Source organism: Leisingera sp. MMG026 (genome assembly GCF_021654205.1).
GTDB lineage: Bacteria > Pseudomonadota > Alphaproteobacteria > Rhodobacterales > Rhodobacteraceae > Leisingera.
Window position 1 is genome coordinate 1 of record NZ_JAKFZM010000021.1, and the last position, 55,192, is coordinate 55,192.

At 63.1% G+C, this 55,192-nt stretch carries 58 protein-coding genes and 2 tRNA genes (1 of these 60 cut by a window edge); 22 read left to right on the plus strand and 38 right to left on the minus strand.

Annotated elements, in window-relative coordinates; translation table 11 throughout:
• Positions 1-70: 70 nt before the first annotated feature.
• From ribD to L1069_RS13060, 17 genes are all read right to left on the minus strand, one after another.
• Positions 71-1,168, minus strand: coding sequence for a bifunctional diaminohydroxyphosphoribosylaminopyrimidine deaminase/5-amino-6-(5-phosphoribosylamino)uracil reductase RibD (ribD, locus tag L1069_RS12980; protein WP_275423075.1), 1,098 nt, complete (start codon positions 1,166-1,168; stop codon positions 71-73).
• Positions 1,168-1,635: a transcriptional regulator NrdR gene (gene nrdR, locus L1069_RS12985; protein WP_134829377.1), complete on the minus strand. Its 468-nt coding sequence runs from the start codon at positions 1,633-1,635 to the stop codon at positions 1,168-1,170. Before nrdR ends, ribD begins: the two co-directional genes overlap by 1 nt.
• Before the next feature lie 122 nt (positions 1,636-1,757).
• Complete coding sequence (locus L1069_RS12990; protein WP_237455942.1) at positions 1,758-2,174, minus strand: secondary thiamine-phosphate synthase enzyme YjbQ; 417 nt, start codon at positions 2,172-2,174, stop codon at positions 1,758-1,760.
• Between the two features lie 60 nt (positions 2,175-2,234).
• Positions 2,235-2,660 (minus strand): hypothetical protein, encoded by a 426-nt coding sequence (locus L1069_RS12995; protein ID WP_237455943.1) that lies wholly within the window; start codon positions 2,658-2,660, stop codon positions 2,235-2,237.
• Positions 2,661-3,546: 886 nt separating this feature from the next.
• Complete coding sequence (locus L1069_RS13000; RefSeq protein WP_129371573.1) at positions 3,547-3,948, minus strand: hypothetical protein; 402 nt, start codon at positions 3,946-3,948, stop codon at positions 3,547-3,549.
• A gap of 106 nt (positions 3,949-4,054) precedes the next feature.
• Positions 4,055-4,351 (minus strand): hypothetical protein, encoded by a 297-nt coding sequence (locus L1069_RS13005; RefSeq protein ID WP_129371574.1) that lies wholly within the window; start codon positions 4,349-4,351, stop codon positions 4,055-4,057.
• A gap of 85 nt (positions 4,352-4,436) precedes the next feature.
• Positions 4,437-4,982, minus strand: a complete 546-nt coding sequence (locus tag L1069_RS13010; RefSeq protein ID WP_237455944.1) for a DUF4166 domain-containing protein — start codon at positions 4,980-4,982, stop codon at positions 4,437-4,439.
• On the minus strand, positions 4,979-5,407 hold the full coding sequence (locus tag L1069_RS13015) for a DCC1-like thiol-disulfide oxidoreductase family protein (RefSeq protein ID WP_237455945.1): 429 nt from the start codon (positions 5,405-5,407) through the stop codon (positions 4,979-4,981). The genes L1069_RS13010 and L1069_RS13015 overlap by 4 nt, the downstream gene beginning before the upstream one ends.
• Positions 5,408-5,429: 22 nt before the next feature.
• The gene (locus tag L1069_RS13020; RefSeq protein ID WP_237455946.1) at positions 5,430-6,041 is read right to left on the minus strand and encodes a hypothetical protein; all 612 of its coding nucleotides are present in this window, start codon (positions 6,039-6,041) and stop codon (positions 5,430-5,432) included.
• Positions 6,042-6,124: 83 nt separating this feature from the next.
• Positions 6,125-8,110, minus strand: coding sequence for an RNA polymerase sigma factor RpoD (gene rpoD / locus L1069_RS13025; RefSeq protein WP_237455947.1), 1,986 nt, complete (start codon positions 8,108-8,110; stop codon positions 6,125-6,127).
• A 134-nt stretch (positions 8,111-8,244) separates the two neighbouring features.
• Positions 8,245-10,251: a DNA primase gene (dnaG, locus tag L1069_RS13030; protein ID WP_237455948.1), complete on the minus strand. Its 2,007-nt coding sequence runs from the start codon at positions 10,249-10,251 to the stop codon at positions 8,245-8,247.
• Between the two features lies 1 nt (position 10,252).
• The gene (locus L1069_RS13035) at positions 10,253-10,591 is read right to left on the minus strand and encodes a hypothetical protein (protein ID WP_237455949.1); all 339 of its coding nucleotides are present in this window, start codon (positions 10,589-10,591) and stop codon (positions 10,253-10,255) included.
• Between the two features lie 37 nt (positions 10,592-10,628).
• A complete protein-coding gene (locus L1069_RS13040; protein ID WP_237455950.1) occupies positions 10,629-11,174 on the minus strand; it encodes a sarcosine oxidase subunit gamma in 546 nt (181 codons plus the stop codon).
• Positions 11,167-14,112: a sarcosine oxidase subunit alpha family protein gene (locus tag L1069_RS13045; protein ID WP_237455951.1), complete on the minus strand. Its 2,946-nt coding sequence runs from the start codon at positions 14,110-14,112 to the stop codon at positions 11,167-11,169. The genes L1069_RS13040 and L1069_RS13045 overlap by 8 nt, the downstream gene beginning before the upstream one ends.
• A complete protein-coding gene (locus L1069_RS13050; RefSeq protein ID WP_129371583.1) occupies positions 14,109-14,378 on the minus strand; it encodes a sarcosine oxidase subunit delta in 270 nt (89 codons plus the stop codon). The genes L1069_RS13045 and L1069_RS13050 overlap by 4 nt, the downstream gene beginning before the upstream one ends.
• Positions 14,379-14,444: 66 nt before the next feature.
• Complete coding sequence (locus tag L1069_RS13055; RefSeq protein WP_237455952.1) at positions 14,445-15,698, minus strand: sarcosine oxidase subunit beta family protein; 1,254 nt, start codon at positions 15,696-15,698, stop codon at positions 14,445-14,447.
• Positions 15,699-15,969: 271 nt separating this feature from the next.
• Complete coding sequence (locus tag L1069_RS13060; protein WP_237455953.1) at positions 15,970-17,400, minus strand: Glu/Leu/Phe/Val dehydrogenase; 1,431 nt, start codon at positions 17,398-17,400, stop codon at positions 15,970-15,972.
• A gap of 384 nt (positions 17,401-17,784) precedes the next feature.
• Between L1069_RS13060 and L1069_RS13065 the strand changes: the two genes are divergently transcribed.
• From L1069_RS13065 to L1069_RS13075, 3 genes are read left to right on the plus strand one after another with little or no spacing between them, the layout of a single operon-like run.
• Positions 17,785-19,416: a pilus assembly protein TadG-related protein gene (locus L1069_RS13065; protein WP_237455954.1), complete on the plus strand. Its 1,632-nt coding sequence runs from the start codon at positions 17,785-17,787 to the stop codon at positions 19,414-19,416.
• Entirely contained in the window at positions 19,413-19,949 is a 537-nt protein-coding gene (locus tag L1069_RS13070; RefSeq protein ID WP_129371587.1) for a TadE/TadG family type IV pilus assembly protein, read from the plus strand. The genes L1069_RS13065 and L1069_RS13070 overlap by 4 nt, the downstream gene beginning before the upstream one ends.
• Positions 19,950-19,952: 3 nt before the next feature.
• The gene (locus tag L1069_RS13075) at positions 19,953-20,579 is read left to right on the plus strand and encodes a pilus assembly protein (protein ID WP_237455955.1); all 627 of its coding nucleotides are present in this window, start codon (positions 19,953-19,955) and stop codon (positions 20,577-20,579) included.
• A gap of 15 nt (positions 20,580-20,594) precedes the next feature.
• Here the strand turns inward: L1069_RS13075 and L1069_RS13080 are convergent, their stop codons facing one another.
• Positions 20,595-21,068 carry a hypothetical protein gene (locus L1069_RS13080; RefSeq protein ID WP_237455956.1) on the minus strand — a complete coding sequence of 158 codons (474 nt, stop codon included), beginning with the start codon at positions 21,066-21,068 and terminating at the stop codon, positions 20,595-20,597.
• A gap of 102 nt (positions 21,069-21,170) precedes the next feature.
• Positions 21,171-22,127, minus strand: coding sequence for an NAD(P)-dependent oxidoreductase (locus L1069_RS13085; RefSeq protein ID WP_129372932.1), 957 nt, complete (start codon positions 22,125-22,127; stop codon positions 21,171-21,173).
• A 121-nt stretch (positions 22,128-22,248) separates the two neighbouring features.
• Here L1069_RS13085 and L1069_RS13090 point away from each other — a divergent pair, with 121 nt between their 5' ends.
• The 3 genes from L1069_RS13090 (at position 22,249) to L1069_RS13100 (ending at position 24,698) form a co-directional block, all read left to right on the plus strand.
• Positions 22,249-23,124, plus strand: coding sequence for a LysR family transcriptional regulator (locus L1069_RS13090; RefSeq protein WP_237455957.1), 876 nt, complete (start codon positions 22,249-22,251; stop codon positions 23,122-23,124).
• 181 nt (positions 23,125-23,305) lie between these two features.
• Entirely contained in the window at positions 23,306-24,217 is a 912-nt protein-coding gene (locus L1069_RS13095) for a pirin family protein (protein WP_237455958.1), read from the plus strand.
• A gap of 178 nt (positions 24,218-24,395) precedes the next feature.
• Complete coding sequence (locus L1069_RS13100; protein WP_237455959.1) at positions 24,396-24,698, plus strand: antibiotic biosynthesis monooxygenase; 303 nt, start codon at positions 24,396-24,398, stop codon at positions 24,696-24,698.
• A gap of 14 nt (positions 24,699-24,712) precedes the next feature.
• On the opposite strand, the gene L1069_RS13105 is transcribed toward L1069_RS13100, so the two are convergent.
• A complete protein-coding gene (locus tag L1069_RS13105) occupies positions 24,713-25,192 on the minus strand; it encodes a GNAT family N-acetyltransferase (RefSeq protein ID WP_237455960.1) in 480 nt (159 codons plus the stop codon).
• On the minus strand, positions 25,189-25,776 hold the full coding sequence (locus L1069_RS13110) for a TetR/AcrR family transcriptional regulator (protein WP_237455961.1): 588 nt from the start codon (positions 25,774-25,776) through the stop codon (positions 25,189-25,191). Before L1069_RS13110 ends, L1069_RS13105 begins: the two co-directional genes overlap by 4 nt.
• Before the next feature lie 177 nt (positions 25,777-25,953).
• Between L1069_RS13110 and L1069_RS13115 the strand changes: the two genes are divergently transcribed.
• The 6 genes from L1069_RS13115 (at position 25,954) to L1069_RS13140 (ending at position 31,027) form a co-directional block, all read left to right on the plus strand.
• A complete protein-coding gene (locus L1069_RS13115) occupies positions 25,954-26,208 on the plus strand; it encodes a hypothetical protein (RefSeq protein WP_237455962.1) in 255 nt (84 codons plus the stop codon).
• A 116-nt stretch (positions 26,209-26,324) separates the two neighbouring features.
• Complete coding sequence (locus L1069_RS13120; RefSeq protein ID WP_129371596.1) at positions 26,325-27,611, plus strand: homoserine dehydrogenase; 1,287 nt, start codon at positions 26,325-26,327, stop codon at positions 27,609-27,611.
• 156 nt (positions 27,612-27,767) lie between these two features.
• Positions 27,768-28,754: a class II fructose-bisphosphatase gene (gene glpX, locus L1069_RS13125; protein WP_129371597.1), complete on the plus strand. Its 987-nt coding sequence runs from the start codon at positions 27,768-27,770 to the stop codon at positions 28,752-28,754.
• A 109-nt stretch (positions 28,755-28,863) separates the two neighbouring features.
• The gene (gene recJ, locus L1069_RS13130) at positions 28,864-30,603 is read left to right on the plus strand and encodes a single-stranded-DNA-specific exonuclease RecJ (protein ID WP_237455963.1); all 1,740 of its coding nucleotides are present in this window, start codon (positions 28,864-28,866) and stop codon (positions 30,601-30,603) included.
• A gap of 104 nt (positions 30,604-30,707) precedes the next feature.
• Positions 30,708-30,782: transfer RNA gene (locus L1069_RS13135), tRNA-Glu, on the plus strand.
• A gap of 170 nt (positions 30,783-30,952) precedes the next feature.
• Positions 30,953-31,027: transfer RNA gene (locus L1069_RS13140), tRNA-Glu, on the plus strand.
• A 456-nt stretch (positions 31,028-31,483) separates the two neighbouring features.
• Here L1069_RS13140 and L1069_RS13145 read toward each other — a convergent pair.
• The 5 genes from L1069_RS13145 to L1069_RS13165 all read right to left on the minus strand — a co-directional run bounded on the left by L1069_RS13145 (position 31,484) and on the right by L1069_RS13165 (position 36,386).
• Positions 31,484-32,533, minus strand: coding sequence for a GGDEF domain-containing protein (locus L1069_RS13145; protein WP_129371599.1), 1,050 nt, complete (start codon positions 32,531-32,533; stop codon positions 31,484-31,486).
• Positions 32,530-33,117 carry a heme NO-binding domain-containing protein gene (locus L1069_RS13150; protein ID WP_129371600.1) on the minus strand — a complete coding sequence of 196 codons (588 nt, stop codon included), beginning with the start codon at positions 33,115-33,117 and terminating at the stop codon, positions 32,530-32,532. Before L1069_RS13150 ends, L1069_RS13145 begins: the two co-directional genes overlap by 4 nt.
• Positions 33,118-33,560: 443 nt before the next feature.
• Positions 33,561-35,120, minus strand: coding sequence for a trimethylamine methyltransferase family protein (locus tag L1069_RS13155; RefSeq protein WP_237455964.1), 1,560 nt, complete (start codon positions 35,118-35,120; stop codon positions 33,561-33,563).
• A 234-nt stretch (positions 35,121-35,354) separates the two neighbouring features.
• Positions 35,355-36,044 (minus strand): HAD family hydrolase, encoded by a 690-nt coding sequence (locus L1069_RS13160; protein WP_237455965.1) that lies wholly within the window; start codon positions 36,042-36,044, stop codon positions 35,355-35,357.
• Between the two features lie 57 nt (positions 36,045-36,101).
• On the minus strand, positions 36,102-36,386 hold the full coding sequence (locus L1069_RS13165) for a DUF3572 domain-containing protein (protein ID WP_129371603.1): 285 nt from the start codon (positions 36,384-36,386) through the stop codon (positions 36,102-36,104).
• 116 nt (positions 36,387-36,502) lie between these two features.
• Here L1069_RS13165 and L1069_RS13170 point away from each other — a divergent pair, with 116 nt between their 5' ends.
• Positions 36,503-37,897 (plus strand): diguanylate cyclase, encoded by a 1,395-nt coding sequence (locus tag L1069_RS13170; protein ID WP_237455966.1) that lies wholly within the window; start codon positions 36,503-36,505, stop codon positions 37,895-37,897.
• 116 nt (positions 37,898-38,013) lie between these two features.
• Here L1069_RS13170 and L1069_RS13175 read toward each other — a convergent pair whose 3' ends face one another.
• From L1069_RS13175 to L1069_RS13190, 4 genes are all read right to left on the minus strand, one after another.
• Positions 38,014-38,517, minus strand: a complete 504-nt coding sequence (locus L1069_RS13175; RefSeq protein WP_237455967.1) for a periplasmic heavy metal sensor — start codon at positions 38,515-38,517, stop codon at positions 38,014-38,016.
• Positions 38,514-38,888, minus strand: coding sequence for a hypothetical protein (locus L1069_RS13180; protein ID WP_237455968.1), 375 nt, complete (start codon positions 38,886-38,888; stop codon positions 38,514-38,516). The genes L1069_RS13175 and L1069_RS13180 overlap by 4 nt, the downstream gene beginning before the upstream one ends.
• Positions 38,881-39,462, minus strand: coding sequence for an RNA polymerase sigma factor (locus L1069_RS13185; protein WP_237455969.1), 582 nt, complete (start codon positions 39,460-39,462; stop codon positions 38,881-38,883). Before L1069_RS13185 ends, L1069_RS13180 begins: the two co-directional genes overlap by 8 nt.
• 67 nt (positions 39,463-39,529) lie before the next feature.
• Positions 39,530-40,006 carry an EF-hand domain-containing protein gene (locus L1069_RS13190; protein ID WP_237455970.1) on the minus strand — a complete coding sequence of 159 codons (477 nt, stop codon included), beginning with the start codon at positions 40,004-40,006 and terminating at the stop codon, positions 39,530-39,532.
• Positions 40,007-40,206: 200 nt separating this feature from the next.
• Here L1069_RS13190 and L1069_RS13195 point away from each other — a divergent pair, with 200 nt between their 5' ends.
• On the plus strand, positions 40,207-40,641 hold the full coding sequence (locus L1069_RS13195) for a DUF983 domain-containing protein (protein WP_237455971.1): 435 nt from the start codon (positions 40,207-40,209) through the stop codon (positions 40,639-40,641).
• Positions 40,642-40,645: 4 nt separating this feature from the next.
• A complete protein-coding gene (locus tag L1069_RS13200; RefSeq protein ID WP_237455972.1) occupies positions 40,646-41,377 on the plus strand; it encodes an NUDIX hydrolase in 732 nt (243 codons plus the stop codon).
• A 34-nt stretch (positions 41,378-41,411) separates the two neighbouring features.
• Here L1069_RS13200 and L1069_RS13205 read toward each other — a convergent pair whose 3' ends face one another.
• Genes L1069_RS13205 through L1069_RS13215 form a run of 3 tightly spaced genes read right to left on the minus strand, consistent with a single transcriptional unit; the run spans position 41,412 to position 43,446 of the window.
• Positions 41,412-42,314, minus strand: coding sequence for a DMT family transporter (locus L1069_RS13205; RefSeq protein ID WP_237455973.1), 903 nt, complete (start codon positions 42,312-42,314; stop codon positions 41,412-41,414).
• Between the two features lie 18 nt (positions 42,315-42,332).
• Positions 42,333-43,247, minus strand: coding sequence for a fatty acid desaturase (locus L1069_RS13210; RefSeq protein WP_237455974.1), 915 nt, complete (start codon positions 43,245-43,247; stop codon positions 42,333-42,335).
• On the minus strand, positions 43,240-43,446 hold the full coding sequence (locus L1069_RS13215) for a DUF2061 domain-containing protein (protein WP_129371613.1): 207 nt from the start codon (positions 43,444-43,446) through the stop codon (positions 43,240-43,242). Before L1069_RS13215 ends, L1069_RS13210 begins: the two co-directional genes overlap by 8 nt.
• Positions 43,447-43,560: 114 nt before the next feature.
• Here L1069_RS13215 and L1069_RS13220 point away from each other — a divergent pair, with 114 nt between their 5' ends.
• On the plus strand, positions 43,561-44,424 hold the full coding sequence (locus L1069_RS13220; protein ID WP_129371614.1) for a helix-turn-helix domain-containing protein: 864 nt from the start codon (positions 43,561-43,563) through the stop codon (positions 44,422-44,424).
• A gap of 117 nt (positions 44,425-44,541) precedes the next feature.
• On the opposite strand, the gene L1069_RS13225 is transcribed toward L1069_RS13220, so the two are convergent.
• The 3 genes from L1069_RS13225 to L1069_RS13235 all read right to left on the minus strand — a co-directional run bounded on the left by L1069_RS13225 (position 44,542) and on the right by L1069_RS13235 (position 47,809).
• Complete coding sequence (locus tag L1069_RS13225) at positions 44,542-45,315, minus strand: SDR family oxidoreductase (protein ID WP_237455975.1); 774 nt, start codon at positions 45,313-45,315, stop codon at positions 44,542-44,544.
• Complete coding sequence (locus L1069_RS13230; protein WP_237455976.1) at positions 45,312-46,784, minus strand: carnitine 3-dehydrogenase; 1,473 nt, start codon at positions 46,782-46,784, stop codon at positions 45,312-45,314. Before L1069_RS13230 ends, L1069_RS13225 begins: the two co-directional genes overlap by 4 nt.
• A gap of 107 nt (positions 46,785-46,891) precedes the next feature.
• On the minus strand, positions 46,892-47,809 hold the full coding sequence (locus tag L1069_RS13235) for a 3-keto-5-aminohexanoate cleavage protein (RefSeq protein WP_134829337.1): 918 nt from the start codon (positions 47,807-47,809) through the stop codon (positions 46,892-46,894).
• A 133-nt stretch (positions 47,810-47,942) separates the two neighbouring features.
• On the opposite strand from L1069_RS13235, the gene L1069_RS13240 reads away from it, so the two are divergent.
• A complete protein-coding gene (locus tag L1069_RS13240) occupies positions 47,943-48,926 on the plus strand; it encodes a GlxA family transcriptional regulator (RefSeq protein ID WP_129371618.1) in 984 nt (327 codons plus the stop codon).
• A gap of 238 nt (positions 48,927-49,164) precedes the next feature.
• On the opposite strand, the gene L1069_RS13245 is transcribed toward L1069_RS13240, so the two are convergent.
• Positions 49,165-50,208, minus strand: coding sequence for an aldo/keto reductase (locus tag L1069_RS13245; RefSeq protein WP_129371619.1), 1,044 nt, complete (start codon positions 50,206-50,208; stop codon positions 49,165-49,167).
• A 122-nt stretch (positions 50,209-50,330) separates the two neighbouring features.
• Between L1069_RS13245 and L1069_RS13250 the strand changes: the two genes are divergently transcribed.
• The 5 genes from L1069_RS13250 to L1069_RS13270 all read left to right on the plus strand — a co-directional run bounded on the left by L1069_RS13250 (position 50,331) and on the right by L1069_RS13270 (position 54,602).
• The gene (locus tag L1069_RS13250) at positions 50,331-50,732 is read left to right on the plus strand and encodes a rhodanese-like domain-containing protein (protein WP_237455977.1); all 402 of its coding nucleotides are present in this window, start codon (positions 50,331-50,333) and stop codon (positions 50,730-50,732) included.
• 21 nt (positions 50,733-50,753) lie between these two features.
• Entirely contained in the window at positions 50,754-51,554 is an 801-nt protein-coding gene (locus L1069_RS13255; RefSeq protein ID WP_237455978.1) for an alpha/beta fold hydrolase, read from the plus strand.
• A 76-nt stretch (positions 51,555-51,630) separates the two neighbouring features.
• A complete protein-coding gene (locus L1069_RS13260; protein ID WP_237455979.1) occupies positions 51,631-52,452 on the plus strand; it encodes a hypothetical protein in 822 nt (273 codons plus the stop codon).
• 212 nt (positions 52,453-52,664) lie between these two features.
• Entirely contained in the window at positions 52,665-53,270 is a 606-nt protein-coding gene (locus tag L1069_RS13265) for a YceI family protein (protein ID WP_237455980.1), read from the plus strand.
• Between the two features lie 108 nt (positions 53,271-53,378).
• The gene (locus L1069_RS13270; RefSeq protein ID WP_237455981.1) at positions 53,379-54,602 is read left to right on the plus strand and encodes an MFS transporter; all 1,224 of its coding nucleotides are present in this window, start codon (positions 53,379-53,381) and stop codon (positions 54,600-54,602) included.
• A 139-nt stretch (positions 54,603-54,741) separates the two neighbouring features.
• Here L1069_RS13270 and L1069_RS13275 read toward each other — a convergent pair whose 3' ends face one another.
• Positions 54,742-55,192: the final stretch of a flotillin domain-containing protein gene (locus tag L1069_RS13275; protein WP_237455982.1), read on the minus strand. It continues 1,262 nt past the right edge of the window; only the last 451 of its 1,713 coding nucleotides appear in the window; its start codon lies beyond the right edge, outside the window; its stop codon occupies positions 54,742-54,744.

A 55,192-nucleotide genomic window follows, 5' to 3' on the forward strand; every position in this document is an offset into this window, starting at 1 on the left:
CAACGGGAGCGGAGCATGAAATATGCTCCAGTGACGGGCGGGAGAGCCGGTTCTGCACGCAATAGGATGGTCAGCGCAGCGCGCGGGTCCAGCGGTGCAGGATGTCTTTGCCGAGGGGACGGGTTTCAACCAGCTCAAACCGCGGCGCTTCCTTCAGCCGGCCGATGCCGAGCGCACCGATCGACGGCAGACCCTCGGCACCAATCCCCAGACCAGCAGTGAAGCCGATCAGCTCATCCACCAGATCAAACGCCAGCAGCGAGGCTGCCAGCGCGCTGCCGCCTTCGCAGAACACCCGCGTCAGCCCCGCCTGCCCCAGCTGCTGCAGCACATCCGCCGCGTCCAGCTGTACCCCGTGCGACGCACAGGGGATCAGATTGGCACCCAGCCCTTCCCAGGCCTGAATGCGCTCATGATCAGCGCCGTGGCCATGGCAGAGCCAGACCGGCACGTCTTTGGCTGTGCGGGCCAGCTGACCCATCAGCGGCAAGTCCAGATGGCGCGAGATCACCACTCGCACAGGCTGGTGCTCCACCCCCAGATCGCGCACGGTCAGCGAGGGATCATCAGCCCGCGCAGTCCCGCCGCCCACCATCACCGCATCATGGCGCGCGCGCATCGCGTGCACGGCGCGGCGGGCCTCCGGTCCTGTGATCCATTTGCTTTGGCCCGATCCGGTGGCAATGCGCCCGTCGAAACTGGCGGCCAGCTTCAGGGTCACCAGCGGGCGGCCCTGCTCAGTCTTCAGAAAGAAACCAGCATGATCCCGCGCTGCCTGTGCCCCCCATATTCCGGTGGCCACCTCAATGCCCGCATTGCGCAGCATCTGAAATCCATGCCCTGACACCCGCGGATCGCTGTCCTCGATCGCGGCAACAACCCGCGCCACACCGGCGTCAATCAGCGCCTGCGCGCAAGGCGGCGTTTCGCCGTGATGGGCGCAAGGTTCCAGCGTCACATAAGCCGTGGCGCCGCGCGCCGCCCCGCCGGCCTGCGCCAGCGCTTCGGTTTCTGCATGAGGGCGGCCGCCCGGCCTGGTCCAGCCGCGGCCCAAAACGCGGCCGCCCTGCACGATAACACAGCCCACTGCCGGGTTGGGCCAGCAATTGCCCTGCCCGCGCCGTCCCAGGGACAGCGCCAGCGCCATGAAACGGTGATCAGCGTCCATTATTCTTCCGGTGCAATTGGCGGGCGCAGCTCGTGAACAAAATCCTCGAAATCATCCGCCGCCTGGAAATTTTTGTAAACGCTGGCAAAGCGCACGTAAGCCACGGTGTCGATCCGGGCCAGCGCCTCCATCACGATTTCGCCGATTTTCTTCGACCCGATATCAGTCTCGCCCATGCTTTCCAGCCGCCGCACGATACCGGAGATCATCTGATCAATGCGTTCGGGTTCTATCGGGCGTTTCTGCATCGAAATGCGGATCGAGCGTTCCAGCTTGTCGCGGTCGAAATCCTCGCGCTTGCCGCTGGTTTTGATCACCACAAGATCGCGCAGCTGCACCCGTTCGTAGGTGGTGAAACGGCCGCCGCAGGCCGGGCAGAACCGGCGCCGCCGGATCGAAACATGATCTTCGGCGGGGCGTGAATCCTTGACCTGAGTGTCGATATTTCCGCAAAATGGGCAGCGCATCCGCCTGCTCCCTCAATCCTGTCAGCCTATTGTTTGTGCCGGTGTTTGCCCGGTTATCCACAACTATAGGCTACCCTCCAGAATTTGGGTAGTGGTGATTTATGGCCGCTAGATAAAGAGGTTCAGGCCAGATGCGCGGCCACATGCCGCTGGTGCGGACGATCGCGGTGTTCAAACAGGTAGATCCCCTGCCAGGTGCCCAGCACCAGTACTCCGCGGCTGACAGGGACCGACAGGCTGATTGGCATCATCGCCGCTTTGATATGGGCGGGCATGTCGTCCGGCCCCTCATAGGTGTGGCGCAGATAGGCCATTGCGGGATCGGAGGAAGGCGGCACCAGGCGCGAAAAGAAGGCCCGAAGGTCGGTCTGCACCTCGGGGTCGGCATTTTCCTGGATCAGCAGCGAGCAGGACGTGTGCCGGACAAACAGGGTCAGCAGCCCATCCTGCAGGCCGGACCCGGAAACCCAGGCCTGCACGTCACGGGTGAACTCATAAAGGCCCTGCCCGCGCGTCGGAATGGTGAACTCATGCATCATGCAGATCTTTTCGCTGAACACAGCCCGGCCGGCAACAGTGTCAGCCGGTGAAGCTGGAAATCAAGGCAACCAGCGGTCCCGCCCGGGCAGCCGGTCATAACAATAGGTTTGCGCAGCCGACACATGCAGATTGTCACCTGCCTCGCGCACATTCAGCGACAGGCTGGAGGACCGGTCAGGAACACCAGGCGGCAGGCCAAAGGCAAATTGCACCGCTTTGCGCCCCGGCCGGTTGACCGAAGGCCCGACCCCGCGCCAGACATAGATCCGCTGGTTCACCGGCGCCCGCAGCTGGCGGATCGCAAAATCACCGATACCGCACCAATAATCCTGCGCGCCGGTCCCGACCCGGGCCACCACTTCCCAGACGCCTTCGGACACTGGCAGCACCTCGTGGCGGTTAATCGCCCGCCAGGCAGCGCTTGCTTCAGGCAATAGGAGAAGCGCCCCGGTCAGACCGGCAATGGCTGCAATGCGTATGGTCATCTAGTTCTCCTTGTTTCAACTGCCGCCAGGTATCAGGCAGGCCCTAGCTCAGGGTCGCCCCGGCAGCCTGTCGCAATAACCAAAAGCCCGCCGCAAACTCATGCTTTGGCCTGCCTTCAGGCTATTGATATTGCCACGGCTTGCCGCCGGCGCCAAACCCGCATTCAGGGTGAACTGAACCGCTGATACGCGGTTTGTTGTCTCGCTTGCCCCCAACCCGCGGGTGATAAACAGATCCGCCTTCCACGGCGCTCCTAGGTTCCGCTGAGCATGATCAGCTGCAGCACACCAGAAGAATGCACCGGCTGAGATTTTCGGCACTACCTCAAAGACATCCTGCGATACTGCATTGATATGCGCCGCCCTGCGGTCATTCCAGGCCGCGGCCGGCTCTGGCTGTAAAAACGGCAGAGCAGTGGCGAGAGACAGGACAGATATCCAGATTTTCATGTCGGACCCCTTTCAGTTTTGGTGCGCCGCCCGGCAACCAGGCAGATACCGAGAAGTGTAAGGAGAATTGAAACACAAACGACTCACACTGCTGTGCGGTCGCTATTGCAAGTCACGCCCTGGCTCCTTCACACCGTTCTCAAGGCCATCTGCATTTGAGAAAACTCCGCTTTGTCAGCTCCCTAGCCGCAGCACGGCAGGGACAAGCAAGAGCTACGATTGTAGCTGGAACGTTACTCCGACGTAAACGTAGCCGGGGCTCTCTCCGGGCAGCAGCTCACGCTAGATGACACTGTGTTGCGAAGCATGTTGCAGAAGAACTGGCCTCCCATTGCTACAAGCGGATTGCGCAGCTACTGGAGCGACCGGCACCAGAACACCGCCAATTGCCACCATACAACATCACATCCGCGCGAGTTCAGATGCTTCGGATCCACTACAACGCCGGTTCATTCACGCAATAGCCATATCCCTGCTGCACTGACATGCTTTCTCCGGGGCGAAAACCCAGCGACAGCCAGCCTGTCTTGGGTTCGACACCGCTGCGCTTCGGGTAGAGCGTGAACTGCACCGAGGACCGGCGCCCGGTGGTGACGCTGACATCCCGGCCCCGCACCACGTAAAACCGGTCCATCCAGCCAGCGCCCAGCTCGCGGCGGGCGTATTCGGCAGCTGCGCACCAGTAATCCCAGGTGCCGCCCGATCCGCGCGGCACCACCTCATAGACCGTGTCATTGACCGGCAGCACCCGCACACCGCGGTTGGTTAAGAAGGCATCCGCAGCTGCGGGGATGGAAGAAAGACAAGCCAGGCCTGCTGCGCAAAGGAGGTTTTTCATTCGGAAATATCCCTGTGTTCGCTTCAACATAGGGATGTGCCGCAGCGGCTCCAATAGACCGGCAGCACCTTTGTAACGACCTCTCGCAGATGTGTGAACGCCCGGCTTAGGCGCGGGGCGGGAATGGAATGATCTCTGCGCTGTCCCGCTGATGACTCAGCACGCCTTCAAGAATGGCAAGCGCTGCAGCATTCGGCACGGTGCCAGTGTCAGGGTGGAACTTTTCGCGCGCCTGCCGGCGCAGCATATCCTTGGTCCCGGCTCCATCCATTTGCTTAAGCGCATCCCCCTGATCCGCCAAAACCTCGACCATGAACTGGTTGGCAGTCACCAGATCATTCAACGATTGAAGCTTTGCAGTCAGCGCCAGCAGTGCCGTGTTCATATTGGTATGTGCAGACATTTTCTTCCCCCCGGAAGGCCAATGGGCAACAGCACCGATTTTAAGGGGGGATGCCGCGCCGGGCAATGACAGGGTTAGCAAATGGTTAACGCCTGAGGTCCAGCTCGGGCAGCACCAGAAACCCGCTGTAACGTACCAGCAGACCGATGCGCGGCAGGCTGGCAGAGATGTCAAATCCCAAGTGCCCCTCCGGCGTCTCAAATTCGGCAGCGGCGCTTTGCGGGCAAAGGGCCTGGGGCAGCGGCAGGCCGAACAGCCGGGCCCTCTCCACCGAGACCACCATTGCGCCTTGCTGGACCGAGACGGCCAGGTCCAGCTCGACCATGCCGAAACGTTCCACCGCCCTGCCTGTTTGCGGATCGTAGCGCAGGTGCGAGCGGGTCAGGAATTTGCCGAAACTGCGCCGCCAGACATGGCCCTTGCCCTGCGGCGCGACGTCCAGCCGGAACCGGGTTTCTGCCATCGGCGGCGGAAACCCTGCAAGCGCCGCCAGCAGTCGCGCCCAGCGGTTGCCGCCCTCAACCTTGACCATGCCGTGGCTGCGTTGCGGCGGTTGCGCATGGAACCGCAGCAGGACCGGCGGCACCTCCAGGTCTTGCGCCGCGATAATGTCGCCAAAGGCATCCCTCATAGCTCAAAGCCTCCGTCGGCAAACCGGGCGCGAACCTCTGGGCCAGGGATCAGGCACGTATCAAAGCGGCCGAACAGCCGGTACCGGTTGCGGGCGACACTGAAGTAGAGCGCGTCCTTCAGCCGTCCCGGCAGGAACCGGCAGACAGACAAGGCCGGCCAAGGCAAGGGCAGCGCCCGCATTGCGGCGGCAAAGGCATCCAGCCGCTGATAGGTGCGGCCATCCACAATCACCAGATTGGTCTCGAAGGCATCCGTCGGCAGGCCATGCTGGCGGTAGAGCTGTTGCCCCAGCGGCGACTGCGCGGTGGCAAAGCGGAACCGTTCGGCCCGGTCATGGCGCAGCATGAAGCGGAAGAAGCCCGAGCACAGCACGCATTCGCCGTCGAAGACGATGAGGTCTGTGCTCTCTTCCTTCTTTCTCATTCAAGTCATGCCCCAATATTGGTCAGCGTTCGGGGAAAATGTTGGCGTCAGGCCCAAACACCACATCATCGCCGGAAGCATACAAAAAACATCGTCTGCGATTACCATCATTTTCTTCGCATTTACTAAGCGCAACCTGTTCAGCCTCGCGCATGGTCAAGCGCCCCGACGCATAAGCCCAAGCTCCGTTCCGGCTGAGCGCCAGCGCCTTACTCCGTCTGGCCGCAGAATAGCGGGACACCACGTCCCTGCCCCGCAAATCAGCAACAAACGGAATAGTCTCAGGACTTACGGTCCCGGCATAGACCAAGGAAGGACTTGCCTGCCAATCCGGTATGTTCTGCCCCTTTGCGATGGCCATGCCGCAAGCCTGACCCGCCGCGTGCTCGCACTTTTGCAATACAGCACGGGTTATTGTCGACGACAGCTTGTTGCCGCTGCAGCGGGACGCCCAATGCCCGTTCGGCGACACGGCCACCATATAGGTCTGCTTGCAGCGGACCCGTTCATAATCCCTTTGAATACTGGCGCTGGCGACATCCGATAGGAAGGGGATCTGAAAGAAATCGGGAACGTCTGCCCGCGCGGAATGAGCACTGGCCACCAGCGCAACTAACACGAATCTAAGCAACATCTTCTGAATTCCCCAAACTAATCTGTTGGGTAGGTTACAGGTCAATCAGGCAAGAAAAAGGCGCCCCGCGGGGCGCCCTTTGATTACTGATCCAGGAAGCTGCGCAGTTTGCGGCTGCGGCTGGGGTGCTTCAATTTCCTGAGCGCTTTCGCTTCGATCTGGCGGATCCGTTCGCGGGTCACGCTGAACTGCTGGCCGACCTCCTCCAGCGTGTGGTCGGTGTTCATGCCGATGCCGAAGCGCATCCGCAGAACCCGTTCCTCGCGCGGGGTGAGCGACGCCAGCACCCGGGTGGTGGTTTCCTTGAGGTTTTCCTGAATGGCGCTGTCCAAGGGCAGCACAGCATTCTTGTCCTCGATGAAATCACCCAGCTGGCTGTCTTCCTCGTCCCCGATCGGGGTTTCAAGGCTGATCGGCTCCTTGGCGATCTTCATCACCTTGCGGACCTTCTCCAGCGGCATCTGCAGCTTTTCCGCCAGCTCTTCCGGGGTCGGCTCGCGGCCGATCTCATGCAGCATCTGGCGGCCGGTGCGGACCAGCTTGTTGATGGTCTCGATCATGTGGACCGGGATCCGGATGGTGCGGGCCTGATCCGCGATCGAGCGGGTGATGGCCTGACGGATCCACCAGGTCGCATAGGTCGAGAATTTGTAGCCGCGGCGGTATTCGAATTTGTCCACCGCCTTCATCAAACCGATGTTGCCTTCCTGGATCAGGTCCAGGAACTGCAGGCCGCGGTTGGTGTATTTCTTGGCGATCGAGATCACCAGGCGCAGGTTCGCCTCGACCATTTCCTTCTTGGCCTGGCGGGCTTCTTTCTCACCCTTTTGCACCTGCTGCACGATGCGGCGGAATTCTGAGATATCCAGACCGACATACTGGCCGACCTGGGCCATGTCGGCGCGCAGTTCTTCGACCTTGTCGGTAGAGCGTTCGATGAACATCTGCCAGCCGCGGCCGGGCTTGCCGCCCATGTCGGTCAGCCAGTTCGGGTCCAGCTCGCGGCCGCGGTAGGCATCAATGAACTCGCGGCGGTTGATGCGGGCCTGGTCGGCCAGCTTGACCATCGCGCTGTCAATCTGCATCACCCGGCGGTTGATGCCGTAAAGCTGGTCAATCAGCGCCTCGATCCGGTTGTTGTGCAGATGCAGCCCGTTCACCAGTTCGACGATTTCCGAGCGCAGCGCCTGATAGGTCGCCTCGTCCTGCGTGCTGAAGGAGCCGTCCTCGTTCAGGGTTGCCGAGATCCGGCTGTCCTGCATTTCGGACAGCTGCGCAAAGTCGGTCGAGATCCGCTCCAGCGTGACCAGAACACGGTCCTTGAGCGCGGCCTCCATCGCGGCCAGCGACATGTTGGCCTGTTCATCCTCGTCATCGTCGTCATCGCTGGCAATCGGGTTGCCGTCGGCGTCCAGCTCGGGACCTTCGTCTTTAACCGGCTTGGCCGCAGCCACAGCGGATGTATCGACGACCGGCGCTTCCTCCTCGCCGTCTTCGTCCAATTGGTTGCCAAAGGTGGCCTCCAGGTCGATGACGTCGCGCAGCAGGATGTCCTCGGACAGCAGTTCGTCGTGCCAGATGGTGATCGCCTGGAAGGTCAGCGGGCTTTCGCACAGCCCCAGGATCATTGTATTGCGGCCGGCTTCGATCCGCTTGGCGATGGCAATCTCGCCTTCACGGCTCAGCAGCTCAACCGAGCCCATCTCGCGCAGGTACATGCGCACCGGATCATCGGTGCGGTCCAGCTTTTCAGCCTGGGCGCCGGCCAGCGCAACCTCGCGCGGGCCTTCGGTGGTCACAAGGTCGGTGGTGCCCTTGTTCTCTTCTTCTTCGGCCTCTTCGTCCTCGATGATGTTGATGCCCATTTCGCTGAGCATCGACATCACGTCTTCGATCTGTTCCGAACTGACCTGATCCGGCGGCAGAACCTGATTGAGCTGATCGTAGGTGATGTAGCCTTTCTCGCGGGCCTCCGCGATCATCTTCTTGACCTGAGTCTGGCTCATGTCGAGTGAGATTTCGGCGTCCTGATCATCAGGTTTGCGGTCGTCGGTGTCTTTGGCGGCCATTCATTGCTCCTACTCAGGGGCTGCGGGGCGATTCGGGTCGCGCGAATCATTAGCGCGATTCTCTGATTCGTCACCCCGTTTACCCAATTTTCCTGTGCTCTTCCTTAGCAAAACGCAGAATCAGGCAATCTGTGTCATTTACCGGAAAAGCCGATCCGATCCAAAAGGGCGCCGAACGCGTCGCGCTCATCCCGGCTGAGCCGCGCGCCGTTCTCGCCCACATCATACTGCGCCTGGTCCTCATTCTCGCTGCGCACTGCCTTGTTCTTGGCCTCGGCTGCCTGCCGCAACCGCCAGGTCAGCGCCTCATCTGCAAGGCCGTCCAGATCCTCTTCGGCCTCTGCCAGTTCCGCGTCCAGCCCGCGCCGCGCCTCCAGCTTTGCCAGCTCCTCGGCCAGGGTCATGCTGGCCAGTTCGGTGTCGCCGGGTTTGCGCAGGCAGGGGGTGATTGCGACATGGCGAAGGCCAAAGAGGTTTTCAAGGGCATGAGGTCCCAAAGACCAGTCGATTTCCTCGCGCAGACGCTCCGGCGCGCTGATGCCAAAGCGCAGCACCATATCCCGCAGCACCGCCAGATCCGGATCGGCGCATTGCAGGCGCTCAAGGCTGGTCTCGAATTCGGGGATCACAGCCGGGGTGGTGATTGCCGTGGCCAGGATCACCGCTTCGCGCATGGCGGCAAAAAACTCGTCTTCGGCACCTGCCACCAGCGAGGCACGGGTGGTTGCGCGCGGCTGCGGAATCGGGCCAAAGCCCTTGCCGGGTTTCCACGGCGGACGGCTGCCATCGCGAAAGCCGCCGCTGCGGGATCCGCGCTGCTGGAAACCGCCGTCGTCGCCGTCGCGATTACTGCGGTTGCCGCGAAACAGCTGCCAGCGCATCTCCTTGACGTCTTCGCCGTAATGCTTGCGGATCGAAGGGTCGCGGATCAGCTTGATCTTCTCGCGCAAGGATTTGTCCAGCGACGCCTTGCGTTCGGGGCTGTCGAAGACTTTGCCCTCGGTCTCGCGCTGCCACAGCAGTTTGACCATCGGCATCGCCTGATCCAGCACCGCCTGCACCGCCTCGGGGCCCTTACTGCGGATCAGGTCGTCGGGGTCCTTGCCTTCGGGCATGATGGCAAAGCGCAGGGATTTCCCGGCCTCCAGCAAGGGCAGCGCCAGATCAATCAGCCGCATGGCGGCGCGGATGCCCGCCTTGTCGCCGTCCAGCGCGATGATCGGTTCATCCGACATCCGCCACAGCATCTGCAGCTGATTTTCGGTGATCGCAGTGCCCAGCGGCGCCACCGAGGACTGAAACCCGCCTTCGGCCAGCGCAATCACATCCATATAGCCCTCAGCCACGACCAGCGAGGACCCCCTCCCCGAAGCCGCCCGCGCAGGCCCGTGGTTATACAGGCTGCGGCCCTTGTCGAACAGCTCGGTCTCGGGCGAGTTCAGGTATTTGGCGTTGTCATTGGGGTCCATCGCCCGGCCGCCAAAGGCAATTGCGCGGCCGCGCGCATCGCGGATCGGGAACATGATCCGGTTGCGGAAAGTGTCATAAGGCTTGCCGCCCTTGTTCGAGGGTTTGGCCAGCCCGGCGCCGATGATCAGATCCTCGGGCACGTTCTTGCCACGCAACCCGTCCCACAAGGCCTGCCAGCCATCAGGGGCAAAGCCGATTTCCCAGCGGTCCAGCGCCTGCGCCGTCAGCCCGCGGCGCTGCAGATAAGAGCGGGCGTCATGGGCAGCGTTGGTTTTCAGCTGCAAGCGGAAGAACTGTACCGCCTGCTCCATCACTTCGGCCAGCAGTGCCCTGCGGTCCTGCTTTTCCTGCGCGCGCGGGTCGCGCTTGGGCATTTCCATGCCAGCCTCTTGCGCCAGGATCTCCACCGCCTCCATGAAACCGACGTTCTCGGTCTCCTGGATGAATTTCAGCGCGTCGCCTTTGGCGTGGCAGCCGAAGCAGTAATAGAACCCCTTGCGGTCCTCTACATGGAAGGATGCGGTTTTCTCATGGTGAAAGGGGCACGGGCTCCAATAGTCACCCTTGCCCGGCTGCGACTTGCGCTGATCCCACATGACCTTGCGCCCGACAACATCAGAGATACTGACTCGGGTGCGCAATTCATCCAGAAAGCCGGGCGGCAGGGACATATCAGTTCGACTTCAGCTGTTTCTGCATCGCCTGGATCTGATCCCAGTTCTGCAGGCACTGTTCCTCGAAGGCCGCACCAAGATCAACGTCGCGCAGGTCGCGCCGTTTCATCGCATAGACATGGTTCGTCAGCTGCGGGATCGCCTTGGAATAGGTCTCAGGCCAGTCCGGTTCGCTGTTCAGCACCGCCTGCTCCACCTCTTCCTGTTTCACCCGGTCCAGCCGCGCCTGCTGCACCGCGGCCATGACTTGGCCCTGGTACTTGCAGCTTTGTTCTTTGGTTTCAGAAGCATAGGCCGGAGCCGCCAGTAGGGCGGCTGCTAGGGCGATGCGGATCATAGATGCGCTCCGGGAATCAGTTGGTGATCCCCAAAGGTTACCCCCGCGCCGCGACAGCTTCCATCGCTGTTTTCAAATCATGCACAAGCGTTTTCGCCATCGAGCGGAACACCATGATCTGAAACGCCTGCGGCCCAGTGCGGGTCACCGAGGCCATCATGTGCTTCAGCTCGGTCCGTGCAGTATGGCCGCGCTTGAACACCTGGCTCCGCAGATCAACCGGCACCAGCCGCGCCAGCACGTCCTCAGCGCCAGCGCCTTCCAGCCGCACCACGGCCCAGGCGTCGCTCTGATCCGTCAGCGCGGCGTGCTTGGCCAGCTTGGCATCCGGCGCAAGCCCCATCAGCAATGCCATGCCCCGCCCGAACCAGACCGCGCGGCTGCCGGCCTTGCCGGTTGCACGGTTTACCGCCGGGAAGGCCATGCCATGGGCCGTTTCCAGCGCTTTGCTCAGCGCCTCCTGCTGGCCCTTGAACGGGGCCACGGTCCACATCGCACCGGGATGTTCCTCGGTCAGACTCATGCCGCCGATGGTTGCCGGAACCAGTCCTTCACAGGGGCTTTTTGCAATCAGTTCAGCCACGGGCACGCCCTCCTTCGGGGTCAAAGAACACAGGCGGCACAACCTCGCACAGGGTATCAACGCCGCGCATGTGGTCAACCAGACGCACGGTTTCGCCGATCCGCTCCGGTCCTTCTTTCAGAAAGGCCAGGCCAATCGGGCACCCCAGCGCCGGCGAATAACCGGCCGAGGTCACGTAACCCTGATCATAGATCCGCTCGACCGGGTCGCCCGGCGTGAACAGATGGGCCCCGGCAGTGATCTCCTTAGCCGCGCCAACCGGCTTCAGGCCCACAAGGCGCATCCGGTCCTCGGCCATCAGCCCCTCGCGGGTGGACATCGGCTTGCCCAGAAAATCCTTCTTCCTGGACATCATCCCCTGCAGCCCCAGGTCAAAGGCGGTCACTGTGCCATTGATCTCGGCATGGGTGATCAGACCCTTTTCGATCCGCAGCACGTTCAGCGCTTCCATCCCATAGGCACCGCCGCCCATCGCCTCGGCCCGCTTCAGCAGCTCGCGGAACAGGCTTTCACCATAACGCGCAGGAACGGCCACCTCATAGGCATGCTCGCCCGAGAAAGAGATCCGGAACAGCCGCCCCTTGACGCCCAGCATGGTCGCCTCGCCGCAGCTCATGAAAGGCCAGGTTTCGCCGTTGACCTCCTCGTCCAGCAGCCCGTTCAGCAGCTCCTGCGACTTGGGGCCTGCTACGGCAAACTGCGCCCATTGCTCGGTCACCGAGGTGAACCGCACGTCCCAATCCGGGCAGAGCGCCTGGGAAACAAACTCCATATGCGCCATCACCTGCCCCGCCGCGGCGGTTGTGGTGGTCATCACATAGTGGTTCTCGCCCAGCCGCGCGGTGGTGCCGTCATCCATGACAAAGCCGTCTTCGCGCAGCATCAGCCCATAGCGGACCTTGCCAACCTTCAGCGTGCTGAAGGTGTTGGTATAAAGATGATCAAGGAACTTGCCTGCATCGGCGCCCTGAATGTCGACCTTGCCCAGGGTGGAGACATCGCAAATGCCCACCGCATTGCGCACGCACGTCACTTCCCGGTCGCAGGACTGGCGCCAATTGGTCTCCCCCGGCTTCGGATAATAGGCGGCGCGGTACCACAGCCCGACCTCCAGCTGATGCGCGCCGCGGGTGTCGCTCTCGCCGTGCGACGTCAGGAAGCGCTGCGGCTTAAAGCCCTCATCCGTGGCCCCTGCCCCGATGGCACCAATGGCCACCGGCACAAACGGCGGCCGGAAGGTGGTGGTGCCGGTCTCGGGGATCGTCCGCCCCGTCGCATCCGCCAGCACCGCCAGCGCTGCAACGTTTGAGTTCTTGCCCTGATCGGTTGCCATCCCTTGGGTGGTGTAGCGCTTCATATGCTCGACCGAGCGGAAATTCTCGACCGCTGCCTGCTTTACATCCTTGACGGTGACGTCGTTCTGGAAATCAAGCCAGGCGCGGCCCTTGCCCGGCACCGCCCAGAGCGCCGCAATACGGTAAGGATCATCCTCCGCATCCGGCAGATCACCGGCAGCGGGTTTCAGGCCCAGCGCTTCCAGTACCTTAGCCGCAGCATCCGCGCCTTCGCGCAGCGCGCCTGCGGTGGAGAACGTACCGTTACAGGCGCCCGCCGTAACCATCCCCGGCACGGCGCCCTCTGCGGGAACAAAGGCCAGCGCATCGCGTTTCCAAACGGGGCGGCTGTTCAAGTGGCAGGTCAGATGCACCGACGGGTTCCAGCCGCCGGACATCGCCAGGCAGTCGGTCTGGATCTTCTCCTCGCCCTTGACCGAGCGCACAGTGATGCTGTCCACCCGATGCCGTCCGGCGGAACCGCAAACCTGCGCGCCCTTGATCACCTGATACGGGCCGCTGTCCGGCGCCTCATGGCGGCTGTCGATCACCGCCGCGATGTGGACGCCTGCATCATGCAGGTCGCGTGCGGTGCGGTGCGCCTGATCGTTGTTGGCAAAGACGGTGACCCGCTCCCCCGGCGCCACGCCCCAGCGGTTCAGATAGGCGCGCACGGCGCCCGCCATCATGATGCCAGGCCGGTCATTGTTGCGGAACGCCACGGGACGCTCGATCGCGCCTGCCGCCAGCACCGCATGTTTGGCCGCGATCCGCCAGAAGCATTCGCGCGGCAGGTGGCTGCCTTTCAGCGAATGGCGCCGCGGCAAATGGTGCGAAACCCGCTCCAGCGCGCCATAAGTGCCCTGATCATAGGCGCCGGTGACAGCAGTGCGGGTCATCAGCCGCACATTGTCCATCGCCTCAAGCTCAGCCAGCACGTCCGCGGCCCACTCATGGCCCGGCTTGCCGCTGACGTCTTCGCGTTCCGCCAAAAGACGCCCGCCCATGCGGCTGTCTTCCTCTGCCAGAATCACATCGGCCCCGGCCCGGCCCGCAGTCAGCGCCGCCATCAGCCCGGCAGGACCCGAACCGATCACCAGCACATCGCAAAAGGCAAAGGCTTTCTCATACCGGTCCTGATCCGCCTCGCCCGACAGCGCACCAAGCCCTGCCGCATTGCGGATCATCGGCTCATAGAGCTTTTCCCAGAACGCAGCCGGCCACATGAAAGTCTTGTAATAGAACCCTGCAGTAAAAAACGGCGCCGCCAGGTCATTGACCGCCATCACGTCACGTTCGACCGAGGGCCAGCAGTTCTGACTGCGCGCCTCCAGCCCCTCGAATATTTCTTGCTGGGTCGCGCGGACGTTCGGATCCTGCTGGCCGCCGGTGCCGGTGGTCACCAGTGCGTTCGGCTCTTCGCTGCCCGCGGTCAGCACCCCGCGCGGACGGTGGTATTTGAACGACCGCGCCATCAGATGCACATCATTGGCCAGCAAGGCAGCGGCCAGGGTGTCCCCTTCCAGCCCCATCAGGTGGCGGCCATTAAATGAGAACGTAACCGGCTTCGCACCCTGGTTCAGCCCCTTGCCTGGAAGTCTCATGCCTTACCTCCCAGCCCGGCCTCGGACGCCAGCTGCACCGCCAGAATCTCATGGGTCGACGTATTGCGAGTTACCTTCAGCCAGGAATTGCAGCCCATCTCGTGATACCACAGCTCATCCAGCGGCCCCGCCGGGTTTTGCCGCAGGTTCACATACTCGTGCCAGGCATCCAGACCAGCGCCTTCAGCCGGGCGCACTACTGCTGCACCTTTGTAATAGAATTCGCGGCGGTCCCTTTCGCCGCAGAGCGGACAGGCAATCCTCATGACCAGCGCCCTTTCATCTTTCTGAAAAAACTCCCGCCGGAGGCAAACCCGGCGCATTCAAAACGCTTAGTGCAAGTTATGCTGCGCACCGGTCCCCTCCTCATCCATCAGGCCATGACCGCTGCGGAAACGGTCGAGCTTCAGTTTGGTTGCTGCCCCATGCGGGCGGTCCGTGGCGATCAGATGGGCATAGACATGGCCTGACGCCGGCGTCGCCTTAAAGCCGCCGTAACACCAGCCGCAATTCAGATAGAGGCCGTCAACCGGCGAATGATCGATAATGGGCGAGCCATCCGGCGTCATATCCATAATGCCGCCCCAGCTGCGCAAGAGCCGCGCCTTGCTGACCGCCGGCACCATCGCCACAAAGCTCTCCATCGTGTGCTCCACCATCGGCAGGTTCCCCCGCGCGGCGTAAGAGCTGTAGAAATCCAGGTAGCTGCCAAACACCAGCCCGCCCTTATCCGACTGGCTGATGTAGAGATGCCCTTCGGCAAAGGTGATCACATGATCCACGATGGGTTTCAGCCCTTCGGAAACAAAGGCCTGCAGCACGTGGCTTTCAATCGGCAGGGTCAGACCCGCCATCGCCGCCACCTGGCCGGAGCGCCCCGCAGCGGCCAGCGCCACCTTCTTGGCCCGGATCGGTCCGCGTGCAGTCTGCACGCCAACAACCTTGCCGTTCTCCACGTCGATGCCGGTGACTTCGCAGTTCTGGATCAGATCCACCCCGCGCATATCGGCACCGCGGGCATACCCCCAGGCCACCGCGTCATGGCGCGCAGTGCCCGCCCGGCGCTGCATCAGCCCGCCCATGATCGGGAAGCGGTTGCTGTCAAAATTCAGGAACGGCGCCAGCGCGCGCACCTGTTCGCGGCTCAGGATCTCAGCATCGTCACCCTGGTTGATGATCGCGTTGCCCCGCCGCACTGCGGCGTCGCGCTGACCGTCATTGTGGTAGAGATTGAGGATGCCGCGCTGCGACATCATCGCGTTGTAATTCAGGTCCTGCTCCATCCCTTCCCACAGTTTCAGCGAGTGGGAATAAAACTCGGAATTGCCCGGCAGGTAGTAGTTGGCGCGCACGATTGTGGTGTTGCGCCCCACATTGCCGCCGCCGAGATAACCCTTTTCCAGCACTGCAACATTGGTAATGCCGTGTTCTTTGGCCAGGTAATAGGCGGTCGCCAGACCGTGGCCGCCGCCGCCGATGATCACCACGTCATATTCAGACTTGGGCGCGGGGTCGCGCCAGTGCGGCGTCCAGCCCTTGTTTCCGGTGAGCCCCTCTTTGAGCACACGCCATCCCGAAAACCGCATGTCGTCCCTCCCCGTCAAATCACTTCCGGTGCCCGGAAAAAAGGTGACCCGGACCCTGGCGGCATTGCTACCCGCTTTCGCCTGCTGCTCCTAGCCCCAAGGATTAATTTGCGGCAGTCCAGCCCGGCTTTGCTGCAAAACACACGAACTAACCACATGTGTCTAGTGGTAATTGCGACAGGTCGTGACGTATTCCGGTTCACTAGCGAATAAAAACGGGGCGGAGAGTTTTCCCTCCGCCCCGGCTGTAATCAAAGTGCCCGCTGGCTGGTCAGAGACCCTTGGCGTGATAACTTTTGGCGACCTTGTCGATCGACACCAGATAGGCGGCAGTACGAAGGTCGGTGACATCGTCCCGGCTGTGCCAGACCTCACGCATCGACTGGTAGGCCACCCGCATAGTGTCATCGAGGCCCGAGCGCACAAGTTCCAGCTCACCCGCGCCCTTAAGGTACTTGTCCTTGAAATTCGGCGACATCGACCAGGTATTGCCCATCACGTCGTCCAGACGCTGCAGCTCGTCGATCACCAGCTGGTGGCGCGCCTCTTCCTGGCGGCGCTGCATGCGTCCGAAACGGATGTGGGACAGGTTCTTCACCCATTCGAAGTATGACACCGTCACACCGCCCGCGTTGGCATACATGTCGGGAATGATCACGGTGCCCTTCTTGCGCAGAATGTCATCCGCACCGGCAGTCACCGGACCGTTTGCAGCCTCGATGATCAGCGGCGCCTTCACGCGTTCGGCGTTGGACAGGTTGATCACCCCCTCCAGCGCCGCCGGGATCAGGATGTCGCAGTCTTCTTCCAGCAGCAGCGCGCCGTCTTCCACATACTGGGCATCCGGGTAGCCAGCCACGCCGCCATGCTTGATGATCCAATTGCGCACCGCCTCGACGTCCAGGCCACCGGGGTTCGACAATCCGCCGTCCCGTTCGATGATGCCGGTGATCCGCGAACCATCTTCCTCGGACAGGAATTTGGCCGCGTGATAGCCCACGTTGCCAAGCCCCTGAACAATGACCCGCTTGCCATCCAGCTTGCCGCTCAGGCCAGCTGCTGCCTTGTCTTCCTCGTAACGGAAGAATTCCTGCAGCGCATATTGCACGCCGCGGCCCGTGGCCTCGACCCGGCCCGAGATGCCGCCGGCATTCAGCGGCTTGCCGGTGACACAAGCCTTGGCGTTGATGTCGGTGGTGTTCATGCGCGCATACTGGTCCGCAATCCAGGCCATCTCACGCTCGCCGGTGCCCATGTCGGGCGCTGGAACGTTCTGAGAGGGATGGATCAGGTCGCGCTTGGCCAGTTCATAGGCAAAGCGGCGGGTGATCAATTCCAGTTCGTGCTCTTCATATTCGCGCGGATCAATGCAAAGCCCGCCCTTGGAGCCGCCGAACGGCGCCTCCACCAGGGCGCATTTATAGGTCATCAGCGCCGCCAGCGCTTCGACCTCGTCCTGATTAACACCGGTGGCATAACGGATGCCGCCCTTGACGGGCTCCATATGTTCGGAATGGACCGAGCGGTAGCCGGTGAATGTATGCATGGCGCCACGCAGGCGCACCCCGAACCGCACCGTATAGGTCGCGTTGCAGACCCGGATCTTTTCCTCCAGCCCCGGCGGCAAATCCATCAGGGACACGGCCCGGTTAAACATCAGGTCCACGCTCTCGCGGAAGCTCGGCTCTGTGCGGCTGCTCATCTAAAATCTTCTCCGTGCTCAAACATCGACTCGATGCCGATGATGCCTTCACTCTATGCAGAGAAGATTAAGGAGTGCGACCTTTTTGACCATTCCCTGCCAAAAAGATTCGCATTTTAGCGAAAGACTCACGATTCGCCGCTTGCCCGGAACCATTGTGCCGCAGACTGCAACAACTCCGCAGGATACCCGGCAATTGAAACCCCAAATCACTACAATCACATGTTTTTCGGCGCAAACCCGCCCCAATTCCGCCACGTTCGGCAGCCATTAATTATGTGTAAATTCCGCGTCTAGAGCCGGGCTGATCTGTTCAAGAACCGGCGGGGGGGTGTTTAAATGCATAGACGTCACAAGGGGTCCAAAGCGCTGAGCAGCCCGCTCATGCAGCGGTGTCTGGCCGGTGCTCAAGCCTACCTGCGGGAAGAAGATGGTGTTCTGGCCAAACCGATGATCGGTACTTTCCTGGCTATGGTTGCGGTGGGCGGAATTGGCGTGGACCTGATGCGGATGGAACGCGACCGCACCATGCTGCAGTACACGCTTGACCGGGCGGCACTGGCAGCGGCGGACCTGGATCAAGAGAAGTTACCTGATGCAGTCGTGCTGGACTATCTCTCGAAATCCGGTCTTCAGGAGTACTATCAGGCACCCTGGTGGGAAGCCGGCTTGGGTTTCAAGAAAGTGCAGGCCACGATCGACACAACCTTTCCCACCCACATGCTGGGTTTCGCCGGTGTCGATGAAATGCCGCTATATGCCACCTCCCGAGCTGAAGAGAGCATCGACGGTCTGGAAATTTCACTGGTACTGGACGTATCCGGTTCGATGACCCGTAACAGCCGCCTGACCAATCTGCAGGCTGCGGCCAAGGATTTCATCGACACCATGGTGGCAAACACCACCGATGGCAAAATGTCGATCTCAATCGTGCCTTACGCCACCCAAGTTTCGGTCCCGGAAAACCTGATCGGCCAATACGCTTTGGACGAGTTGCACGACTATTCGTATTGCGTGAACTTTGATGGCTCGGATTTCAGCACAACCAGCCTGTCCACCACCGCACCGCTGGAGCAAACAATGCATTTCTCGCCCTGGTCCAGCAATGACCGGCGCGATAACGGCGATTTCGTTCAATCCCCTGTCTGCGTTGCCGCTTCGGATAGCTCACGGGCGATCCTTCCCTTTCAGAAGGATGCCGCAGCTCTCAAAACCTTCATCGATGGTCTTTGGGGTGGCGGCAACACCTCCATCGACATTGGGATGAAATGGGGTACGACCCTGCTGGATCCTTCAGCCCGGCCCGCGATAAACGCCCTGACCGCCGGTCCGGATGCGTCTATTCCAAGTGATTTTTCAACCCGTCCCTCGGAATACACAGACTCGGATACCGTCAAAGTGATCGTGCTGATGACAGATGGCCAGAACACCTCGCAGTACTATGTCGAAAGCGACCATCGCGAGGGCGACTCCTACGTCTGGTATACGGAAACGAGTCCCGGCAGTGGCGTTTACTCAACACTCAGGCCATCGACCGGCAGCTATTACTGGCACAATGGCGGCGGCTGGCAGGACCATCCGTTCGGTGCCGGGAACGACACAGTCTGCACCAACTCTTATAATGGCTACTGTTATGGTTACACAACCGAAAGCGGCACGCCGGTCCGGCTCTCCTATTCCGATTTGTTCGCGCAGACGCCGCTCAAATATCTGTACAAATATATCTACGCCGACTGGATGGGCACATCTTCCGCCCGCAGCGAGTGGTATTACGGCGTTTACGACTCCTACGGCAACTCGGAAAAGAACACCCGCACCCGCAGCATCTGCGAAGCCGCCAAAGATCAGGGCATCATCGTCTACACAATCGGCTTTGAGGCGCCCAGCAACGGGGTGGCGGTGCTGCAGGACTGCGCCAGCTCCGACTCCCATTATTTTGACGTGCAAGGCCTGGAGATCGCCGATGCCTTTTCCTCGATCGCTACCTCGATCCGCCAATTGAGGCTGACCCAATGATCCGCTGCATCACACAAAAACTGCGCCGGTTCAGGGCACACGACGATGGCAACGCCTCTGTTGAGTTCGCCATCGTCATCCCCGCCTTCCTGCTGGCACTGATGTCGACCGTGGAGCTGGGGCTGATCAATCTGCGCCACTCGCAGCTGGAACGCGCCCTGGACCTGACTGTGCGTGACATTCGCCTGAACACCGGCGCCAATAAAGACCACGCGCAAATCCGCGACGAAATCTGCGAACTTTCCGGGTTCATAGACGACTGCGCGTCATCTCTGAAGCTTGAAATGGTGCGAGCCGACCCGTTCAATTGGACAGGGATTGATCCAGATCCGGATTGCATCAACCGGATCGAAGAAGTGAACCCAGACGTAACCTTCGAACATGGGCAATCCAATGAGCTGATGCTGATCCGTGCCTGCATGAAGTTTAAGCCCATCCTGCCAACCTGGGGATTGGGACAAAGCCTATCCAAGGATGATGACGGCCGGATCAGCCTGACCGCCGCATCCGCATTTGTTCAGGAACCGAGGTGAGCCATGCTGACTGCCCTGATACCGAAATTTTCCGGCCAAGCCCTGCCCCGCAATCTGCGCATCTTCCGCTGCAGAACCGAGGGGAGCGTATCGGTCGAATTCGCACTCTATACCCCCCTGTTATTGGCCCTGTTTGCCTCCATCTACACGTTCTTTGACGCCTTCCGCCGCGACAGTGTCAATCTCAAAGCTGCTTACACCATCTCAGACCTGATCTCGCGTGAAACAACGGCGATCAACGACGACTATATCGACAGCATGTACGAAATGGCGCAACTCCTGATCCGGCAGGATTCACAGCTTGGCCTTCGGGTATCGGTGGTTCGCTGGGACGACGATGACGCCAAATACTATGTAGATTGGTCCGAAGTCCGCGGCACGTCCGATATCACATGGACTGACACCACCATCAACACTGTCGCCGGTAAACTTCCGGACATGCCGGATCAGGAACGGGTCATTCTGGTGGAGACCTTCAACGAGATGGAGCCTGCCTTCAATGTCGGCCTGCCGACGCTGAACCTGGACAATTTCATCTTCACCCGCCCGCGTTTTGCCCCGCTTGTCGTTTTCGAAGGCAGCGCTACCGGTTCCGGCAGCCACAATGATGGCGGTGAAAGTACCGACTGAGCCAGAAGCGCGGCCTTATTGGCCGCGCTGCGCCATCATCGCCGCCAGGATTTCCGACATCGCCTTGCCTTGCGATCCCGGCGTTACCCCGCCAATGCCGATCCGGCGGCCCGACCGCCACCACAGCCCGGGCATCCAGATCCTGGAGCCTTGCGCACCGGTCCGGATCAAAAACCCGTTGGACGGCTTAAAGGCAAAAAAGCCGCGGTCGATGGCTTTGATATCTTCAACCTTGGCAATCAGCTGGCCATTTGAACAGCGCAGCTCCTCTGCTGTCAGCTCGATCCGGTGCACGGTTGCCTGCCACATCCGCACCGCCAGCCACAGTGCCGCTGCGCCAACCGCCAGCAGAAACACCAGCCATGCCGGAGACGGCGGCGCCGCGAAGGCGACATAAAGCAGCAGGCAGCCGGTCAATCCCAGCATCGCCGTGCCCATGATCCGCCGCCCGCCGGAGGCTTCTATTGTGGCCAGGACCTCGTTGTTCATCCGCTGCTCCCCTTGCTGCTGCGCCGGGCATAAACCGGATTTACCAAAGAAAACAGCCCCCGCCGAAGCAGGGGCTGGATGCGGCCGTGCAAGCGGGGAAACTTATTCCGCAGCAGCGCGGCGCACGACCACCTCATAGCCCGGCTCTTCCGGTTCGTCGTCAATCAATTCCTGCGGGAAACCCGGCGCGGTGACGGAGAGGCCGGTGGCCTCTTCCAGACGCTCGATCATCCGGTCGGACTGCGCCCGCTCGCCATAACGGCGCTGGCCGTCCTTCATCATCTCGATCATCAGCGGCGACAGCTCCAGCGGCACATTGCTGCGGTCCGCCAGGGTCTGGAACAGGCCGATGTCCTTCATCACCAGATCCATGGTGAAATTCACATTGCGTGATCCGGACAGGATCAGCTGGCTTTCGGTCTCATGCGCAAAAGAGGTGCCCGACGACATCGAAATCGCCTCAAACGTCATGCCCAGATCCATGCCGCTGGCCTTCATCACCGTCAGCGCCTCGCAGACCGCCAGCATGTTGATATTGGCCAGATAGTTGGTCATCACTTTCAGAACCGACGAATTGCCGACCTCGCCCACGTGCAGAATGCGGCGCCCCATGGTTGTCAGGATCGGCAGAATACGGTCGAACGTCGCGCGCTCGCAGCCCGCATAGATCGATATATTACCGGTGTCTGCCCGATGGCAGCCGCCGGACACAGGGCAGTCGACCGGCTGACCGCCGCGTTCGGCAATCAAGGCGCCCAAGCGCTTTACCTCAGCCACATCGGTGGTGGACATTTCCATCCAGACCTTGCCTGGCTGCACATGCGGCAGCATCTCGGTGACCACCGCATCGGATGCCGCAGGGCTTGGCAGGCAGGTGATGACCGCATCGCAATCCTGCATCATTTGCGCCGGGCTGCCGCCTGCTTTGGCACCGCGCGCCACAAAGGACTGCACCAGATCCGCATCCAGATCGTGCACGGTCACGTCCAGACCGTTGCGCACCAGGCTGCCGGCCAGTTTGCCGCCAACGTTGCCAAGGCCGATAAAGCCGACTTTCATGTCCGTCGCCATGTCGAATGTCTCCTCCCGGGGTATGTCTTTGCGATATGGCTAGCTTGACCTCCGCCAAAATTAAAACGAATAATAAAACGGTCTGACCCCAGGAAAATTTGCAACACTAATGTCCGACCTGCCCAATCTCGTCTGGCTGCGCGCGTTTGAGGCCGCCGCTCGTCTGAAGAGCTTCACCGCTGCGGCAGAGGAACTGGGGCTGACCCAGGCCGCCGTCAGCCATCAGGTGCGCAGCCTGGAGAAAAGCTTTGGCATCACTTTTTTTATCCGCCGGTCGCGCCATCTGGAACTGACAGAGCTGGGCCATGCCTATTACCCTTCGGTGGCGCAGGCGCTGACCGACATCGCGTATTCCACCCGCGGGCTGCTGGGGCATGCGCAGACCCGCACGGTGACGATACGGGCACCGGTCTCGACTGCTGTCCTATGGGTGGCGCCGCGGCTGGGGGTGTTCCACGCCGCCAATCCGCATATCCGCATCCGGCTTATCTCTGCCGTCTGGGCCGACAGCACCCAGGACGAGGACGTAGATATCGACCTGCGGCTCGGGCCATCCGGCTGGTTCGGCCGCCGTGCGCATCTGCTTTCAGCTGAGACCGTGATCCCCGTGGCGCAGCCGCAGCTGGCCGGACGGATGCGGTCCGTGGACCAGCTGTTCGACCAGACGCTGATCCATATCCATGGCTATCAGGACCATTGGCTGCGGCTGTCCGAACAAGAAGGCGTGCCGCTGAAGGACCGCACCGCGCCGCTCTATGTGGACACCTCTTTGGCAGCGATAGAAATGACGGCCTCTGGTGCTGGTGTGGCCATGCTGATGCGCCGCTATGCCGAACTGCCGCTGTCGCAGGGCCGGCTGGCACGGGTTCTTGGTGCAGAAATCCCCATGGGTCAGGGCCACTACCTGATGCCCGCCGCCGGAGAGGCCCCGAACAGCGCCGAAGTATCCCTGGCACGCGATTGGATTGTATCGCTGTTCGGCTGAACAGCGATGGCCCCTTGCCCGGCCTTGGCGCCTGCGGCGCCGCACCCCGTTGGGCCGGGCAGCCCTGCGGGCTGGAGCGCTCCGTTCGCACACGCACAGAAGCCGTGTTTCAACGCCCGTTTTCCAGCGGCACCGCACAGCCTATCTTGCCGTCAGTCAATAAAACCCAGGAGACAGGCAGATGTCCCTTAGACCGATACTCGAAACCCGTCCGGCACAGCCCCATACCGAGGGCGCCGGCGTGAAACTGCACCGCGCCTTCGGATTTCAGGATCCGTCGGAGCTGGACCCGTTCCTGCTGTTCGACGATTTCCGCAATGAAAACCCCGAAGACTATCTGCGCGGCTTCCCCTGGCATCCGCACCGGGGCATCGAGACCATAACTTATGTGCTGTCCGGCACGGTCGAACATGGCGACTCGCTGGGAAATGCGGGCACCCTGGGTGCAGGCGACGTGCAGTGGATGACCGCCGGCTCTGGCATCCTGCATCAGGAGATGCCATCGGGCAACGCGCAAGGCCAGATGCATGGTTTCCAGCTTTGGGGCAACCTGCCTGCCAGCGAGAAAATGACCGCGCCGCGTTATCAGGATGTGAGCGGCACCGAGATCCCTGAAATCATCGAAGACGACGGCACACGGGTGAAAGTGATTGTCGGAGATTTCTGGGGCAAGCGCGGCCCGGTGGACGGTATTGCCGCCGATCCGCAGTATCTGGATGTGTTTATTCCGGCGGGTGTGAAAAAGACTCTGCCGATCGACACTTACCGCCGCGCCTTTGCCTATGTGTTCGAAGGCCAGGCGGCTTTTGCTGACGCTTCAGCGCCGCAAGGGGTGCTGCTGGAAAAAGAAGTGGCAGGCGAAGAGGTCAACATCCGCGACCTGTCCGGCGACCGTACCCTGATCCGCTTTGGCACCGGCGATGAGATCACCGTCCAGGCGGGCCCCGAGGGCGTGCGTTTCCTGCTGATCTCCGGCGCGCCGATCCACGAGCCGGTAGCCTGGCACGGGCCCATCGTGATGAATACCCAGGCAGAGCTGCAACAGGCCTTCCGCGACCTGCGCAACGGGACATTTATAAAGCCCGCGCACTGATCGGGAAAACCGGTGCCCACTTTTCCCTGTGCGCGGCGCAGGCCCGCGCACTGACCCGGAAAACCGCTGCCCGCTATTCCCTGTGCGCGGCGCAGGCCCGCGCACAGGGAAAACCGCGTCCGCCAAAACGGACGCGGTATGCTATACTCCCTGCGCCAATAAGCGTTGGGGGGGAGTGATGATTATCCGGGTGTTCCGTGCCACCGTCCGCGAGGGCAGGATCGAGGACTTCAAGGCCTTTCTGACCGGCAGCGCCATTCCGCATGTGCGCCGCCAGCCGGGGCTGGTCTCGGTCACCGCCGGGCTGCCGCGGCCGGACTCGCCTGCCACCTTCTGCGTCGTCATGGTCTGGGAGAGCATCGAGGCGCTGCAGGCCTTTGCAGGCGAGAACTGGGAGCAGCCGCATGTGCTGCCGGAGGAAGACCCGATGGTGCTAAGCCGCCAGATCGACCATTACGATATGATCGGGCTGTTGAGCTGACAGACCTGCCGCAGTCAGCCGCCGGCACGCCAGCTGTAAACAGTTTCGGTGCCCGACGGCCCGGGTGTGAAACCGGCTTTTTCCAGCACCCTGGCCGAGGCCGCGTTCTGCTGCATGACCCCGCCGCTGATCGTCACGCCACTGCCGCGGAAATGAGCCTGCAAGCCCCCAAGCAGCTCGCTGGCCAGCCCTTGGCCCCAGGCAGCTTCGGCAAACAGATAGCCAAGGTTCCGGATGGCTGCGCCTTTGTCAGGAAAGGAAAAAATAACCAGCCCGATACCCTGCCCCGCAGTTTCGCGCAGGGCAATCACCTCGGCTTGCTGCGAGACCGCCTCCAGAAACGCCCGGCGGGCGCCATCGTCTTCTGGGGTCTGAAACCCGGAGGGCAGCCATTGCACCACTTTCGGCGCAAAGAGCTCCGCCATTTCGGCATCAGTCAGATTCCGCCATGGCACCGCCCGCAGACGGCTGGTTTGCAGATCCAGCAAGCTCATGCGCTGACCGCTTTTTGCACCATGCCCCAATAGACCTTCTCTACCTCATCCAGCGTCAGGCGACCCTCGGAACGGTACCATGTGTTGACCCCGTTCAGCATCGCAATCACCGCCAGTGTGGCGATTTTGGTATCGGGAATACGGAACACACGCTGCTCCACCCCCTCTTTCAGGATCGCCTCCACGCCGTTCTCATAATCCCGGCGCAGCGATTCGAGGGCGGAGAAATTTTCCTCCGTCAGGTTGCGCAGCTCCATATAGGCGATGAACACCGCATCCGGGCGCTCCAGGTGAAAGCGGATGTGAAAGCCGGTAAAGGCCCGCAGCCGCTCTGCCGCGCCCGCGGCCCGCGGCACCGCGTCCCAGGCCGCCTGCAGTTCCACCATATGTCCTTGCATCAGGTTGAACAGCAGGCTTTGCTTGTCCGGTGTGTAGTTATACAGCGCCCCGGCCTGCACCCCCACCTCCTTGGCGATCTGACGCATTGAGACGGCGGCATAGCCATGCTGCGCAAACAGCCGCAATGCGGCCTCGCGGATTTTGGGTCCGGTGATATCGGAATGGGAGCCTTGGGTACGTGCCATACCCGGACCGTAACTGAACACGCGTTCAGAAAAAAGAGAGAGAATGCCCGAAAGAGGTCCTGTTCCTGAACCCGGCGGCCCGGCCAGGCCAATCCCGGCACATGCAGGCGGGAAAGCAATTGTACGGCGGCCCCGGACACCTTAGAACCTCCAGGATAAAACACAGGATTTCGTACAATGCAGGTTTGGGTCCGGATTACATGTCTTCTGGCTTTGACGGCGGCAGCCGCCTGCACCCGCGTGCCCGAGCTGGAGGACCGGCTGACCCCGGATCTGCGCGGCGCAGGCTATCCGGAACTGCTGCCGCTGGATGACGCGCTGGAACCGCTCGACCCGCCGCAGCAGGCCGGCGCAGACCTGCAGGATGAGCTTGACGCCCGCAGCGCCCGGCTGAAACGCCGCGCCGAGGCGGTGAAAAACGCCGGATCCTAGGCCGTTCCCGGCTTTCCCTTCCGCATGTGCCGCAGGCAGGCGGCAGCAGCGTTGCACGCCCGCGCCGAACCCGCTAAGGCGGGGCCTGAGCATTTCGGAACAAAGGACCTCCAGCTATGACAGAACCGCTTCGTCTTGGGATTGCAGGTTTGGGCACGGTTGGCATCGGCGTGGTGAAGATCATCCGCCGCCATGCTGCGCTGCTGGAGGCACGGACCGGACGCCCCGTTGTGATCACCGCGGTGTCTGCCCGCGACGCCAATAAGGACCGTGGTGTATCGCTTAAGGATTACGCTTGGGAAACCGACCCGGTGGCGCTGGCCGTGCGCGACGACGTGGATGTGTTTGTCGAGCTGATGGGCGGCCATGAAGGCGCCGCCAAAGCCGCAACCGAGGCCGCACTTGCCGCGGGCAAGGATGTGGTCACCGCCAACAAGGCGCTGCTGGCGATCCATGGCCAGGCGCTGGCCGAACAGGCCGAGACCGCAGGCCGGGTGATCCGGTTCGAGGCTGCAGTGGCCGGCGGCATCCCGGTGATCAAATCGCTGACCGAAGGTCTGGCCGGCAATGAGATTACCCGCGTCATGGGCGTGATGAACGGCACCTGCAACTTTATCCTTACCCAGATGCAGGCCACCGGCCAGGGCTACAATGCCCTGTTTGAGGAATGCGGCCGTCTCGGCTATCTGGAGGCCGATCCGAACCTGGACGTGGGCGGCATCGACGCAGGCCACAAGCTGGCGCTGCTGTCCTCGATCGCATTCGGCACCAAGCCCGCCTTTGACGACGTGCAGCTGGAAGGCATCCAGCGCATCCAGCTGGAAGACATCCACGCCGCCGCCGACATGGGCTACCGCATCAAACTGCTGGGTGTGGCGCAACGCACCGCCCGCGGCCTGGAACAGCGCATGTCGCCCTGCCTGGTGCCTGCGAATTCCCCGCTCGGCCAGCTGGAAGGCGGCACCAATATGGTGGTGATCGAGGGTGATTCCATCGAACAAGTGGTGCTGCGCGGCCCCGGTGCCGGCGAAGGTCCGACGGCCAGCGCAGTGATGGGCGATGTCCTGGACCTGGCCCGCGGCCTGCGGATTGCAACCTTTGGCCAGCCCGCCGAAACACTGCAGGAAGTGCCCGCCGCCCAGACCGGCCTGCCCGCACCGTTCTATCTGCGCATGGGGCTGCTGGACAAACCCGGCGCGCTGGCCAAAGTTGCCGCAGTGCTGGGCGATGCCGGGGTTTCCATCGACCGGATGCGCCAGTACGGCCATTCCGAACCAACCGCACCGGTGCTGATTGTCACCCACAAATGCACCCGCGCCGCGCTGGATGCGGCACTGGACGGCCTCACCGCCACCGATGTGGTCGACGGCACCCCGGTTGCGCTGCGCATTGAAGAGGTTTGAGCGTCGCGATAGACCGGAAATCGGCGGTTTTGGTCCCTGCGGCTGGATTTTCCTGCCGCAGTGAACGCTATCGCCCCTTGCGAGCCTGCCCTGCCCCGCGCTATTCGGCTTTAAACGCCCAATTCACATCTGACCCGTTGAGACAGGATTTCCGGTATGACATCGAACACTTCTGACGCGCCTTTTCATGACCGCATGCTGTCGCTGGGCCTCGCCCGCGTTGCCGAGCAGGCCGCGCTGGCCTCTGCCTCGCTGATCGGCCGCGGCGACGAGAAGGCTGCCGACCAGGCGGCTGTGAACGCCATGCGCGAGCAGCTGAACCTGCTGGACATCGCCGGCGTCGTGGTGATCGGCGAAGGTGAACGCGACGAGGCGCCGATGCTGTACATCGGCGAAGAAGTCGGCTCCGGCAACGGCCCCGGCGTCGACATCGCGCTGGACCCGCTGGAAGGCACCACGCTGACCGCCAAAGACATGCCGAACGCGCTGACGGTGATTGCCATGGGCCCGCGCGGCTCGATGCTGCACGCACCGGACACCTATATGGACAAACTGGCAATCGGCCCGGGCTATGAAGACGGCGTTGTGTCTCTGGATATGTCCCCGCGCGAACGGGTTGAGGCGCTGGCCGCGGCCAAGGGCTGCGCACCCTCCGACATCACCGTCTGCATTCTGGAACGCCCGCGCCATGAAGCGATGATCGCCGAGGTGCGCGAAACCGGCGCTTCGATCCGCCTGATCACCGACGGCGATGTGGCCGGCGTCATGCATTGCGCCGAATCTGAGATTACCGGCATCGACATGTATATGGGCCAGGGCGGCGCGCCTGAGGGCGTGCTGGCAGCCGCGGCATTGAAATGCATGGGCGGCCAGATTTTCGGCCGCCTCCTGTTCCGCAATGACGACGAAAAGGGCCGCGCGGCCAAGGCGGGCATCACCGACCTGGACCGCGTCTATACCCGCGACGAGATGGTCACCCAGGACGTGATCTTTGCCGCCACCGGCGTCACCGGCGGCTCGCTGCTGCCCAGCATCAAGCGCACACCGGGCTGGGTTGAGACCACCACCCTCTTGATGCGCTCAAAGACCGGTTCGGTGCGGCGCATGTCCTACCGCACGCCGCTGGCGCCGCATCAGGGCTGAGCGTTGCGCTTGGTAGCGGCTTGCGCCGCTGCCTCCGGCGGGAGTATTTGAAGAAAGATGAAAGGGCCGGGTCCGTTTGGGTCCGGCCTTTGCATATGGGGGGAAACGCATGAGCTTTTTGGGTGTTGAGCAGTCCTTGACCGGGCGGCGCTGGATCGGCCCCGGTGTGGAGATGGACCGCGCCTCCGGGATGATGACGCAGCAGACCGGCCTGCCCCGGTCTGTCTGCCAGGTGCTGGCCCGGCGCGGGGTTCCCGCGATGGAGGCCAAGGGGTTTTTGGAACCCCGGCTGAAGGAGCTGCTGCCCGATCCGCGTGAAATGAAGGACATGGAAGCGGCAGCTTCCCGGTTTCTGAACGCGGTGCGGCGCAAAGAGCGGATTGCGGTTTTTGCCGATTATGACGTCGATGGCGGCAGCTCGGCCGCGCTGCTGCTGGTCTGGCTGCGGCAGATGGGGCTGCAGGCCACGCTCTATATCCCCGACCGCATTGACGAGGGCTATGGCCCCAATGTGCCCGCCATGCAGGCGCTGGCCGCCGCCCACGACCTGATCCTCTGCGTGGATTGCGGCACCCTTAGCCATGAGCCGATTGCTGCCGCCAAAGGCGCGGATGTGATCGTGCTGGACCACCACCTGGGCGGTGAGACGCTGCCGGACTGCGTGGCAGTGGTGAATCCCAACCGCCAGGACGAAAGCGGCGACCTTGGATATTTCTGCGCCGCAGGTGTGGTGTTTCTGATGCTGGTTGAGGCCGGGCGGCAGCTGCGCCAAGCAGGCGCCAAGGGGCCGGATCTGATGGCCATGCTGGATCTGGTGGCATTGGCCACCGTGGCAGATGTGGCGCCGCTGATCGGCGCCAACCGGGCGCTGGTGCGCCAGGGGCTGAAGGTCATGGGCGCGCGCAAACGCCCCGGCCTGGTGGCCCTGTCCGATGTCAGCCGCATGGATTCGGCACCCTCGACCTATCACCTCGGTTTTCTGCTGGGACCGCGGGTCAATGCCGGCGGGCGGATCGGAAAGGCCGATCTTGGCGCACGGTTATTGTCAACGGACAACCCGCATGAGGCTGCTGCCCTGGCCGAACGGCTGGATGAGCTGAACACCGAACGCCGTGACATTGAAAACGCCGTGCGTGCCGCCGCCCTGGAACAAGCGGAAGACCGCGGGCTGGAGGCTCCGCTGGTCTGGGCCGCTGGCGAAGGCTGGCATCCCGGCGTGGTCGGCATCGTCGCCTCGCGCCTGAAAGAAGCCGCCAACCGCCCCGCCGTTGTGATCGGTTTTGATGGCGAGGAAGGCAAGGGATCCGGCCGGTCCGTGTCCGGCGTCGACCTGGGCGCCTCGATCCAGCGGCTTGCAGCCGAGGGGCTGCTGGTCAAAGGCGGCGGCCACAAGATGGCGGCAGGCCTGACTGTCATGCGGGACAAGCTGGAGCCGGCGATGGCACGGCTGTCGGAGCTGTTGGAAAGACAAGGCGCCGGACAGGGCGGCCCGGCCGGTCTGAAGCTGGACGGCGCCCTGATGCCCGGTGCCGCGACGGTAGACCTGATCGAACAGATCGAACAGGCAGGCCCCTTTGGCGCCGGCGCCCCTGCCCCGCGCTATGCGCTGCCGGATCTGCAGGTGCGCTTTGCCAAGAAGGTGGGGGAAAGCCATCTGAAGATTTCCCTCAGCGACGGTATGGGCGGCGGATTGGACGGGATCTGCTTTGGCGCCTTTGACACCGCGCTTGGTCCCCGCCTGCTGGAACACGGCGGCGCCCGCTTCCACTTTGCCGGACGGCTGGAGGTGAACAGTTGGGGCGGGCGCCAAAGCCCTCAGCTGCGCCTGGAAGATGCCGCCGAATCCTGATTTTTCAAAGACTTACCCTCTGCGGGCAAGAAACTTCACTAAGGCCCGCTTTTTCCCTTGCGGGATCCGGCTGTTGCGACTAAATACCCGCTCACACATAGAGTGGCCCGTTCGTCTATCGGTTAGGACGCCAGGTTTTCAACCTGGAAAGAGGGGTTCGATTCCCCTACGGGCTGCCACTTTTTCCATATATGATGACGCCTTCCCCAAGCCGCTGAAGCATGGCTTTTTCCTGTTCTTTCATCCGCTTAGCAACTGAACACGGGCGATGGAAAAACTTTGTGCCTTCGGCAAAAAACCTCTTGCGCCCGGTCATGGCAATCAGTAAACACCGCCTCACAGACAGCGTGGCCCGTTCGTCTATCGGTTAGGACGCCAGGTTTTCAACCTGGAAAGAGGGGTTCGATTCCCCTACGGGCTGCCACTTCTCCTGACATGTATACCTAAGCTGAACACGTACAGCAGCCAGCCGGTTGGTGCAGAAGTGCTTGACTGCTTTATAGTTCAAGAAACTGTCCTAGCCCAATAAGACACTGTGTGCATGACACTGCGGCGGATCACGCCATGCGGTCTTGCCTCCCTGGCCTCCCTGGCCTCCCTGGCTCATTCGGGGCACTTTCGGTGCCTGCGTCTGACCTAGTACCGGGTGTTCTCAATACTGGAAACCAGCACAGCCCGAAACCTTCCATAAGGAGAATGGCATGCCGCATTCAGCGCAAGGCTTGCCATCGCACACCCCGATGGCGCGCAAAACGCGGCCGCCAATTGCACCCCGGCGGCTGATATTCAGGAAAATTGCTCTCCTCCCAGGCCCTGAAATCAAGGACCGGGGCAGACAGCCGCTGCACTGCCTGCTCGCAATCTCATAAACCGGTAACCTTCAGGCTGCCGGGCCCCGTGCCGCTGCTTGCGGCTGAGCAGCCTCGCTGATGCCGCATGCGTCTTCTTTTTCCATGCCTTCGCGGTAAAAAAAGTGCTGCGCCCGTCCGGCGCGTTTGGCAGCATACAGCGCCATATCCGCTTGATTCAGCAGTTGATGAGCATCCGGAACTTTTTGCCAAGTGGACAGCGTTGTGCCGGCACTGGCCGAGATCCGGCACGTCAAGGCGCCAAACGGAACCGGCTCTTCCAGCCGCTGGATCAGCCGTTTGGCAATAGCAGCCAGCCTGGCCGTATCCAGAACACCTTCGAGAATCATAACAAATTCATCGCCGCCGACACGGGCAACGGTATCGGACTGGCGGGTGCATTCCACCATGATCCGCGCCGCCTGCTGCAGCACCGCATCCCCAGCCGCGTGGCCCATCGTATCATTGACCTGCTTGAAATAGTCCAGGTCCAAATGCATCAGCGCAAATTCGCGGCCGCCGTTGATCAGCCGGCCCAGCACATGATCCATCGCCCGGCGGTTCTTCAACCCGGTCAGCGTGTCGGTAAAGGCTTGTTCCTCGGCTGCGATCTTGGCCCCTTGCAACCGCGTGTTCAACTGGCGCGACGCCTCCATCGCGGCCGATTTTGCCTCCACCAGATATAACATCTCGATGGTCAGATCCGTTGGCGAAAAATCAGCGCTGGTCAGATCGTAATCGCGTACCGCCTCCAGCACGGAGATCCCGAAGGACAGATTGATGAAAGCGCCCTGACCGCCGGGCAGCGGCGTGCAAACGCCTTTCAGGCCGGTTTGCGGCCCGTCCCGGAACTGCAGATGCAGCTTGCTCCCCGAGGTTCTCACCAGATCCTCTATGGACCGCACCGAACGCGGCCGCGACAGGTCGAACACCCGGAAGAACCGCCGCCCTTCCCAGGTCAGCTGCGGGCGCAGTTTTTTCAGCGTCGGCCCGGCAGAGGTGATCCGCCCCTTGGCATCGGCAATCACGTACATCGGGCAGACCACGCCTGCCATCTGTGTCAGCTGCTCGAGAGTCATCATAAGGAATGCGCCCCCAGATCAAATTCACGCCCGGCGGCGAACTCGGTTTCGATAAGGGTGATCGCAATCACCTCTGCCCCGTCCTGACTGCCGCTGTGATCCAGAAAAACAAGATCACCGTAATCATCGGCCATCGCCCGCAGAACCCCCATCAGAACATAGGCATAGCCAGGCAGTCCAGGCTGGCAGACCAGCTCGAACTGTTCCGGTGCCTGTTCCAGAAGCTCCAGCCCCGGCAGGTGCAAATCCGACACTGCCAGCCGCGCCCGGTCCGGCAAGTCGTCCAGCGAATGCAAAAACTCGACGTAATTCACGCCGCCGAAACGCAGCAGCCGCCGCAATGCCTCCACTTGCGGATTGGACACCAGAAACGTGCCCATATCCTCCAGCATTTCCGGCAGCGGGCGCGCCAGAACCTTTTCCATCGCCGTCAGCATCTGGCTCGATTGCTCTTCAGAATAGAACAGCATCGCCTCGAACTCGGTAAACCCAAGCCCTGCCTCTTCCATAACCTCTTCCCAGCGGTCGGCCCCGTAGGTACTGGTCACAAAAGCCTGAATCGCCCTATTGATCAGACCGTGCATACAATGGCCCCTCTTTGCCTTTGCCACAGTCTTGACGCCTGCAGGTTAAGAAAGAACCAACAAAGCGAGCTTGTGTGATAAGCCGCGCGCGTTTCTTCTGACATTATCAACTCTTGCACGAACCCTGCACCCCCGGCAGCAGAGACCGGCCCAATACGCAGCGCGGCCATAGTCCGGCAGCCGGCCCTGCGGCCAGCCGCATCTGATACCAACTTCAAATTTGCACGCACCTGCACTGCCGCATTGGACCGTTCAGGCGCCTTTCCCTACTGGACCGGCTGGCGCCAGGAGGCAAGCCTGCTGCTGTGCATCCGCGCCGAACCGGCGGCTTCCAACCTGCCGCCGGCACGCTGTGTTCGAAACCTGCAGCCCGTGCATAAACGCGCATAAAAAAAAGCGGAGGGGCTGCCTCCGCTTTTCCTGCTGGTGATAGGCCAGGTGGCTCAGAAATCTGTCGGTGCGCCGCCCTCGGCCTTGCGGCGGGCGACGAAATCCGCAAGTTCGTCACGGACCGCTGCATCCATCGGTGGCTCCTCGAAATCGGCGATGATCTCCTTGAACAGCCTGTGGGCGCGCTCAGCAGTCCAGGTCGCACCTGCCGCCTCCCAGGCCTCGTAGTTGCGCCAGTCGCTCAGGAACGGCTGATAGAAGGCCTCGGAATAGCGGTCCTGGGTGTGCTGAATGCCGAAGAAATGGCCGTCATTGCCGACCTCCCTGATTGCATCCAGGGCAATCTCTTCCGGGCCGGTGGCCGAAATCTGCGGCTGCATATAGCGTTCGATCTGCTGCAGGATCTCGCAATCCATGATGAATTTCTCGGGGCTGGCAATCAGCCCGCCCTCCAGCCAGCCAGCCGCGTGATAGACCATATTGGTGCCCGACTGTACCGCCGCCCACAGCGAATTCGAGGTCTCCCAGATCGCCTGCCCGTCCGGCACATTGGCGGCGCAAACGCCTGAAGACCGCATCGGCAAGCCATAAAACCGTGCCATCTGCCCGGTCATCTGGGTCGAGCGCATATATTCCGGAGTGCCAAAGGCCGGGGCGCCGGATTTCATGTCCACATTCGACGTAAACGTACCGATCACGCAAGGAGTGCCGGGGCGCACATATTGGAACAGCGCAATGGCACAAAGGCTCTCGGCAATCGACTGCGCCACCGCACCGGCCATGGTCACCGGCGCCATCGCGCCTGCCAGCGTGAACGGCGACACCACAATTGCCTGGCCGCGCCGCGCCAGCCGCAGACAGCCGTCGATCATCGGAAAGTCGTGCTTCAGCGGCGAGGTGGAGTTGATGTTGGTGTACATATGCGGCTTGGCGTCGAACTCCTCATGGCTGAGCCCGCCGGCAATCCGCACCATCTCCATCACGTCTTCGACCCGCTCCTTGCCCAAAGAATAGGCGTGCATCGCTTTGTCGGTCAGGGTCAGTTTGTCGTAAAGCACATCCAGATGCCGGGTTGAGGCATGCAGGTCCACCGGCTCCACCGGATAGCCGCCGGCAAAGTGGATGCAGTTGAAATACTGGGTAAGTTTCAGCAGGTTACGGCAATGCTCGCGGTTGCCTGCCACCTTTTTGTTCAACTCCATGTCCCAGTAGTTCGGCGGCGAAGACACATTGCCGAACAGGATGTGGTTGCCGCCCAGCGGGATTGTCCGGTCCGGGTTGCGCGGCGTGATCGAGAATTCGCGCGGGGCCTTGCCCACCATCTCCATCACAAAGTCCCGGTCCATTTTGACCAGTTCGCCCTCGACCTTGACGCCGGCCTGCTTGAAGATCTCCAGCGCTTCCGGGTTCAGGAAAACCACGCCGATCTCTTCCAGGATACGCATGGCGCCCTCGTGGATCGCCATCACGCTTTCCTCGCTCAATGGCTCGGTCGGCCGGTCGATATTGACCGGGATCTGCCAGGGCATTTGCTCCAGCGCAGCACTGCCGCGCCGGGCCGCTGCGCCTGCCCTGCCTCCGCCCCGCCTCTTGCGCGTGCCTGTGTCTGCCATGCCGGTCTCCCTGGATCCGAATTTCAAAAATGCCGATAGCCACCCACTGTGCCAATCCCGCCCGCCGAAAACAGTCCAAACCCGACTATCGCTGTCGTTTTTGCCGTGCGATCCGGCGGTTCAGGATATTTCTGTACACTTGTGCCCAGTATGCCGCAGCAAAAACCGGCGTACAAGACTGCACGCCGGCAAAAACGGGCGCCCCCGTTTCAAAACGCGGGAATCAATGGAGGATCAGCGCTCCATCCAAGCCGGGATATGGCCGATATCGGGCAGCACGATATCGGCGTGCGGCGCCAGCTCATCGCGCAGGGCCATGCCGGTCAGCACGCCGATCCGCTGCATTCCCGCCGCCGCGCCTGCTTCCAGATCATGGCGGCTGTCGCCGACCATGGCCGTCCGGCCGGGAGAGACGCCCGCAGCCTTGCAAAAGGCCAAAAGCGGATCCGGCGCCGGCTTGGCCCCATGGCCGCTGTCGCATCCTGCGACAAAGGCAAAACGGTCCAGCACCCCTGCCCGCTGCAGCTGGCTCTTGGCAGAGCTCTCGGCGTCATTTGTCATCACCCCCAGCACCTTGCCGCGCGCCAGCAGGCTGTCGAGAAACGCCGCCAGCGGCACTGCCGGCGTCAGCTCTGCCCCGGCAGCACTTTCCGCCAGGAAATCCGTCAGCTCCGCCAGATCCATATGCGCAACATAAGGCGCAAGGGCTTCTGCCACTTCATCGTTGGAACAGGCAATCACCAGGCTGTCCGGATTGAATGCCGCACGCTCCAGGTCGTAACTGATCGCCTTGGCCATTGCCTGTTTGGCGCCCCGATCGCCCTTGGACAGGGTTTCCAGCAGGTCTGCAGCCCAGCCGTCCCAAGTCGCTGCAAAGTCAAACAAGGTCCCGTCTTTATCAAACAGAAGAGCATCAACAGGCATGGCGGGTCCTTTTTCCGCTGGATTCGGACCGGACCCTAGGCACAGGGCCGGTCAATCTCAAGTCCAGTTCACCTGCTCACCGCCCGGAAGCGACATCCGCGCCTGCATCGGCGCCTCATAGGCCAGGCCCTCGGAATCGCAGAACTGCATCACCCAATTGTCGTCCATCGTTAAGAAATCGAGCACCGACCCCAGAAACGCCGGCTCGGACGCCTGTGCGCGCAGATCCGCCTCGCTGGCGCCGGTTGCCCCCAGAAACACCGGTAAAAGCTCATCATTCCCGGCCAGCCAGGCCAAAGCTTTCAGTGCCAGCGTCTCTGCTCCATCGGCGGAATTCCGCATGTTCTCCACACTCCTGCCGCATTGCGGCCAATTTAGTAAAAATCCGAAAGGGTTTCTTAACCAGTCTCAGCAAAAACTGTAAGGCATAGGATTTGCAAGAGGCGAAAGGACACCGCGTGCAAGGCACCATCCTGGTCATCGACGGCGTCTCCACCAACCGCATCATGCTGAAGGTGCAGCTGGCGGCTGCCTATTACGATGTGGTCCAGGCCGGCAGCGTCGCTGAAGTGCTGCAGGCCGCCCGCCGCCACCGCCCCGATCTGGTGCTTTGCGCGATGTCGCTGCCCGATGGAAGCGCTGCGGATGTGAAACGCGAGTTAGCCGGGGATGAAACACTGGGCGATCTGCCGGTGATCGCAGTCTCTGACTGGGAGGGATCCAAAGCCCGGCTGCAGGCATTGGCCGCCGGCATCGACGATGTGCTGCAGCAGCCGGTCGATGACGTGATCCTGCAGGCCCGTATCCGCAGCCTGCTGCGCGCCCGCAGCAGCACCGAGGAGCTGAACCTGCAGCGCGACGCATCGAACGGCTTCATCCTGCCGCTCAGCGACCGCACCTGCGCCGAGGATCTGCGCAATGCCTCCGTTGCTCTGGTGGCGCAGGATCCCCGCAACGCAATGGCCTGGCGCGACCGGCTCGCCGCCCGCCTGCCCTATGACCTGCGCACCCATTCCATCAGCGACATCCAAGGGTTGATGCAGGCGCCGGTGGCCGATGCCATCATCATCGAACTGACCGAGGCTTCGGCCGGCCCCGGCCTGCGCCTGCTGGCTGACCTGCGCGCCCGCGCCGCCACCCGCAAATCGGTGGTGATTGCCGTGCCCAACCCGGCTGACCCGCATATCGCCGCCGAGGCCCTGGACCGCGGCGCCCATGACGTGTTGCAGTCCGGCTTTGATGCCGAGGAGCTGCAGCTGCGCCTTACTGCCCAGTTGCAGCAAAAGGCCCGCAAGGACCGGCTGCGCGACAGTGTCCGAAACGGATTGCGGGCAGCCGTGCTGGACCCGATGACAGGCCTTTACAACCGCCGCTATGCCAAACCTTTCCTGGACCGGGTTGCCCATTCCGCCGCTGCGAATGGCGAAAAGTTTGCCGTCATGCTGGCCGATCTCGATCATTTCAAGCGGATCAACGATCTTTATGGCCACCCGGCCGGGGACGCCGTGCTGATCGAGGCCGCCCGCCGGATGCAGGCAGTGCTGCGCCCGGCAGACCTGCTGGCCCGCGTCGGCGGCGAGGAATTCATGGCGGTGCTGCCCGGCGCCACCGAGGCCGAGGCAGGCCTGGCCGCCATTGCCCTGTGCAATGCCATCAACAGCACCCCGTTCCAGGTGCCCGGCGCCGGCGATCCGGTCAGGATCACCATCAGCATCGGCGCCGTCATGGGCGGCGGCGGCAATGAAGACAGCACCGCCGCACTGGTCGAAAAAGCCGATCAGGCGCTCTACAACGCCAAGGATGCGGGCCGCAATCAGGTGACCTTGTCGCCAGAGTGCATCCAGGCCGCTTAAGGCCCTTGGACGATATAGCTTTGCCGGCCTGAAAAAGGCAGCCGCCACGGGCTGCCTTCAGTGTATAAGACACACAGGGGGGGAAGGGGAAACGGCTGCGCTGCACGCCTGCGGGCTTAATCGCGTCCCTTCCGCCGCTCATGCCAGCGCCCGCCGCGCCGCTGCATCCGCTCTTCCATGCGATCGGCAAAGGCAGCCCGCTCCTGCGCGGTCATCGCTTCAAGCTTGCGCACCCAGGCCTCCTGCACTTTGGTATGGAACACATGGCGCGCGTCTGACTGGGTCCGCAGCACCGCCAGCAGTGCAGCAGCATCAAAATCCGCGCTGCGCAGCGCGCCGATCACCGCCGCGCCTTCAGCATGGCGGCGCTTGAAATAGCTGCCATGCCCGCCGCCCGCCTCCGCCCGCAAGGCCTTGCGGGTGTCGCGGTCCAGTTCGCGAAAGATCATCGCCCCGACCGTTGGCGGCCGTTGCCAGTGCCGGTCCTTGCCGCTGTACCGCCAGGCCGCCCCCGCCGCGATGCCGATCACTGCCAGGTTCAGCGCCAGCGACGCCGCCAGCAGCAGTTTCAGCCATAGCTTCATTCCGGGTTGGCCCCCGGTGTTCGATGCAGTGCTCATTGCAGATCCCCGCTCAACATCACCGCCATGTCATAGCTGTCATCGGGCAGCGCGGTGCTGCTGTCCGCATACCCCGCCAGCGCCACGGGGTCGGGCACAAAGGAGGGCGGCGCAATGCCGATCCACAACCCCGCCGCGCTGGCCGCCGCCAGCCCGCCCAGCGCGGGCCAGCCGCCCAGCGCCTCGATCAGCTGCCGCCACAGCGGCTGCCGGGGCGCCTGCGCCGGCGCCGCAGCCTGAAAGCCCGCTTGCACCCGCTCCGCAGCAGCCAGGATGGCCGCATTCAGACGGTCCGCCGGCACCGGCGGCTGACTGCGTGCGGCGGCAAACAGATTGTCCAGCTCTTGCAGTGTTTTATCCGTGTCAGCCATCATTATACCCCAATTCTTCGCGCCGCCCGGCCAAAGCCGCGGCCAGCGCCCGCTTGCCCCGGGCGGTCAGACTTTCGACCGCCTCGACGCTGATGTCCATTATCCCGGCGATCTCCGGGTTGGACAGTTCCTCCAGATGCCGCAGCACCACTGCCTGACGCTGCCGCTCGGGCAGTTGCATCAGCGCCGTCTGCAACGCATCCTGCCGCGCCCCCTCCTGCAGCGCCTCGGCAGCGGAACGCGCCGGGTCCGGCGGCTCGGGCACCGCATCCAGATCCACATAGCCGCCACGGGTGCGCCGTTTGCGGTCAATGCACAGGTTCATCGCCACCCGGTACAGCCAGGTGGAGACCTGCGCCTCTCCCGGCCGCCACTCCGGCGCCATCTTCCATAAGCGAAGCATCGCCTCCTGGGCCACGTCCTCGGCCTCGGCGCGGATCCCCATCACCCGCATCGCCACGCCAAAGACCCGCGGCCCCAGCCGTGCCGTCAGCTCTGCCGCTGCCCGCCCGTCGCCATTGGCAAACAGCACCAAAAGCGCATCGTCAGAGACCTCCTCTGCCGTGGCGCTCATGGCTGCCGGGCCCGCATCTGGGGCCCGGCGCCGGGAAATTTCCGTTTTGTGCAGCACGTCTCAGCGATCAGTTCTGCTCCGTTTCGTCCCCGTTCCCCTGGCCATGACGGTGCTTGCCGCCGTGGCGCATCCGGGCCTCGTCGAATTCCTGCTTCGAGATCCCGCCGCTGCCGTCCGCATCCATCCGGTCAAACATCCTGCCCGCCCGGCGCGGCCCTGGCAGTTCGTCTTTACTCAACGCGCCATCGCCGTCCGTGTCAAAGCGTTCCAGCATCCAGGCGGCGCGTTCACTGGCCCGTTCCTGCGCCCGCGCCTGCATTTCCTCAAGCGTCAGCTTGCCGTCGCCGTCAGCATCCGCCTTGCTGAAACGGGCTTCTTTCATGGCCTGGATCTCTGCCTTGGTGACCTCGCCATTGCCGTCTGTGTCGATTTCCTCAAAGGACATCTTCGGCCCGTGGTGGCCATAGCCCTTGGCCAGGGCCGCGCCGCCCGCGGCCACACCTGCGGCGGCAACAATCACGGCGATGAAGTTGACGTGTTTCATGTCGTCTTTCCTTTGTTCTGCGGCAGCCTCTTGCTGCCCGATGCATAGGAAAAACGCAGCTGCCCGGCAGATCCGTCGCGGAAATCCCAAATAATTCTTCCGTCCCGCACGTTGCGGCAAACCGGCGCAATGCCAAGCCTTTCCCCTTTCACCGCGGCGGTGAAGCGCGCAATGATATGTTCAGCACACAGGATATCTTCATGACCGAGTCGCAGGCCAAACCCCAGGCCGCAATAACCTCAGACGCAGAGAGTGAACGCCCGGCTATGCCCGCCCTGGCCAAGGGCTGGCGCTGCAAATGCCCCCAATGCGGCGAGGGCAAGCTGCTGCATTCCTATCTCAAGGTGAACAGCAGCTGCAGCAGCTGCGGGTTGGACTTGACCCATGCACGCGCCGATGACGGCCCCGCATATCTGACGATCCTGATCGTCGGCCACATCATGGCGCCTTTGATGCATGTGGTCTATTTCTCCTGGCGGCCCGAACCGCTGGTGATGTTCACGGTTTTCACGATTGGCTGCGTCGCCTCCTCTTTGTACTTGCTGCCGCGGATGAAGGGGATTGTCATTGCCTATCAATGGGCGCGGCGCATGCACGGGTTCGACAAGCGCAACCCGGCAGTAAAAGGGCAGTAAGACGATGAGCAAGACATTTCCCAGCGGTGAGACCACCACCGACAAGACCGCAATCCGCAATGCGGCAACCGTCATTGCCATGCGCGGCCGGATGTCCGATGACCCGCAGGTGCTGATGGGCCAGCGCGGCGCCAAGGCTGCCTTTATGCCGAATAAATTTGTCTTTCCCGGCGGTGCCGTTGATCTGGCAGATGCCGGGATCCCTCTGGCCTCGCCGCTCTCCCCCCTCTGCCAGGAACGCCTCGCAGATAAGGCGCCCGCTGGCGTGCATCACCCCCTCAGCGTCGCCGCGGTGCGCGAGCTGTGGGAGGAAACCGGCCTGATCCTGGGCGAACCAGGCGAGTGGCAGGGAGACATTCCCGAAGACTGGCAGGAGTTTGCCGCCACCGGCCATCTGCCATCAGCCAAGGCGATGCAGTTCGTGTTCCGCGCCCTCACCCCGCCGGGCCGCCCGCGCCGGTTTGATGCGCGGTTCTTTCTGATTGATGCCGATCAGATCACCGGCGATCTGGATGACTTCTCCCGCGCCGCGGATGAGCTGTCGCATCTGCAATGGATCCCGCTCAGCCAGGTGCGCAGCTTTGATCTGCCCTTCATCACCGAGGTGGTGCTGGCCGAAGTCACCGCCCGCGTCCGCGACGCCGAGCCGCCGCAAAGCGTGCCCTATTTCCACAACAACGACGAAGCCAGCCTGTTCCTGCGTCTCAAAGGCTACCCGATGCCAGCCGACGGGTAACCTTTTCCGGCGCCCCTGCCGCTGGCGCCTCCGCTCACAGGGCCAGAACAAGCACCAGGATCGACACGATCAGCAGCGCCATGCCCGCCAGCTCGCGCGCGGTGACCTTCTCCTTGAAGAACAGCACCGAAGCCAAAAGCGACAGCAGCAGCTCCACCTGCCCCACCGCCTTCACATAGGCGGCGTTCTGCAGCGTGAATGCCCAGAACCAGCAGAACGAGCCGCCCATGCTGGTCAGCCCCACCCAGACCGCCACCCGGCGGGCGGCCCAGACCCGGGCAAGCTCGCCCCGGTCCCGCAACCCGAGCCAGACAGTCATGAACAGCGTCTGCAAGCTGACCACCGCCGCCAAGGTCACTCCGGCGCGAAACACCGGTTCCAGATCACCCAGCTGCAAGGACGCCCCGCGGTAGCTGACGGCGGAAAAGGCAAACAGCACCCCAGATCCCAGTCCCAGCTGTGCGGCGCGGTTGGTCAGATGGCGCCACCAGGCGCCCGTTGCGTCCGGCGCCCGGGACAGAACCAGCACCGCCGCCAGCCCGATCAGGATCGCAGCCCAGCCGCCAAGGCTGACCGGATCGCCCAGCACAGCCAGCCCAACAATGGCGGTCTGGATGACTTCGGTTTTCTTGAAGGTGATGCCCACCGCAAAGTTGCGCTGCTTGAACAGGGCAACCACACAGACGGTCGCCAGGATCTGCGCGGTGCCGCCAATGGCGGCAAACATCCAGAACGCGGGCGGCAGAACTGGCAAGGACCGGCCCGAGACGGCCAGATACACCGCCAGCCCCGCCAGGATGAATGGCGCGGAATAGACAAACCGGGCGAAGGTGGCTCCGCCCGGCGACAGTGTCACGCTGCTCAGGACCTTCTGCAGCATGAACCGCACGGTCTGAAAGGAGGCAGCGGCGATGGAAACGGGGATCCAGGCTAACATGCTCCCGCTTATGCGCGCTTATTCCCCCTGCTGCCAGAGCGGATGCGGTACCGGGTCCTTGGCCCGCAGCAGATAGTTGCGGAAAACCTGCAGGTAGTTGCGGTAGACATAGCCGTCGTTCGCGGCCAGGAACTCCGCCCGGCGGGTGCGGTAAAGGCGCGGCAGCGCATGCCAGGGAACGCCGGGGTGCATGTGATGCACCACATGCAGATTGTTGTTCAGGAACAGAAAGGCCAGCGGCCCCTTGTCTTCGATCACCACAGTGCGGCCTTGGGCAGTGTCGTGCGCCCGGTGCTCCAAATAGGTGCGGATCTTGAGGATGGCGAGACCCAGATAGGCCCCCAGCACCGCCGCCCACAGCGGCGCCGGCGATTGCAGCACCACCCAGATCACCGGCACCAGCCCCAGGACATGCAGGATCCAATCGCGGGCAATCCCCGGAACGCCCCTGCGCGCCAGCCGCCAGTCGCCCGCCATGAAGCAAATCTGCCCCATCAGCGGCCCCAGCACCACCCGGCCCAAAAGCGTGTTGTTGATCCGCAGCAGCACCTTGCGCCAGCCGGGCAGCCGGGCCCAGACCGCCGGATCCTGAAAATTGCTTTCCGGATCATCATAGGGGTCGGTCAGCGCCTCGTCCTCGTGATGCGCCAGATGGGTGTCGCGAAAGCGGCCGTAAGGGATCGCCAGGCTCAGCGGGAAGAACATCAAGGCCTCGTTCAGCCAGCGACTGCGGAACGGGTGCCCGTGCAGCGCCTCATGGGTCAGCGAGGAATGCAGCGCCGCCATCAGGGCAACTGCGGCAACCGTCAGGGCCGGACTGACCGTAGGCAGCAGCCACAACGCCGCCAGCCAGCCGCCGTGGCAGGCCAGGATCAGCGCCAGTGTGCTCCACTCAACGCCGCGCGGCATGTAGTCCCGGCATCCTTCAGACATGGCTGCGCCCCCATTGGATCTTCGACCAGGCGCGCTCGTAGATCAGATAAACAGTGAAGCCAATGGCCGTATTGACCAGCGCCATCATTCCGCCCGCCTTGACCGACCCGGTCGCGATCAGCCCCACCAGTGTCATCATCACCAGCCCGAGGATGTTCCAAATCACCGCCTTCACAATTGAACGCCTGCGCGTTTCCATTCTGCCTCCTGCTGTTTTCCGATAAGTGCTTGTTTCCAAACTACCCCGGACCGCAGCTGTGCAGAATTCCGAATGCGGTTAACAAAATCCAGCAGATGTGATAATTTCAAACATATGATAGAAAATATCGACAAACGGGTGCGGGCCGCACAGTTCCGGCAAAGACTGAACCGGGCGCTGCGCGACAGCGGCCTCAGCCAAAGCGCCTTGGCCCGCGCCGTTGGCGTCGACCGCTCCACGATTTCGCAGCTTTTGACGGACGAGGGCGCGCGCCTGCCCAACGCCCATGTGGTCGGCGCCTGTGCAGGCGCCCTAGGGGTCTCTGCCGACTGGCTGCTCAGCCTCTCCGACCGGCCCGAAAGCGCGGCGGAACTGCTGGCCTCCAGCCTGTCGCTGACCGAAGCGCCGCGCGCCCTGGTGGATGAGCGGATCTTTGAGTGGCATCAGGAGGCGCTTGGCTACAAGATCCGCCACGTGCCCGCCGCCCTGCCCGACATGCTGAAAACCCGGGCGCTGCTGGAATGGGAATACTCCCCCCATCTGGGCCGCACCGCCGATCAGGCCATCGGCGCCTCCGAGGACCGCCTCACCTGGATGCGCCAGTCGCCCTCGGACTATGAAATCGCCATGCCGCTCTATGAGCTCGACAGCTTTGCCCATGGCGTAGGATACTACGAAGGCCTGCCGCTGGCGATCCGGCTGGAACAGCTGCAGCAATTCGAGCGCCTTTGCGAGCAGCTCTACCCCCGCCTGCGCATCTACCTGTTTGATGCCAAGCGGCTTTATTCGGCACCGGTTACGCTCTTCGGCCCGCTTCTATGCGTGTTCTATGCCGGCACGCATTATCTGGCCTTTCGCGACAAAGAGCGGATCGCGACCTTCACCAGTCATTTCGACAATCTGGTGCGCGAAGCGGACATTACGGCACGGCAATTGCCAGGGCGGCTCCGGGCGCTGCGGGCGGCAATCAGCGGCTAGCAAGCGCTTCACAGGCGGTCCGTCCAACAGCCGGGCCGCGCCCCGCAGGGGCGCCCAGGCTCAAGATGCGCCAGCATCTTGAGCCACCGGCAGCCCGCGCCCCGCCAGGGGCGCGCCTCACACTTTCGGATCCGGGTTCTCGGTATGGCCGTCCACCGCGATCACCTGCCCCGACACCAGCCGCGCCGCATCCGAGCCGAGAAACACCGCCATATTGGCAATGTCCCGCGCCTCGACAAACCGCCCCATCGAGGTACCCGCGGCATAACCCGCATAAACCTCATCCCGGGTCATGCCCTTGGCCGCCGCCTCGCGCTCCAGCACGCCCTCCATCCGAGGGCCTTCCACCGCGCCGGGGCAGATTACATTGGCGCGGATGCCAAAAGGGCCAAGCTCCATCGCCAAGGTCTTCATCAGCCCGATCACCGCCCATTTCGCCGAAGCATACGGCGCCCGGTTGGGATAGCCGTACTGCCCGGCGGTCGAAGACGTCACGATGATCGACCCGGCCCTCGCTGCCTTCATCAAAGGCGCCGCATATTTCGCCGCCAGAAAACAGCCCTCCAGGTTGACGCTGACGCATTTGCGCCAATCCTCCAGCGCGATATCCTCAATCAGCGCGGTCGGTCCGGCAACACCTGCATTGGCGCACAGCACATCCAGCCCGCCCCACTCCCCGGCAATCTCCGCAAACAGTGCCTTGACCCCGGCCTCGTCGGTGGCGTCCACAGCGGTGCTGCGCCAGCCCGCCGGAAGATCCGACAGGCTGACCGCACTCACATCCGTGACCCAGACCTGATGCCCGGCAGCAGCAAAGCCCTCGGCCATGGCCCGGCCGATGCCGGAGCCGCCGGCCGTGACCAGAACCCGGCTCACCCGGTCCGCACTCATCTCGGTGCTCCAATCGCGCGGCCCAGCCCCTCCGGCGCGGGCAAGACGGCATGCGCCTCAGCCAGCTTCACCAGACTGGCCTCGATATGCGCCGCAGGCGGGGCCGAGCGGCGGGTCGCAAGATCCACGTGCAGCAGCATATGCTCGCCCGTCGCCAGCAGCCGCTCGCCGGAATACATCTCGTGCCACAGATGCATTTTCTTACCCGCACCCATAATCACCCGCGTCCGCACCTGGATCGCATCACCCGCATGCACCTCGTCGATGTGGCGGATATGGGTTTCGGCGGTGAAATAGCTGCCGCCGTTGGCGATGTATTCAGCATCGCAACCGATGATCATCATCAGCCGGTCGGTGGATTGCGCAAAGGCATCCAGATAGCGGCTTTCGGTCATATGGCCGTTGTAATCGGTCCAATCCAGCGGCACCACGCGGCTCTGGGTCAGCACCGGCTGGCTCAGGTCCTCCAGTTCCGCAACCGAGCGCACCAGCCCGGCCTCGCCCTCGCGGCCTCTGTCATGGGCGTTCTGCAACGCGCCTGCACCCCAGTCGTTGTTACCAAGTGCGCGCATCATGCCGACCAGATTGTCGTCGCGGATCTGCTCCATCTTGCGGATCGGCAGATGGCCGGATTGCGCATCCGACTGGCCTGCGATCAGATCCACCAGCTCGTCATTGAACTCGGGCACATCCATCAGCTTGGTCCAGGGCCACGACAGGCAGGGACCGAACTGCGCCATGAAATGCTTCATGCCGGCCTCACCACCCGCAACGCGGTAAGTGTCAAACAGCCCCATCTGCGCCCAGCGGATGCCAAAGCCGTAGCGGATGGCATTGTCGATCTCCTCGGTGGTGGCAATGCCGTCCTTCACCAGCCACAGCGCCTCGCGCCAGACCGCCTCAAGGAAACGATCGGCCACATGCGCGTCGATCTCTTTCTTCAGATGCAGCGGGTACATGCCCAGGCCCGAGAGGATCTCCTTGGCCCGTTCAATAACGCCTGCCGGATTGGCTGCCGTTGTGACAAGTTCCACCAGCGGCAGCAGGTAAACCGGGTTGAAGGGATGCGTCACCACGATCTGCCCCGGCGCCTCGCGCCCGTCCTGCAACTGCGACGGTTTAAAGCCCGAAGTGGATGACCCGATCAACGCATCCGGCGCGCAACAAGCCTGCAACTGCGCATAGACCTTCTGCTTCAGATCCAGCCGCTCCGGCACGCTTTCCTGGATCCACTCCGCGCCGTCCACGGCTTCGGCAATGGTCTCATGGAACGTCAGGCTGCCCTCGGGCGGCAGCGCCACATTGCCCAGACCGGGCAAGGAGCGCCGCGCATTGCCCAGCACTTCGCTGATCTTGCGCTCTGCTTCCGGATCCGGGTCAAAGACCCGCACATCCCAGCCGTTCAGAAGGAACCGCGCGGCCCAGCCGCCGCCGATTACGCCGCCGCCAATGATTGCTGCTGTTTTCATCTGCTTCCCTTTGAGAACCGCCCGGCTCTTCTTCTGGCCCCAAGTATCCTGGGGGCTTGGGGGGTAGCCCCCAATTCCTTCAATTCAACGAAACCGCTGGCCGCCGCTTACTGCGCCGCCGGCGCGCGCTTGGTCAGCCCCAGCTTTTCGCGCACCTCCGCCGGTCCCATCAGCTTACTGCCCATGTTCTCGATGATGGTGCCAGCCCGCTCCACCAGCTGCCAGTTCTCCGCCAGCTGACCTTTGCCGAGCCACAGATTGTCCTCCAGCCCGACCCGCACATTGCCGCCCGCCAGAACAGACGCCGCCACATAGGCCATCTGATCCCGGCCCAGCGAGAACGCCGACCAGTTCCAATCGCCGGGCACATTGTTGACCATCGCCATGAAGGTATTCAGATCATTCGGCGCGCCCCAGGGCACCCCCATGCACAGCTGCACCAGGGCGGGGCTGTCCAGAATACCTTCCTTCACCAGCTCCTTGGCAAACCACAGATGGCCGGTGTCAAAGGCCTCGATCTCGGGCTTCACGCCCAGGTCGGTCATCATCTGCCCCATCGCCCGCAGCATCCCCGGCGTGTTGGTCATCACGTAATCGGCCTCGGCAAAATTCATCGTGCCGCAATCCAGCGTGCAGATCTCCGGCAGGCATTCCGCCACATGCGCCATCCGTTCGGTTGCACCCACCATATCGGTGCCCGCCGGGTTCACCGGCAGCGGATTTTCAGTATCGCCAAACACCATGTCGCCGCCCATGCCCGCGGTCAGGTTCAGCACCATATCAACCTCAGCGTCGCGGATCCGGTCGGTGACTTCGCGGTACAGCGCCAGATCACGGCTCGGCGCGCCGGTCTCCGGATCGCGCACATGGCAATGCACCACGGCGGCGCCGGCCTTGGCCGCGGCAATGGCGCTGCCGGCGATCTGCGCAGGCGAGCGCGGCACATGCGGGCTGCGGTCCTGGGTGCCGCCAGAGCCGGTCACAGCACAGGTGATAAAGACGTCCCGGTTCATTTCCAGAGGCATTTTGCTTTTCCCTTCAATGTACAGGGTTTTGCCGCGGGTTATCCCCAGGCTCTTCCCCAGATTCTGATTTGCGCTAAGGGCGACCTTGCCGCAGCCTTTGGGCCTGAACTTTACACCAGGCGAATCGAAGTTGATGAAATCCGCAAAAAACATCCTGCAGCCCGAGCATCAGCCGCTGAAAACCGCGGTGCTGGTCTTGGATGAATGCAACACGCTGTCCTTTGCGGCTGCCGTTGACCCGATGCGCGCCGCCAACCGGCTGGCCGGGCGCGCGGCCTTCGACTGGGATTATGTCAGCGCCGCAAATGAGCCGCCGATGCTGACCAGCGGTCTCACCGTGCCCAGCTTTCCGCTGGCCCGGCTGCAGGGCTGCGAGCTTTTGATCGTCGTAGCCGGCTTTCAGCTGGCGCGCCACGCAACCCCCAGCCTGCTGGCAGGCCTGCGCCGCATCGCCGCCACCGGCGCCACCATCGCAGGCATCGACGGCGGCCCCTGGCTGTTGGCCGAAGCCGGGCTGCTGGACGGCCATCCGGCGACCAACCACTGGGAGGATCTGGAAAACTTCGCCAGCCGCTTCCCCGAAGTTGATGTCCGCAATGACCGCTTCACCGTCTCCGATGGCCGCCTGACCTCCGGCGGCGCCACCCCCGCGATTGAGATGATGCTGCATATCATCGGCGCCCGCCACGGTGCCGGCTTTGCCGCCCGCGTCGCCGGGCTGTTCCTATACGATGGCCCCGCCGCAGAACCGCGCCCGCAAAGCCGCCTGGGCGGCCACAAGCACAATGCGCTCACCGCCAAGGCCAACGCGCTGATGGAGGCCGCCCTGGACGAGCCGCTGCCGCTCAGCGCCCTGGCCGAGACCCTCGGCACCAGCCCGCGCAGCCTGCAGCAGCAGTTCCGGCTTAGGCTCAACACCACGCCGCAGGACCACTACCTGCAGCTGCGCCTGGCCGAAGCCCGCCGTCTGGTGACCGACACCGATCTGCCGCTGATGGAAGTGGCCATCGCCACCGGCTTCACCTCGCAGTCAAGCTTCGCCCGCGCCTTCCGCACCGCCCACGGCACCTCTGCCCGCGACCTGCGCCAGGAACAGGCCCGGCCGACGGCGCATTGACCGGCAGCCCTGCCCCGCGGGTCAAGGGCCGCGCAGCGGCGGTGCGCCAGCACCGTTCACCCTTGACGCGCACCCCTTGAATACACTGGCAAAGGCGCTTCAGGGCAAACCTGCACCTGAAGCGCTTCTCAGCCATCTTTCCGCGCTGCGCAGCAGCGCCCGGCCCAACCGGCCAAGGGCATTTCAATGCCCGCAGGCCGGGCGGGAGAGCCTCCGCCCCTAGGCGCAGGACCTCAGCTCAAAACGGCATCGGATGCGCCCGGTGCGTGGCATTGATCTCGTCCAGCACGTCCTGGCTCAGCTCCAGCTCCACCGATTTCAACGCATGCTCCAACTGCGGCAGATGCGTGGCACCAAAGATCGCCGAGGCCATGAACGGCCGTGTGCGGCACCACGCCAGCGCCATATGCACAGGATCCAACCCGTGCCGGTTGGCAATCTCCAGATAGGCCGCCACAGCGTCATAGACCCGCGGCGAATGCCGCCCGCCCAGGTCCGGATTGATCGACTTGCGCGAGCCGTCCGGCACCGCCCCGTCCTGATACTTGCCGGTCAGCAGCCCGGTGCCCAGCGGTGAAAACGCCATCAGCCCCACATCTTCATTCACACTCAGCTCTGCCAGATCAGTGTCATACATCCTGCAAACCAATGAGTATTCATTCTGGATCGAAGCCACCCGCGGCCCGCCGCGCGCTTCTGCGATGCGCAGCCATTGCGCGGTGCCCCAGGCGCTCTCGTTCGACAGGCCAAAGGCGCGGATGGTGCCGCGCTCCACCTCGCGCTGCAGCGCCTCCAGGCAATCCTCCATATGGACCAGCGTCGCTTCCCGGTTCTGGGAGGACGGATCATAGCTCCAGTTCTGCCGGAACATGTAACTGCCCCGGTTCGGCCAGTGGAATTGATAGAGGTCGATGTAATCGGTCTTGAGCCGCTTCAGCGACGCTTCAATTGTGGGCGCGATAGTCCTGGACGAAATCGGCGCCCCGTCCCGCACATGCTGCATCCCCGCGCCGGAATGCTTGGTGGCCAGGATGTACTCGCCCCGCCGCCCGGTCTGCGCATTCCAATTGCCGATGATCCGCTCGCTGTTGCCCAGGGTCTCCGCACTCACCGGGTTCACCGGATACATCTCGGCGGTATCGACAAAATTCACGCCGCCCTCCAGCGCCCGGCCGATCTGCGCATGGGCCTCGGCTTCCGGCGTCTGAGTGCCGAATGTCATCGTGCCCAGGCACAGTTCGGACACCATCATACCGGTGCGTCCCAATGGGTTCAGTTTCATGCCGCGCGCTCCCCTGTCCTGGATTTGCCTGCGACCCTACGGCCCTGCCCGGGAAGTGCAAGCGGCTTGCACATAGGCGGCAAACCGGCCAGCCTCTGTGCAACCTAAGGAAAGGATACCCGATGCCGCAGACCATAACCAAGGGCGTCAAGGCGCTGCTGGCCGAGGCGGGCAGCCTGGTGGAAACCATGGCTGTCGAGGAGGCCAAGCAGAAGGTCCTGGACGAGGATTACGTCTTCATCGACCTGCGCGACATCCGCGAGCTGCAGCGCAGCGGCATGATCCCCGGCGCGTTTTCCTGCCCGCGCGGCATGCTGGAATTCTGGATCGACCCGGACAGCCCTTATCACAAACCGGTGTTCAACCAGGACAAAACCTATGTGTTCTACTGCGCCAGCGCCTGGCGCTCAGCCCTTAGCGCCAAAGCCGCGATTGAGATGGGCCTGAAACCGGTTGTGCATCTGGAGGGCGGCTTTACCGAATGGGCCAAACAGGGCGGCCCGGTTGTCCCCCGCGAGGGTTAAGACCTGCCGGGGCCGCCTGCAGTGAAACCTGCCATCGATACCATCCGGCGGCATGGCAACCCGCCCTTTTCAGTTGCCGTGCTGCATGGCGGCCCCGGCGCGGCCGGAGAAATGGCGCCGGTTGCCCAAGAGCTGGCAACCCGCGGGCATGGCGTGCTTGAGCTGTTGCAAACGAAAGCATCCATTGCCGGCCAGACATCCGAATTGCGGCAGCAGCTGGAAGCAGCCTGTGCCGGCCCGGCGGTTCTGATCGGCTTTTCCTGGGGGGCATGGCTGGCCTGCCTGCTGGCAGCCCGGCATCCGGCTCTGGTTTCGAAGCTGGTGCTGATTGGCAGCGCGCCGTTTTCGGATGAATTCATCGCAGGCATCCAGGCAGTCCGGCAATCCCGGCTGCCGCCTGCGGAATGGCAGGAGCTGAGCGCATTGTTTCGCGGTTCCGGTCTCGAGACCCCCGTGGGCCTGTCGCGCGTGCTAGAGCTGCTTGAAAAAGCCGAGGCCTATGCGCCTGCCGGGCTTCATCCTGCGCCCATCGCCTTTGATCGCAGCATTTTCGAAGGCGTTTGGCCGGAAGCAGCCCGGATGCGGCGCTCAGGCGAACTCCTGCGCACGGTTGCAAAAATCCGCTGCCCCGTGGCGGCCCTTCATGGTGATCATGACCCCCACCCGGCAACAGGCGTGGAACTGCCGCTGCTGGGCATCCTCCCCGATTTCAGCTTTCGCCTGCTGCAGCGCTGCGGCCACAAACCATGGATCGAGAAACATGCCAGGGCTGACTTCTTCCAGGCGCTGGAAGAGACGCTTGCCTGGCCTGGCGGCCTTTGAACCGGCCTGCCGCAAGAACCACAGGATGCCCAGCTCACGGCTTGAGAACAAATAGTGAACATACTAATCTAACCCCATGCCGACTCACCTGCTCACCCGCCGCCACAGATCCCGCCCGGCCCTGTCCCTGATGGAGGGGGTTGCGCTGGAGCATGGCCGCGTGCACGAGGCCTGCGGCCCCGCCCGCCACAGTTTTGCGCTGTGGCTGGCCGCCGCCGCGCAGGACATTGCGCCGGGGCCGGTCCTGTGGCTGCCGCCGCCGCAGGGCGGCAAGCAGCTGAACCCGGACGGGATGGCGGAATTTGCCAGCCCCGCCCGGTTCCTGTTCCTGCAAGCCGCCCGGACCGAGGATCAGCTTTGGGCCATGGAGGAAGCCTTGCGCAGCGGTGCTGCGGCGCTGGTGGTGGCAGAACTGGCTGAGCCGCCCGCCATCACCCCGGTGCGGCGGCTGCATCTGGCGGCAGAGGCAGGCGGGCGCTTCGGCCCGGCGCCGTTGGGGCTGCTGCTGACCCCCGGCACAGGCGGCGCCCAGGGCATCGAAAGCCGCTGGCACCTGGCGCCTGCCCCTCCCCCTTTGCCCCATGATCTCTTCCCCCCTGACGTGCCTGCACACAGCCTCCCGCCCGGCCCCGCGCCCGGCCCGGCTGGGGATGGCGCAGCAAAGACCCGGAAGTTCTGGACCTTGCAGCGCCTGCGCGCCCGCACCCTGCCGCCCCGCAGCTGGCAGATCACCCAGGCCGCTGGCAGCTGCCTGCTCCGCTCTGCTTCGTGCCGCCCTGCCACCCGCACCGCAGACCCGCACGCCCAAGACGAGCCCCAGCGCCTAGACCGGCCCCAGCGCCTTGACGATGCCCTCCCGCGCCCGCAGGCGGACCTGGCTGCGCCAGCACCGCCTTAGCGGCCTTGGGCCCGGCACCGGGCTATGCCCGGTGCCGGGCCCAACAGGCAGAGGCTTTTGCCAAAAAGCTGATACCTGGCGGGAGCCCGCCGCCGCGTCACAGGCTCCCCCCGCGAAAGTGAGCAGCCTGCGGCGGAAAATCCGGATAAGCTCAAGCTGCGGCATCGCAAACGCCATGTAAAAAACGCTATGCAACCGGAGAAGAAACCCCCATGAGAAACCACAGGATGCACCGGCGGAGCCTGATCGCCTGCCTTGCGGCCAGCCTGCTGGCCCCGCAAAGGCTGCCCGCAGCGATCCTGCCTTACCGCCTCATTCCCGATGCCACAGACGTGCGCTTTACCTTCCGGCTCAGCGGCCAGCCGCAGCAGGGGCGGATCCCGGTCCGCGCCGCCCGCATCCGGATTGATCCGCAGAACCTCGCCCGCAGCCAGGCCAATATCACGCTTGACGCCAGCCGCGCCCGGACCGGGCTGATCTTTGCCACCGAGGCGCTGAAAAGCCCCGGCGTGCTCAACACCGCGCGCTTCCCGGAAATCCGTTTCCGCTCCACCCGTGTCCGCCTCGGGCCTGACGGACGGCTTTCAGGCGGCGCGCAGATCGGCGGCGAACTGACCCTGCGCGGAACCACCCGGCCGCTGACCTTGCAGGCGGCGCTCTACCGCCGGCCCGGCACCGCCGCCAGCGATCTGCGCGAACTCGACGTGCATCTCAGCGGCAGCCTCAGCCGCGCGGCCTTTGGCGCCACCGGCTATCCGGATCTGGTCGGCGACCGGGTCACCCTCGCCATCAAAGCCCGCATCCGCCAGGCGGGCTGAACCCCGGGCCGCGCCCAGTGCCGAAAAACACCGCCGCGCAAGAATACGACACCACAATGACGGAAACCGGCTGGCAATGCCGCCGCAGCCTGTCATGGTCGCAGCGTTATGCGCCTGATCATCTCCTTTGCCGCCCTGTTTCTTTCTGTCATCCTGCTGCAGCTGTCCACGGGAGGCGTCGGCCCGCTCGATGCTATCTCGGGTCTGACGCTGAATTTCACCAAGGAGCAGATCGGCCTGCTTGGCTCGGCCCATTTCTTTGGCTTCTTCATCGGCTGCTGGTGGGCGCCGCGGCTGATGGGCAATGTCGGCCATTCCCGCGCCTTTGCGGTCTGCACAGCCCTTGGGGCGATGGGGCTCTTGGGCCATACGCTGACAGAAAACCCCTATGCCTGGGCGGCGATGCGGATTGCCTCGGGCCTGTGCGTGGCCGGCGCCTATACGGTGATCGAGGCCTGGCTTAACGCCAAAGTCACCAACGAGAACCGCGGCCGCGCCATGGGCACCTACCGGATTGCCGATATGAGCGCCTCGCTGGCGGCGCAGCTGATCATCGCGGTGCTGCCGCCTGCCGTCTATATTTCCTACAATCTGCTGGCGGTGATTTGCTGCGCGGCACTGCTGCCCCTGACCCTGACCAAGGCCAGCCAGCCGGAAACCCCCGATGCGCCGCGGCTGCGCCCCAAACTGGCCTGGCGCTGTTCGCCGCTGGCGGTGGCGGGGGTGATCGTGGCGGCACTCAGCTCGGCCTCGTTCCGGATGGTCGGCCCGGTCTATGGCCAGGAAGTCGGCCTGGAAATCGGCCAGATCGCCTTTTTCCTTGCCGCCTTTGTGCTGGGCGGCGCGCTGGCACAGTACCCGATGGGCTGGCTGGCCGACAAATACGACCGCCGCTGGGTGCTGATCTGGCTTTCTGTGGCTGCCATCTTCAGCTGCGCTGTCACCATGGCTGCCAGCGGCACCGGCACTCTGGGGGTGATGCTGGCGGCAGGGTTCTTCGGCTTCACCACCTTCCCGATCTTTTCGGTTTCCGCCGCGCACGCCAACGACTTTGCAACAACGGAAGAGCGGGTGGAGCTGGCAGCAGCGCTGATGTTCTTCTTTGCCTTGGGCGCCATCGCCAGCCCCTATGTCTCCTCAACGCTGATCAGCTATTACGGGCCGCCTGCCCTGTTTGCCTATGTGGCCTGCGGCCATGTGCTGCTGATCGCCTTTGGTCTCAGCCGGATGAAAGTGCGCCCGACGCCCGAAGAGCGCACCAATTATGTCTATGCGCCACGCACCTCCTTCACCATCGGCCGGCTGCTGAAACGCTCGCGCAAGAGGAAGTGAAACAGGTCAGCATCTCTGCCTGATTGTTTCGCGCGCGAAACATTCGGACAGCAGCATTGACCCTTTAAGGATCTGCTTACGAATGCAAAAAAGGGCCGGAAAACTCCGGCCCCTATAAATATTCCGGGAAGCTGAACAATCAGCTTTCAGCCGCGGCGTCATTTGGCGCCGGACCTGCCGCAGCGCCATTCAGCAGCGGCACATCAGAACCTTCAACCGCCTCCGGCTCAACGCCCAGCGCCTGGCTGGCAACACCGCTGACACCGTTTTCCATCGACAGGCCCAGCTCCTCGCCCAGCTTCTTCAGCGCGGGCATCTGCACCGCCATGCCCATGATCGAGTCGAGCGCCTGATTGACCACCGGTTTCTCGGCGCCAGCGCCGGCCCCAGCCGCCGCATAAGGCGCGCCGCCGCCGATGCCGCTGACCTGATGGATCTTAATCGAATCGATCTTCTCGGCCGGTTTCACCATCTCGGTGATGATCGCAGGCATCGCCTCGATCCGCGCCATGTCGATCTTCATCCGGATCAGCTCAGCCGACAGCGCGTTCTCGGATTCAACAATTGCGCGTTTGCCTTCCGCCTCGGCC

Coding starts and splice junctions, on each gene's coding strand:
- L1069_RS13105 (WP_237455960.1), bottom strand. CDS start 25,192: ATGAGCTTGCTGGATCTGCAAACCAGCCGTCTGCGGGCGGTGCCATGG.
- L1069_RS13190 (WP_237455970.1), bottom strand. CDS start 40,006: ATGAAACACGTCAACTTCATCGCCGTGATTGTTGCCGCCGCAGGTGTG.
- L1069_RS13160 (WP_237455965.1), bottom strand. CDS start 36,044: ATGCCTGTTGATGCTCTTCTGTTTGATAAAGACGGGACCTTGTTTGAC.
- L1069_RS13015 (WP_237455945.1), bottom strand. CDS start 5,407: ATGAGAAAGAAGGAAGAGAGCACAGACCTCATCGTCTTCGACGGCGAA.
- rpoD (WP_237455947.1), bottom strand. CDS start 8,110: ATGGCCGCCAAAGACACCGACGACCGCAAACCTGATGATCAGGACGCC.
- L1069_RS13050 (WP_129371583.1), bottom strand. CDS start 14,378: ATGAGGATTGCCTGTCCGCTCTGCGGCGAAAGGGACCGCCGCGAATTC.
- L1069_RS13095 (WP_237455958.1), top strand. CDS start 23,306: ATGTCCCTTAGACCGATACTCGAAACCCGTCCGGCACAGCCCCATACC.
- ribD (WP_275423075.1), bottom strand. CDS start 1,168: ATGGACGCTGATCACCGTTTCATGGCGCTGGCGCTGTCCCTGGGACGG.
- L1069_RS12990 (WP_237455942.1), bottom strand. CDS start 2,174: ATGATGCATGAGTTCACCATTCCGACGCGCGGGCAGGGCCTTTATGAG.
- L1069_RS13165 (WP_129371603.1), bottom strand. CDS start 36,386: ATGCGGAATTCCGCCGATGGAGCAGAGACGCTGGCACTGAAAGCTTTG.
- L1069_RS13245 (WP_129371619.1), bottom strand. CDS start 50,208: ATGAAACTGAACCCATTGGGACGCACCGGTATGATGGTGTCCGAACTG.
- L1069_RS13260 (WP_237455979.1), top strand. CDS start 51,631: ATGCCGACTCACCTGCTCACCCGCCGCCACAGATCCCGCCCGGCCCTG.
- L1069_RS13145 (WP_129371599.1), bottom strand. CDS start 32,533: ATGATGACTCTCGAGCAGCTGACACAGATGGCAGGCGTGGTCTGCCCG.
- L1069_RS13020 (WP_237455946.1), bottom strand. CDS start 6,041: ATGTTGCTTAGATTCGTGTTAGTTGCGCTGGTGGCCAGTGCTCATTCC.
- L1069_RS13100 (WP_237455959.1), top strand. CDS start 24,396: ATGATTATCCGGGTGTTCCGTGCCACCGTCCGCGAGGGCAGGATCGAG.
- L1069_RS13110 (WP_237455961.1), bottom strand. CDS start 25,776: ATGGCACGTACCCAAGGCTCCCATTCCGATATCACCGGACCCAAAATC.
- L1069_RS13200 (WP_237455972.1), top strand. CDS start 40,646: ATGAGCAAGACATTTCCCAGCGGTGAGACCACCACCGACAAGACCGCA.
- L1069_RS13080 (WP_237455956.1), bottom strand. CDS start 21,068: ATGAACAACGAGGTCCTGGCCACAATAGAAGCCTCCGGCGGGCGGCGG.
- L1069_RS13075 (WP_237455955.1), top strand. CDS start 19,953: ATGCTGACTGCCCTGATACCGAAATTTTCCGGCCAAGCCCTGCCCCGC.
- L1069_RS13225 (WP_237455975.1), bottom strand. CDS start 45,315: ATGAGTGCGGACCGGGTGAGCCGGGTTCTGGTCACGGCCGGCGGCTCC.
- L1069_RS13195 (WP_237455971.1), top strand. CDS start 40,207: ATGACCGAGTCGCAGGCCAAACCCCAGGCCGCAATAACCTCAGACGCA.
- L1069_RS13215 (WP_129371613.1), bottom strand. CDS start 43,446: ATGGAAACGCGCAGGCGTTCAATTGTGAAGGCGGTGATTTGGAACATC.
- L1069_RS13185 (WP_237455969.1), bottom strand. CDS start 39,462: ATGAGCGCCACGGCAGAGGAGGTCTCTGACGATGCGCTTTTGGTGCTG.
- L1069_RS13150 (WP_129371600.1), bottom strand. CDS start 33,117: ATGCACGGTCTGATCAATAGGGCGATTCAGGCTTTTGTGACCAGTACC.
- L1069_RS13115 (WP_237455962.1), top strand. CDS start 25,954: ATGCAGGTTTGGGTCCGGATTACATGTCTTCTGGCTTTGACGGCGGCA.
- L1069_RS13235 (WP_134829337.1), bottom strand. CDS start 47,809: ATGCCTCTGGAAATGAACCGGGACGTCTTTATCACCTGTGCTGTGACC.
- L1069_RS13265 (WP_237455980.1), top strand. CDS start 52,665: ATGAGAAACCACAGGATGCACCGGCGGAGCCTGATCGCCTGCCTTGCG.
- L1069_RS13060 (WP_237455953.1), bottom strand. CDS start 17,400: ATGAGCAGCCGCACAGAGCCGAGCTTCCGCGAGAGCGTGGACCTGATG.
- L1069_RS13230 (WP_237455976.1), bottom strand. CDS start 46,784: ATGAAAACAGCAGCAATCATTGGCGGCGGCGTAATCGGCGGCGGCTGG.
- L1069_RS13055 (WP_237455952.1), bottom strand. CDS start 15,698: ATGCGGTTTTCGGGATGGCGTGTGCTCAAAGAGGGGCTCACCGGAAAC.
- L1069_RS13120 (WP_129371596.1), top strand. CDS start 26,325: ATGACAGAACCGCTTCGTCTTGGGATTGCAGGTTTGGGCACGGTTGGC.
- recJ (WP_237455963.1), top strand. CDS start 28,864: ATGAGCTTTTTGGGTGTTGAGCAGTCCTTGACCGGGCGGCGCTGGATC.
- L1069_RS13205 (WP_237455973.1), bottom strand. CDS start 42,314: ATGTTAGCCTGGATCCCCGTTTCCATCGCCGCTGCCTCCTTTCAGACC.
- L1069_RS13220 (WP_129371614.1), top strand. CDS start 43,561: ATGATAGAAAATATCGACAAACGGGTGCGGGCCGCACAGTTCCGGCAA.
- dnaG (WP_237455948.1), bottom strand. CDS start 10,251: ATGTCCCTGCCGCCCGGCTTTCTGGATGAATTGCGCACCCGAGTCAGT.
- glpX (WP_129371597.1), top strand. CDS start 27,768: ATGACATCGAACACTTCTGACGCGCCTTTTCATGACCGCATGCTGTCG.
- L1069_RS13175 (WP_237455967.1), bottom strand. CDS start 38,517: ATGAGCACTGCATCGAACACCGGGGGCCAACCCGGAATGAAGCTATGG.
- L1069_RS13180 (WP_237455968.1), bottom strand. CDS start 38,888: ATGGCTGACACGGATAAAACACTGCAAGAGCTGGACAATCTGTTTGCC.
- L1069_RS13045 (WP_237455951.1), bottom strand. CDS start 14,112: ATGAGACTTCCAGGCAAGGGGCTGAACCAGGGTGCGAAGCCGGTTACG.
- L1069_RS13155 (WP_237455964.1), bottom strand. CDS start 35,120: ATGGCAGACACAGGCACGCGCAAGAGGCGGGGCGGAGGCAGGGCAGGC.
- L1069_RS13270 (WP_237455981.1), top strand. CDS start 53,379: ATGCGCCTGATCATCTCCTTTGCCGCCCTGTTTCTTTCTGTCATCCTG.
- L1069_RS13010 (WP_237455944.1), bottom strand. CDS start 4,982: ATGAGGGATGCCTTTGGCGACATTATCGCGGCGCAAGACCTGGAGGTG.
- L1069_RS13000 (WP_129371573.1), bottom strand. CDS start 3,948: ATGAAAAACCTCCTTTGCGCAGCAGGCCTGGCTTGTCTTTCTTCCATC.
- L1069_RS13090 (WP_237455957.1), top strand. CDS start 22,249: ATGTCCGACCTGCCCAATCTCGTCTGGCTGCGCGCGTTTGAGGCCGCC.
- L1069_RS13065 (WP_237455954.1), top strand. CDS start 17,785: ATGCAGCGGTGTCTGGCCGGTGCTCAAGCCTACCTGCGGGAAGAAGAT.
- L1069_RS13210 (WP_237455974.1), bottom strand. CDS start 43,247: ATGTCTGAAGGATGCCGGGACTACATGCCGCGCGGCGTTGAGTGGAGC.
- L1069_RS13085 (WP_129372932.1), bottom strand. CDS start 22,127: ATGAAAGTCGGCTTTATCGGCCTTGGCAACGTTGGCGGCAAACTGGCC.
- L1069_RS13005 (WP_129371574.1), bottom strand. CDS start 4,351: ATGTCTGCACATACCAATATGAACACGGCACTGCTGGCGCTGACTGCA.
- L1069_RS13070 (WP_129371587.1), top strand. CDS start 19,413: ATGATCCGCTGCATCACACAAAAACTGCGCCGGTTCAGGGCACACGAC.
- L1069_RS13250 (WP_237455977.1), top strand. CDS start 50,331: ATGCCGCAGACCATAACCAAGGGCGTCAAGGCGCTGCTGGCCGAGGCG.
- nrdR (WP_134829377.1), bottom strand. CDS start 1,635: ATGCGCTGCCCATTTTGCGGAAATATCGACACTCAGGTCAAGGATTCA.
- L1069_RS13240 (WP_129371618.1), top strand. CDS start 47,943: ATGAAATCCGCAAAAAACATCCTGCAGCCCGAGCATCAGCCGCTGAAA.
- L1069_RS12995 (WP_237455943.1), bottom strand. CDS start 2,660: ATGACCATACGCATTGCAGCCATTGCCGGTCTGACCGGGGCGCTTCTC.
- L1069_RS13035 (WP_237455949.1), bottom strand. CDS start 10,591: ATGATCCGCATCGCCCTAGCAGCCGCCCTACTGGCGGCTCCGGCCTAT.